Source organism: Methylocella sp. (genome assembly GCA_037200525.1).
Taxonomy (GTDB): domain Bacteria; phylum Pseudomonadota; class Alphaproteobacteria; order Rhizobiales; family Beijerinckiaceae; genus Methylocapsa.
This window is the reverse complement of sequence record JBBCGG010000001.1, coordinates 5,152,294-5,208,073: the sequence shown is the minus strand read 5'-3', so window position 1 is coordinate 5,208,073 and position 55,780 is coordinate 5,152,294. Positions and strand designations below refer to the sequence as shown.

The 55,780-nt window shown below is 61.1% G+C and carries 53 protein-coding genes, 1 tRNA gene and 6 pseudogenes; 34 read left to right on the top strand and 26 right to left on the bottom strand.

Annotated features, from left to right (window positions below; all coding sequences use genetic code 11):
• Positions 1-323: 323 nt before the first annotated feature.
• Positions 324-1,090 (bottom strand): annotated as a pseudogene (locus WDN46_25570) (IS5 family transposase).
• A 189-nt stretch (positions 1,091-1,279) separates the two neighbouring features.
• Positions 1,280-2,037 (bottom strand): IS5 family transposase gene (locus WDN46_25565; GenBank protein ID MEJ0096649.1). Its coding sequence is split into 2 segments (ribosomal slippage): positions 1,280-1,698 and positions 1,698-2,037, totalling 759 coding nucleotides; the frame shifts between segments, so codons are not numbered across the junction.
• 56 nt (positions 2,038-2,093) lie between these two features.
• Between WDN46_25565 and WDN46_25560 the strand changes: the two genes are divergently transcribed.
• The 12 genes and pseudogenes from WDN46_25560 to WDN46_25505 all read left to right on the top strand — a co-directional run bounded on the left by WDN46_25560 (position 2,094) and on the right by WDN46_25505 (position 12,887).
• Entirely contained in the window at positions 2,094-3,947 is a 1,854-nt protein-coding gene (locus tag WDN46_25560; GenBank protein MEJ0096648.1) for a methyl-accepting chemotaxis protein, read from the top strand.
• Complete coding sequence (locus tag WDN46_25555) at positions 3,947-4,258, top strand: STAS domain-containing protein (protein ID MEJ0096647.1); 312 nt, start codon at positions 3,947-3,949, stop codon at positions 4,256-4,258. Before WDN46_25560 ends, WDN46_25555 begins: the two co-directional genes overlap by 1 nt.
• Entirely contained in the window at positions 4,255-4,620 is a 366-nt protein-coding gene (locus tag WDN46_25550) for a response regulator (GenBank protein ID MEJ0096646.1), read from the top strand. The genes WDN46_25555 and WDN46_25550 overlap by 4 nt, the downstream gene beginning before the upstream one ends.
• A gap of 39 nt (positions 4,621-4,659) precedes the next feature.
• Positions 4,660-6,838: pseudogene (locus tag WDN46_25545) on the top strand (chemotaxis protein CheA).
• A 4-nt stretch (positions 6,839-6,842) separates the two neighbouring features.
• A complete protein-coding gene (locus WDN46_25540; protein ID MEJ0096645.1) occupies positions 6,843-7,310 on the top strand; it encodes a chemotaxis protein CheW in 468 nt (155 codons plus the stop codon).
• Positions 7,276-8,202, top strand: a complete 927-nt coding sequence (locus WDN46_25535) for a protein-glutamate O-methyltransferase (protein ID MEJ0096644.1) — start codon at positions 7,276-7,278, stop codon at positions 8,200-8,202. The genes WDN46_25540 and WDN46_25535 overlap by 35 nt, the downstream gene beginning before the upstream one ends.
• Complete coding sequence (locus WDN46_25530) at positions 8,199-9,275, top strand: chemotaxis response regulator protein-glutamate methylesterase (protein MEJ0096643.1); 1,077 nt, start codon at positions 8,199-8,201, stop codon at positions 9,273-9,275. The genes WDN46_25535 and WDN46_25530 overlap by 4 nt, the downstream gene beginning before the upstream one ends.
• Before the next feature lie 14 nt (positions 9,276-9,289).
• Entirely contained in the window at positions 9,290-9,679 is a 390-nt protein-coding gene (locus WDN46_25525) for a response regulator (GenBank protein MEJ0096642.1), read from the top strand.
• Positions 9,676-10,224, top strand: a complete 549-nt coding sequence (locus WDN46_25520; GenBank protein ID MEJ0096641.1) for a chemotaxis protein CheD — start codon at positions 9,676-9,678, stop codon at positions 10,222-10,224. The genes WDN46_25525 and WDN46_25520 overlap by 4 nt, the downstream gene beginning before the upstream one ends.
• A 40-nt stretch (positions 10,225-10,264) precedes the next feature.
• A protein-coding gene (locus tag WDN46_25515; protein MEJ0096640.1) for an IS5 family transposase occupies positions 10,265-11,022 on the top strand; the annotation gives its coding sequence in 2 pieces (ribosomal slippage) (positions 10,265-10,604 and positions 10,604-11,022; 759 coding nt in all).
• Positions 11,023-11,139: 117 nt separating this feature from the next.
• A complete protein-coding gene (locus WDN46_25510; protein ID MEJ0096639.1) occupies positions 11,140-11,529 on the top strand; it encodes a hypothetical protein in 390 nt (129 codons plus the stop codon).
• A gap of 182 nt (positions 11,530-11,711) precedes the next feature.
• A complete protein-coding gene (locus WDN46_25505; protein ID MEJ0096638.1) occupies positions 11,712-12,887 on the top strand; it encodes an MFS transporter in 1,176 nt (391 codons plus the stop codon).
• Between the two features lie 8 nt (positions 12,888-12,895).
• On the opposite strand, the gene WDN46_25500 is transcribed toward WDN46_25505, so the two are convergent.
• From WDN46_25500 to WDN46_25470, 7 genes are all read right to left on the bottom strand, one after another.
• Positions 12,896-13,369 carry a molybdenum cofactor biosynthesis protein MoaE gene (locus WDN46_25500; protein MEJ0096637.1) on the bottom strand — a complete coding sequence of 158 codons (474 nt, stop codon included), beginning with the start codon at positions 13,367-13,369 and terminating at the stop codon, positions 12,896-12,898.
• Complete coding sequence (gene moaD / locus WDN46_25495) at positions 13,366-13,617, bottom strand: molybdopterin converting factor subunit 1 (protein MEJ0096636.1); 252 nt, start codon at positions 13,615-13,617, stop codon at positions 13,366-13,368. The genes WDN46_25500 and moaD overlap by 4 nt, the downstream gene beginning before the upstream one ends.
• Positions 13,618-13,650: 33 nt before the next feature.
• Positions 13,651-14,247: a CDP-diacylglycerol--glycerol-3-phosphate 3-phosphatidyltransferase gene (gene pgsA / locus WDN46_25490; protein MEJ0096635.1), complete on the bottom strand. Its 597-nt coding sequence runs from the start codon at positions 14,245-14,247 to the stop codon at positions 13,651-13,653.
• A 99-nt stretch (positions 14,248-14,346) separates the two neighbouring features.
• Positions 14,347-16,338 (bottom strand): excinuclease ABC subunit UvrC, encoded by a 1,992-nt coding sequence (uvrC, locus tag WDN46_25485; protein MEJ0096634.1) that lies wholly within the window; start codon positions 16,336-16,338, stop codon positions 14,347-14,349.
• 346 nt (positions 16,339-16,684) lie between these two features.
• Positions 16,685-17,881, bottom strand: a complete 1,197-nt coding sequence (locus WDN46_25480) for a PA0069 family radical SAM protein (GenBank protein ID MEJ0096633.1) — start codon at positions 17,879-17,881, stop codon at positions 16,685-16,687.
• Positions 17,882-18,185: 304 nt separating this feature from the next.
• Positions 18,186-19,307 carry a tlde1 domain-containing protein gene (locus WDN46_25475; protein ID MEJ0096632.1) on the bottom strand — a complete coding sequence of 374 codons (1,122 nt, stop codon included), beginning with the start codon at positions 19,305-19,307 and terminating at the stop codon, positions 18,186-18,188.
• A gap of 54 nt (positions 19,308-19,361) precedes the next feature.
• Positions 19,362-19,574: a hypothetical protein gene (locus WDN46_25470; protein ID MEJ0096631.1), complete on the bottom strand. Its 213-nt coding sequence runs from the start codon at positions 19,572-19,574 to the stop codon at positions 19,362-19,364.
• Positions 19,575-19,991: 417 nt separating this feature from the next.
• Between WDN46_25470 and WDN46_25465 the strand changes: the two genes are divergently transcribed.
• Positions 19,992-21,284 (top strand): MFS transporter, encoded by a 1,293-nt coding sequence (locus WDN46_25465; protein MEJ0096630.1) that lies wholly within the window; start codon positions 19,992-19,994, stop codon positions 21,282-21,284.
• A 183-nt stretch (positions 21,285-21,467) separates the two neighbouring features.
• On the opposite strand, the gene WDN46_25460 is transcribed toward WDN46_25465, so the two are convergent.
• Both WDN46_25460 and WDN46_25455 read right to left on the bottom strand, forming a co-directional pair.
• On the bottom strand, positions 21,468-22,409 hold the full coding sequence (locus WDN46_25460) for a catalase family peroxidase (GenBank protein ID MEJ0096629.1): 942 nt from the start codon (positions 22,407-22,409) through the stop codon (positions 21,468-21,470).
• 180 nt (positions 22,410-22,589) lie between these two features.
• Positions 22,590-22,901, bottom strand: coding sequence for a hypothetical protein (locus tag WDN46_25455; GenBank protein MEJ0096628.1), 312 nt, complete (start codon positions 22,899-22,901; stop codon positions 22,590-22,592).
• A 112-nt stretch (positions 22,902-23,013) separates the two neighbouring features.
• Here WDN46_25455 and WDN46_25450 point away from each other — a divergent pair, with 112 nt between their 5' ends.
• The gene (locus WDN46_25450) at positions 23,014-23,937 is read left to right on the top strand and encodes a 50S ribosomal protein L11 methyltransferase (protein MEJ0096627.1); all 924 of its coding nucleotides are present in this window, start codon (positions 23,014-23,016) and stop codon (positions 23,935-23,937) included.
• A gap of 100 nt (positions 23,938-24,037) precedes the next feature.
• Here the strand turns inward: WDN46_25450 and WDN46_25445 are convergent, their stop codons facing one another.
• Positions 24,038-25,474 carry a lipopolysaccharide biosynthesis protein gene (locus tag WDN46_25445; protein ID MEJ0096626.1) on the bottom strand — a complete coding sequence of 479 codons (1,437 nt, stop codon included), beginning with the start codon at positions 25,472-25,474 and terminating at the stop codon, positions 24,038-24,040.
• Between the two features lie 376 nt (positions 25,475-25,850).
• On the opposite strand from WDN46_25445, the gene WDN46_25440 reads away from it, so the two are divergent.
• On the top strand, positions 25,851-26,582 hold the full coding sequence (locus WDN46_25440) for a cytochrome c biogenesis protein CcdA (protein ID MEJ0096625.1): 732 nt from the start codon (positions 25,851-25,853) through the stop codon (positions 26,580-26,582).
• A 3-nt stretch (positions 26,583-26,585) separates the two neighbouring features.
• On the opposite strand, the gene WDN46_25435 is transcribed toward WDN46_25440, so the two are convergent.
• Genes WDN46_25435 through WDN46_25410 form a run of 6 tightly spaced genes read right to left on the bottom strand, consistent with a single transcriptional unit; the run spans position 26,586 to position 31,970 of the window.
• Complete coding sequence (locus WDN46_25435) at positions 26,586-27,698, bottom strand: branched-chain amino acid ABC transporter substrate-binding protein (protein ID MEJ0096624.1); 1,113 nt, start codon at positions 27,696-27,698, stop codon at positions 26,586-26,588.
• Between the two features lie 19 nt (positions 27,699-27,717).
• The gene (locus WDN46_25430; protein ID MEJ0096623.1) at positions 27,718-28,047 is read right to left on the bottom strand and encodes a DUF6867 family protein; all 330 of its coding nucleotides are present in this window, start codon (positions 28,045-28,047) and stop codon (positions 27,718-27,720) included.
• On the bottom strand, positions 28,047-28,781 hold the full coding sequence (locus tag WDN46_25425; GenBank protein MEJ0096622.1) for an ABC transporter ATP-binding protein: 735 nt from the start codon (positions 28,779-28,781) through the stop codon (positions 28,047-28,049). Before WDN46_25425 ends, WDN46_25430 begins: the two co-directional genes overlap by 1 nt.
• Positions 28,778-29,674 (bottom strand): ABC transporter ATP-binding protein, encoded by an 897-nt coding sequence (locus WDN46_25420; GenBank protein ID MEJ0096621.1) that lies wholly within the window; start codon positions 29,672-29,674, stop codon positions 28,778-28,780. Before WDN46_25420 ends, WDN46_25425 begins: the two co-directional genes overlap by 4 nt.
• On the bottom strand, positions 29,674-31,047 hold the full coding sequence (gene livM, locus WDN46_25415; protein ID MEJ0096620.1) for a high-affinity branched-chain amino acid ABC transporter permease LivM: 1,374 nt from the start codon (positions 31,045-31,047) through the stop codon (positions 29,674-29,676). The genes WDN46_25420 and livM overlap by 1 nt, the downstream gene beginning before the upstream one ends.
• Positions 31,048-31,052: 5 nt before the next feature.
• Positions 31,053-31,970 carry a branched-chain amino acid ABC transporter permease LivH gene (locus tag WDN46_25410; GenBank protein ID MEJ0096619.1) on the bottom strand — a complete coding sequence of 306 codons (918 nt, stop codon included), beginning with the start codon at positions 31,968-31,970 and terminating at the stop codon, positions 31,053-31,055.
• A 306-nt stretch (positions 31,971-32,276) separates the two neighbouring features.
• Here WDN46_25410 and WDN46_25405 point away from each other — a divergent pair.
• A pseudogene (locus tag WDN46_25405) lies at positions 32,277-32,423 on the top strand (flavin reductase).
• Positions 32,424-32,478: 55 nt separating this feature from the next.
• The gene (locus WDN46_25400; GenBank protein ID MEJ0096618.1) at positions 32,479-32,637 is read left to right on the top strand and encodes a hypothetical protein; all 159 of its coding nucleotides are present in this window, start codon (positions 32,479-32,481) and stop codon (positions 32,635-32,637) included.
• A gap of 59 nt (positions 32,638-32,696) precedes the next feature.
• On the opposite strand, the gene pcaD is transcribed toward WDN46_25400, so the two are convergent.
• Complete coding sequence (gene pcaD, locus WDN46_25395) at positions 32,697-33,980, bottom strand: 3-oxoadipate enol-lactonase (GenBank protein ID MEJ0096617.1); 1,284 nt, start codon at positions 33,978-33,980, stop codon at positions 32,697-32,699.
• A 299-nt stretch (positions 33,981-34,279) separates the two neighbouring features.
• Here pcaD and WDN46_25390 point away from each other — a divergent pair, with 299 nt between their 5' ends.
• Positions 34,280-34,576 (top strand): usg protein, encoded by a 297-nt coding sequence (locus WDN46_25390; protein MEJ0096616.1) that lies wholly within the window; start codon positions 34,280-34,282, stop codon positions 34,574-34,576.
• Positions 34,577-34,612: 36 nt separating this feature from the next.
• Here WDN46_25390 and radC read toward each other — a convergent pair.
• Both radC and map read right to left on the bottom strand, forming a co-directional pair.
• A pseudogene (gene radC / locus WDN46_25385) lies at positions 34,613-35,325 on the bottom strand (DNA repair protein RadC).
• Complete coding sequence (map, locus tag WDN46_25380) at positions 35,322-36,179, bottom strand: type I methionyl aminopeptidase (GenBank protein ID MEJ0096615.1); 858 nt, start codon at positions 36,177-36,179, stop codon at positions 35,322-35,324. Before map ends, radC begins: the two are co-directional and overlap by 4 nt.
• 379 nt (positions 36,180-36,558) lie before the next feature.
• On the opposite strand from map, the gene WDN46_25375 reads away from it, so the two are divergent.
• From WDN46_25375 to WDN46_25315, 13 genes are all read left to right on the top strand, one after another.
• The gene (locus tag WDN46_25375; GenBank protein MEJ0096614.1) at positions 36,559-37,866 is read left to right on the top strand and encodes a homoserine dehydrogenase; all 1,308 of its coding nucleotides are present in this window, start codon (positions 36,559-36,561) and stop codon (positions 37,864-37,866) included.
• A gap of 76 nt (positions 37,867-37,942) precedes the next feature.
• Positions 37,943-38,431 carry a hypothetical protein gene (locus WDN46_25370; GenBank protein MEJ0096613.1) on the top strand — a complete coding sequence of 163 codons (489 nt, stop codon included), beginning with the start codon at positions 37,943-37,945 and terminating at the stop codon, positions 38,429-38,431.
• Positions 38,432-38,535: 104 nt separating this feature from the next.
• Positions 38,536-38,610 (top strand) — tRNA-Gln (locus WDN46_25365).
• Positions 38,611-39,011: 401 nt separating this feature from the next.
• Positions 39,012-39,194, top strand: a complete 183-nt coding sequence (locus WDN46_25360) for a hypothetical protein (protein MEJ0096612.1) — start codon at positions 39,012-39,014, stop codon at positions 39,192-39,194.
• A 768-nt stretch (positions 39,195-39,962) separates the two neighbouring features.
• Positions 39,963-40,442 (top strand): molybdopterin-binding oxidoreductase, encoded by a 480-nt coding sequence (locus tag WDN46_25355; GenBank protein MEJ0096611.1) that lies wholly within the window; start codon positions 39,963-39,965, stop codon positions 40,440-40,442.
• 460 nt (positions 40,443-40,902) lie between these two features.
• On the top strand, positions 40,903-41,694 hold the full coding sequence (locus tag WDN46_25350; protein ID MEJ0096610.1) for an alpha/beta hydrolase: 792 nt from the start codon (positions 40,903-40,905) through the stop codon (positions 41,692-41,694).
• Positions 41,695-41,854: 160 nt separating this feature from the next.
• Complete coding sequence (locus WDN46_25345) at positions 41,855-41,995, top strand: hypothetical protein (protein MEJ0096609.1); 141 nt, start codon at positions 41,855-41,857, stop codon at positions 41,993-41,995.
• 425 nt (positions 41,996-42,420) lie between these two features.
• Positions 42,421-44,295: a CHASE3 domain-containing protein gene (locus WDN46_25340; protein ID MEJ0096608.1), complete on the top strand. Its 1,875-nt coding sequence runs from the start codon at positions 42,421-42,423 to the stop codon at positions 44,293-44,295.
• Between the two features lie 18 nt (positions 44,296-44,313).
• The gene (locus WDN46_25335; GenBank protein ID MEJ0096607.1) at positions 44,314-44,727 is read left to right on the top strand and encodes a response regulator; all 414 of its coding nucleotides are present in this window, start codon (positions 44,314-44,316) and stop codon (positions 44,725-44,727) included.
• Positions 44,724-45,911 (top strand): hybrid sensor histidine kinase/response regulator, encoded by a 1,188-nt coding sequence (locus WDN46_25330; GenBank protein MEJ0096606.1) that lies wholly within the window; start codon positions 44,724-44,726, stop codon positions 45,909-45,911. Before WDN46_25335 ends, WDN46_25330 begins: the two co-directional genes overlap by 4 nt.
• Before the next feature lie 228 nt (positions 45,912-46,139).
• A complete protein-coding gene (locus WDN46_25325; protein MEJ0096605.1) occupies positions 46,140-46,673 on the top strand; it encodes a methylated-DNA--[protein]-cysteine S-methyltransferase in 534 nt (177 codons plus the stop codon).
• 221 nt (positions 46,674-46,894) lie between these two features.
• Positions 46,895-48,073: a helix-turn-helix domain-containing protein gene (locus tag WDN46_25320; GenBank protein ID MEJ0096604.1), complete on the top strand. Its 1,179-nt coding sequence runs from the start codon at positions 46,895-46,897 to the stop codon at positions 48,071-48,073.
• 92 nt (positions 48,074-48,165) lie between these two features.
• On the top strand, positions 48,166-48,678 hold the full coding sequence (locus tag WDN46_25315) for an MOSC domain-containing protein (GenBank protein ID MEJ0096603.1): 513 nt from the start codon (positions 48,166-48,168) through the stop codon (positions 48,676-48,678).
• 440 nt (positions 48,679-49,118) lie between these two features.
• On the opposite strand, the pseudogene WDN46_25310 reads toward WDN46_25315, so the two are convergent.
• Positions 49,119-49,885: pseudogene (locus tag WDN46_25310) on the bottom strand (IS5 family transposase).
• A 114-nt stretch (positions 49,886-49,999) separates the two neighbouring features.
• On the opposite strand from WDN46_25310, the gene WDN46_25305 reads away from it, so the two are divergent.
• A complete protein-coding gene (locus WDN46_25305; protein MEJ0096602.1) occupies positions 50,000-50,800 on the top strand; it encodes a 2Fe-2S iron-sulfur cluster-binding protein in 801 nt (266 codons plus the stop codon).
• 92 nt (positions 50,801-50,892) lie between these two features.
• Here the strand turns inward: WDN46_25305 and WDN46_25300 are convergent, their stop codons facing one another.
• The gene (locus tag WDN46_25300; GenBank protein ID MEJ0096601.1) at positions 50,893-51,279 is read right to left on the bottom strand and encodes a Rid family hydrolase; all 387 of its coding nucleotides are present in this window, start codon (positions 51,277-51,279) and stop codon (positions 50,893-50,895) included.
• Positions 51,280-51,540: 261 nt separating this feature from the next.
• On the opposite strand from WDN46_25300, the gene WDN46_25295 reads away from it, so the two are divergent.
• Positions 51,541-52,434 (top strand): dihydrodipicolinate synthase family protein, encoded by an 894-nt coding sequence (locus WDN46_25295; GenBank protein MEJ0096600.1) that lies wholly within the window; start codon positions 51,541-51,543, stop codon positions 52,432-52,434.
• Positions 52,435-52,488: 54 nt separating this feature from the next.
• Here WDN46_25295 and galE read toward each other — a convergent pair whose 3' ends face one another.
• Complete coding sequence (gene galE / locus WDN46_25290) at positions 52,489-53,475, bottom strand: UDP-glucose 4-epimerase GalE (GenBank protein MEJ0096599.1); 987 nt, start codon at positions 53,473-53,475, stop codon at positions 52,489-52,491.
• A 42-nt stretch (positions 53,476-53,517) separates the two neighbouring features.
• On the opposite strand from galE, the gene WDN46_25285 reads away from it, so the two are divergent.
• Positions 53,518-53,736 (top strand): hypothetical protein, encoded by a 219-nt coding sequence (locus WDN46_25285; GenBank protein MEJ0096598.1) that lies wholly within the window; start codon positions 53,518-53,520, stop codon positions 53,734-53,736.
• Here the strand turns inward: WDN46_25285 and WDN46_25280 are convergent.
• Both WDN46_25280 and WDN46_25275 read right to left on the bottom strand, forming a co-directional pair.
• Positions 53,704-53,867: pseudogene (locus tag WDN46_25280) on the bottom strand (EAL domain-containing protein). The gene WDN46_25285 and the pseudogene WDN46_25280 overlap by 33 nt on opposite strands.
• 11 nt (positions 53,868-53,878) lie before the next feature.
• A complete protein-coding gene (locus WDN46_25275) occupies positions 53,879-55,681 on the bottom strand; it encodes a glucan ABC transporter ATP-binding protein/ permease (protein MEJ0096597.1) in 1,803 nt (600 codons plus the stop codon).
• Positions 55,682-55,780: the final 99 nt, after the last annotated feature.

Sequence of the window (55,780 nt, the reverse complement as noted above, 5' to 3'; positions counted from 1 at the left end):
CCAAGACCGACAAGCCTCACGGGTGCTGCCTGTAAGGCCAAGTCCTCAGAAGCGCGGAGTCCATTCACAGAAGCTGCCGCTGCGACGTAAACATCCGCCTCGCGGAGGCGTGCGAGTCCAAGAATCAGCCCAATCGATTGAGGTGCGCAAGCAGCATCTCGACTTTCTTCGCTCGGCGCGAGCGCTTCCTCAGTCTGCGGCCGCGTGCTAACTATAGGGAATCATCGACGGCGCCTCCAACGCACAGGGCTGACCACATTGCCGGGCTTACGTCGTCGTCTGAGAACCCCATCGGCTCATTGGACCTAGGCAGTAGTGACGAATTACCTGAGCATGATAGCAATAGCGGCGAGCAATACGAAGCCTCGGTAGTTTGCGAGGAGCTTGTCGTATCGGGTTGCGACGCGCCGGAACTGCTTCAGTTTATTGAAGAAACGCTCGACGAGATTGCGCTCCTTGTAGAGCGCCTTGTCGTAGGGGAGCGGCGCGCGGCGATTGGATTTTGATGGGATCACCGGCTCAGCCTCACGCATAAGAACAGCCTTGCGCAAGTGATTGGCGTCATAACCTTTATCGGCGATGATCGCATCGGCCGCAAAGCCTTCGATCAGGGCGTGCGCTTTTGTGATGTCGTTGCGCTGCCCAGGTCCGAGAAGGAGCCGAACGGGGTTGCCGAGCGCGTCTGTCGCGGCGTGGATTTTGGTGCTCAAACCACCGCGAGAGCGGCCCAGGCCTTGGGCATCCGCCCCCCTTTGGCGATCCTTGCGCCGGCCGCGTGCTGATGGGCGCGCACGATTGTTGAGTCGATCATCAGCCATTCGAGATCGGCCTCGGCGGTGAATGCCTCAAGAAATCCGTCCAAGGCGCCGCGCTCGATCCAGCGATAGTAGCGGCGTTTCACCGCCTGATGGTCGCCGAAGCGTTCGGGCAGATCGCGCCAGCGGCCGCCCGAGCGGGCCATCCATAACAGCGCGTCGACGAAGCGTCGATTGTCGCAGCGCGGCCCGCGCTGGCCGGCTCTTCCACCTGGCACAAGATCACAAAGCCGCTCCCATTGATCGTCTCGCAGCGCATCGACATCCCGAATCATCAAGGCTGATCTCCAAAAATCAGCCTTGAATCATGGAAAGATCCTCGCGAGAATCCCCCAAACGCCGAATTCGTCACCACGGCCTAGCGCTGTCGTTTCAGCGAAGTCCGTGTGGTGAGCTCGGATGGGAACACAATCGTCTCGGCGAAGTACGCCATGACGGTTCACGGCTCAGCTTAGGGTCCAGACTCACAACCAGTAGCTGACGGTAGCGGCGATGCAGACTGTCGCGAGGAAGTTTATGGCGTTTCGATCGTAGCGGGTAGCCACGCGCCTGAAGTCTTTCAGGCGGCAGAACATGCGTTCGATGGCGTTGCGGTTTCGATAGAGGAAGGGCGAGAAGCAGTTCTTCCACCTGCGATTGGCCTTGGGCGGGATATTCGGCATAGCTCCGCGCTCCTCGACCTGCCGACGGATCGCATTTGCGTCGTAGCCCTTGTCGCCATGGAGGATTTCGCAAGGAGGAAGTCGCGCGATAAGCTCCGCGCCCGCCGCGCGAACGGCGATTTGGCCGCCGGTGAGCATGAAAGACAGCGGGCGGCAGTCCGCATCGGTCAATGCGTGGATTTTGGTTGTGCGCCCGCCGCGCGAACGGCCGATGGCCTGATTCTTCTCCCCCCTTTGCCGCCACTGGCCGAGCGATGCGCCTTGACCGCCGAGGAGTCGATGAGGACCTGCGCCGGCGGCCCGCCTGCTTGCGCAAGCGCGTGGAACAGATCGATCCAAACGCCCTTAGCAGCCCAGCGAACGTAGCGATTGTAGAGAGTCTTCTTTGGCCCGTACTCCAGCGGCGCGTCAATCCAGCGTCCGCCAGATTTCAGCACATGAATGATCCCGCTGACCACCCGGCGATCATCGACGCCCGCCTTGCCGCGCGTGTCCGTGGGAAGATGCGGCGCGATCTTCGCGAACTGCGCGTCCGTCAGCCAGAATTGATCCCGATTCATAGTCGCTTCCTTTCGGAAGCTGTGAATCACAATCCGCCTGTCACGCCAACCATTTTATGGGTCTGGGCCCTAGGTCGCTTGACGCGGCGTCGGACATCAACGCGAAGTCCTATTTGGCGGTCGACGATCTCGATCTGATGATTGCCGCGGTTTACGAGGAATCGCGCGCCTCGCTCCGCTTCCTGATGACGAGAAGCGAGCATTTCACGCATCTTTATGACGATGCCACCCAATCTTTCTCCTCCTATTTGGCGGAGGCTCGGAAAGCCGCCGCGAGCCGTCCCGACCTGCTCGCCCTTCTCGACAAACTCGAAGTGGCCGGAAATTTCTATCGCCACGAGGTAAGCGATCAGGTGATGCGTCTCACGCGCGATAATCCAAATTCGGACCTTGCGGCGGAATTCGCGAGATCGGATCGGGCGGCCGACGTTTTGGACGCCTTCAAGGCTGTGGCGGCCGAGGCGCGCAAGAAAATCACCGGCTGGTCCGACGACGCGCAGGCGCAGTTCGACAGGCTCATGGCGGTCCTTAATGCGACTGTGTTGGGCGGCTGTCTGGCGACGCTCTTGCTGTCCTTGCTGATTGGATGGTGGATGGGCCGCATCATTGCCGGTCCTGTGACCTTGATGACGGAGGCCATGGACAAATTGGCCGGCGGCGACACGATGATAACCGTCCCGGCGCTTGGCCGGAAAGATGAACTTGGCTCCATGGCCGTCGCGGTCCAGGCGTTCAAGGATGCGGCGATCGCCAAGCTGAAAAGAGACGTCGCCGAGGCTGAATCGGTCAAGAACTCGCAAAAAGAGGAAGGGGATCGCGCCGCGAAGGCGGCCGAGGAGGCGCGCCAGGATCAGATCGCGATCAAGGGCCTCGCCGACGGGCTCAGCCGGCTCGCCGATGGCGATCTCGTCTATCGGATTGAGACGGCGTTCGCGCCGAAGGCGGCGCAGTTGCGCGATGATTTCAATAACGCCGTTGAGAAATTGCAGCAGACGATGCTGAGCATCCGCTCTAACACCAATGGCATCGCCTCGGGCAGCGGCGAAATTGCTTCGGCGGCGGACGATTTATCGCGCCGCACCGAGCAGCAGGCGGCGGGGCTCGAACAGACCGCGGCGACGCTCGACGAGATTACGGCGACCGTCAAAAATACGGCGGAGGGAGCCGTGCGCGCCCAGAAAGTCGTATTGGCCGCAAAATCTGACGCCGATCGCAGCGGCGAAGTGGTCCGCGAGGCGATCGCTGCGATGGGAGGCATTGAGAAATCCTCGCAGCAGATCGGGCAAATCATCGGAGTCATCGACGAGATTGCCTTCCAGACCAATCTTCTCGCCTTGAACGCCGGCGTCGAGGCGGCGCGGGCGGGAGACGCCGGCCGCGGCTTTGCGGTTGTCGCCTCCGAGGTGCGGGCTCTCGCGCAGCGTTCGGCGGAGGCGGCGAAAGAAATCAAGAGCCTGATTTCGGCCTCGACCGCGCAAGTCGCGCAAGGCGTCGATCTCGTCGCCGAGACCGGCAAAGCGCTGGGCCGCATCGTCACGCAAGTGGCCGAGATCAATACGGTCGTCGGCGCCATCGCGGCGAGCGCGCAGGAACAGGCGAGCGGACTGCATCAGGTCAACACGGCGGTGAACCAGATGGATCAAGTCACCCAGCAGAACGCCGCGATGGTCGAGCAAACCACCGCCGCGGCGCATTCGCTGGGTCAGGACAGCGCGGAATTGGCGCGCCTCGTCGGCGTCTTCCACGTCGGCGCCGCGGCCAACGTCGAGCCAATCCGGACCAAAGCGCCAAGGCGCGCCGGCGGCGCGCAGACGGCGCGCCCGGCTTTGAAGACGCTCGCGCAGAGTCGCGGCGGCGCGGTGCGCAAGCCCGAGCCGGCGAGCGTTGAAGATAGCTGGGAGGAATTTTGATGACGCGGGCGCAAGACGCCGATAGGCGCGGCTCCCACGTCGTCGAGCTTCCGGAGATTCTCGATCTGAAGGCGGCGGCGCCGCTGGCCGGCGAATTCCTCGCCCGTAGAGGCGGGGAGCTGCGGATCGACGCCTCTCGCGTGCAGCGGCTTGGCGGCCAATGCCTGCAGGTTCTGCTCTCCGCAGCCATGACCTGGAAAGTCGACGAAATCCCGTTCGCCTTCGTCGACCCGTCTCCCGATTTCATCGAGGGTCTGCAGCGCCTCGGGATCGCTCCGGCCGACTTCATCGATCAGGAACTGCCTCAATGAACAAGACGATACTGACTGTCGACGATTCGAGAACCATGCGCGACATGCTGATGCTGGCCTTGTCCGATGCCGGCTATCGCGTGGTGCAGGCCGAAGATGGCGCGCATGGCTTGGAGGTTCTGCTCGGGGAGACGCCGGACGTTATCGTCACCGACATCAACATGCCGCGCATGGACGGTTTCGGCTTCATTGAGGGCGTGCGCAGCGATCATCGCCATCGCGCGGTCCCGATCCTCGTGCTGACGACCGAGAGCGATGCCGAGAAAAAAGAGCGGGCGCGCCGCGCTGGGGCCACCGGCTGGATCATCAAGCCTTTCGATCCTGTGAAACTCGTCGCCGCGATCCGGCGCGTCGCGGCCTGACCCTCAAACTGGTCTCAACTCAAACAAAAATGCGGATCGATGGATGCGATGGCGGCGATCAAGCAGACGTTTTTCCAGGAATGCGAGGAGCAACTCGCCGAGCTGGAGACCGGACTTCTCGCCATTCAGGACGGCGATTCAGACCCCGAGACGATCAACGCCGTGTTCCGCGCGGTGCACTCGATCAAGGGCGGAGCCGGGGCCTTCAGTCTCGATGAGCTGGTGCATTTCGCCCATGTTTTCGAGACGGCTCTCGATCATCTGCGCGCCGGGCGTCTGACGCCGGCGCCGGAAGCCTTGAAAACCATGCTGCCCGCGGCGGACGCGCTCGCTGACATGGTGCGCGCGGCTCGCGACGAAAGCGCCGTCGATGCGGCGCGCTGCGCTGCGCTGGCTGAGGAGCTTCGCGCTTTGGATCCGCAGGCGCGCGATGATCGCGCGGGGGAGTCGAGCGAAGACGAAGAGATCAGCTTCCAGCCGGTGCTCATGGACGAATCGATGTTCGGCGAGTTGGAGAGCGACATTGCGCCTGAGCGCGAGTTTACCATCCGCTTCAAGCCGAAACCCTCGCTCTACGCCAAGGCCAACGAAACCGCGTTGCTCCTGCGCGAACTCGGCGCCCTTGGCGAGACAACCATCGCTTGCGATGCAAGCGATCTGCCTTTGCTGCCGGAGCTTGACTCGGAAGGCGCCTATCTGACCTGGACCATCGCGTTGAAAACGACGCAGGATGAAACCACCCTCCGCGACGTATTCGAGTTCGTTGAATGGGATTGCGATCTCGCGGTTGAGACCAACGCCCCCGACGCGCCAAGCGACATCGACATCGCCGCCTTCATCCAGAAGATGCAAATGACCGTCGAAACGGAGCTGGCGGCTTTGGCGTCGCCGACCGATCCGCAAGCCGATCCGGTCGCGCCGACGCAAGAAGCGATGACCGATCTTGCGAAGACGAATCAAACAAAGGCGCCATCGCCGGCCAATGATCATGCGACGGTAAGGCCGAACAGGGGGAGGGTCGATCCGCGTCGATCTTGATCGGGTTGATCGGCTCATCAATCTCGTTGGAGAGCTGGTCATCAATCAGGCGATGCCGTCGCAGCGGGTTTTGGAGGCGGGGCTGGCGCGAGCCTCAGGCGTCGCGACGGGCCTCGACGAGTTGGAGCAATTGACGCGCGAAATCCAGGACAGCGTCATGGCGATCCGCGCGCAGCCTGTGAAGTCGGTTTTCCAGCGCATGCCGCGCCTTGTCCGCGAGGTCGCGGCGATGACCGGAAAATCGGTGCGGCTCGTCACCGATGGCGAAAACACCGAAGTCGACAAGACCGTGATCGAGCGCATCGCCGATCCGCTCACTCATATGATTCGCAACGCCATCGATCATGGACTTGAGACCCCAGAGCGGCGGCTCGCTGCCGGCAAGCCGGAGGAAGGCATCGTCCGTCTTTCGGCGTTGCACCGCTCCGGCCGCGTCGTCATCGAGGTGTCCGACGACGGCGCCGGCATCAATCGCCCGCGGGTCAAGGCTGCGGCCGTCAGCAAAGGCCTCGTTCCCCCGGACGTTGCGCTGACCGACGATGAGATTGACAATCTGATCTTTTTGCCGGGCTTCTCGACGGCGGAGACAGTCTCCGACATCTCCGGGCGCGGGGTCGGCATGGATGTGGTCCGCCGCTCCATTCAGGCGCTTGGGGGACGGATTTCCATCGCCTCGCGGCCGGGGCGGGGATCGACTTTCACCCTGAGCCTGCCGCTTACCCTCGCCGTGCTCGACGGGATGGTGGTTACGGTGGACGGTCAGACCTTGGTCGTTCCGTTGACCGCCATTGTCGAGACATTGCAGCCGAAAAGCGCTGACGTGCATGGCTTTGGCGGAGGCGCGCGAGTCATCGCCATCCGCGACCATTTCATTCCGCTGATCGATGTCGGCTGCGAGCTCGGCTATAGGCCGGATCATGCCGATCCGCTGGCTTGCGTCGCGCTCCTCGTCGAATGCGAAGGCGGCGCGCGCAACGCGCTGCTGGTCGATGCGATCTTGGGTCAGCGCCAAGTCGTCATCAAGAGTCTTGAGGCTAATTACCGGCATGTTCCGGGCATCGCGGCGGCGACCATTTTGGGCGATGGCCGCGTCGCGCTGATCCTCGATGTCGACGCCGTTGTCGCCAGTTCGCGCGCGGATGCCGCCGCGCTTGATCTTCTTCTTGCAACAGCAGGGTAAACCCATGAACGAACCCATCAGGACCGACTTGGCGAGCGCCCGAGAACTGATCGCATTTCGCATCGGCGCGCAGGAGTTCTGCGTCGACATCATGTCCGTACGCGAGATCCGTGGTTGGACGCCTGCGACGGCTCTGCCGCAATCGCCGGGCTTTGTGCGCGGCGTCGTCAATTTGCGCGGCGCAGTATTGCCGATCATCGATCTTGCCGCCCGCCTCGGCTTTCCGCCGGCCGAGCCAACCGCACGGCATGTGATCATCGTCGCCCAGATCGGCAATCAGGTGATCGGGCTTCTGGTCGATGCCGTGTCCGACATTCTTTCAGCCACGGACGATCTAGTGCAGGCGACGCCCGATGTCGCTTCGGACATGGCGAAGACGTTCGTTCGCGGCGTCCTCGCCATCGATCAGCGCATGATCAGTCTGATCGCCCTCGATCATGTTCTGCCCGCGAGCGAACGGGAAGCGGCATGAGCCAGATGCAATTGTCCGCTCCAAAAAAAATAGAGAGGCTGGCCTCACGCCCGGCGAATTCCATCTGTCGCGCGGGGACTTTCGCCAGATCGCCGCGATGCTGCATGATGACGCCGGCATATATCTTTCGGAATCGAGGGCGGCGCTTGTCTATTCGCGGCTCGCCAAGCGATTGCGCGTTCTCGGGCTCTCCAGCTTCCGCGATTATTGCGCACTGATCGCGGGCAGCGAGGGGATCGACGAACGTCAGAAAATGGTCGCCGCGCTGACCACTAATGTGACGCGGTTCTTTCGCGAGCCGCATCATTTCCAGCATCTCGAAACGGCGGTCTTGCCGCCGCTGCTCGAGGCGGCGCGGGGCGGCGGGCGAGCGCGGCTCTGGTCGGCCGCCTGCTCCAACGGGCAGGAGCCTTATTCGATTGCGCTGACGATTCTGTCGTCGATGCCGGACGCGGCCCGGTTCGACGTCAAAGTGCTGGCCAGCGATATCGATCCCAACATGCTGGCCGAAGGACGCGAGGGGATCTACGCCGAGGATCTCCTGGAGCCCGTGCCGGCCAAATTGCGCACGCGCTGGTTCGTCCCCGTCGGAGACGGCTCGCGACGATTTTCCGTTGCCGCGGAGCTTCGCGAGCTCGTCGTCTTTCGCGAGCTCAATCTGTTTGGAGCGTGGCCGATGAAGGGCGCGTTTCAGGCGATCTTCTGCCGCAACGTCGCGATCTATTTCGAGGAGGAGATGCAGATGAAGCTGTGGAGCCGCTTTGCGCCCATGTTGTCTCCGGGAGGCCGGCTTTACATCGGCCATTCCGAACGGCTCGTCGGAACGGCGGCGACGGCGTTCGAATGCGAGGGCGTCACCGCTTACAGGCTGAGGAAAGGCCCGCGCGCATGACTCCAATCCGCGTTCTCATCGTCGACGATTCGGCGACCGTGCGAGGTCTTATCCGCTTGTTGCTTGGCCGTGACCCTAAAGTCGAGGTCGTCGGCGAGGCGGCGGATCCGCATGAAGCCCGGGCCGCGATCAAGGCGCTTAATCCGGACGTCATCACGCTCGACGTCGAAATGCCAAAAATGAACGGGCTCGAGTTTCTCGACAAGATCATGAGGCTGCGGCCAACGCCGGTGATCATGGTCTCGAGCCTGACCACCAGGGGAGCCGATGCGGCTATCGCGGCGCTTGAAATGGGGGCTTTCGATTGCGTCGCCAAACCTGGCTCAGGCGAGCAAGAGCTTTTCGGGGAAACATTGTTGGCCAAAGTGAAGGCCGCGGGCGGACAGCCCATGCGGGCGGCGGTCAATTGCGACCGAAGACTTTTGCGCGGAAATCCCCCTTGCGAAAGTCCATCGAACGCCAGCCGATCGCGCGAGGCGGCGTTGGCGGCCTATCGTCCAGACGGGCGCGTGGTGGCGATTGGCGCATCGACGGGGGGCGTTGAAGCGCTCATCGCCGTCCTGTCGCGCTTCCCGCAAAATTGTCCGCCGACGGTCATCACGCAACATATGCCGGCGACATTCACCAAGACTTTCGCCGAACGCCTCGACCGTCTTTGCAAGCCCGCCATATGCGAGGCTTTCGACGGCGCGCCGATGCAGGCCGGGCATGTCTATCTCGCTCCGGGAGGGGGCGCTCACTTGCTCGTCGAAGCCGGCTCGCCGCCGCGATGTCGCCTGTCGAAGGGCGATCCGGTTAATGGTCACCGTCCCTCGGTTGATGTGCTGTTTCAATCGGTCGCGAAAACGTCCGGGGCCAAAGCGCTCGGCGCGATTCTGACCGGCATGGGCCGCGACGGGGCCGAAGGGCTGCTGGCGATGCGGCGCGCCGGCGCTCCAACTCTGGGCCAGACTGAATCATCCTGCCTCATCTATGGAATGCCAAAGGCGGCGTTTGAGATCGGCGCGACCCAGAAGCAAGTTCCCTTGAATATGATTGCTTCAGAAATCTTGCGCCTAAGTTGCGCAGAGTAACAAGGAATATGCCAATGCCATTCGCAGCCGCCTTGCGCGTTTTGATCGTCGACGATCAGCTGACTAGCCGGTTGCTGATCCGCGGCGGTTTGCAGGAACTCGGCGTTTCCGACATTGAAATGGCGGCGGACGGCGAGCAAGGATTGAAAACCATGATGGCCAAACCAGCCCATCTGGTGATTTCCGATTTCAATATGCCGAAGATGGATGGAATAGCTTTCCTGCGCGCCGTCCGAGCCTATGAGCCAACCCGCAAAGCCGCTTTCATCCTTCTGACCGGCCGCGGCGACAAGGCGCTGATGGACCGCGCCGCGCAATATGGCGTCAATAATGTCATCGCAAAGCCTTTCACCATTCCGGTGCTGAAAGCGCAGATAGAAGCCGTCGTCGGGCGTTTGAAATGAGGGCACGCCAAGCCGAGGCGCCGAGCGGACGATATCTTGTCGGCGGCGAACAGCGCATTCACATCATTCAGGGCGAATACAACGTCAGCGATGATTCGAACGTGATGTTGACCACGTTGCTTGGCTCTTGCGTCGCCGCCTGTCTGCGCGATCCTGTCGCTGGAGTCGGCGGCATGAATCATTTTCTTTTGCCGGGGCAAGAGGCGATGGGACAAGAGGCGACGGGGCAGGGATCGCAGGGCAGTGAGGCCGAACGCTATGGCGTTCATCTCATGGAGCTTCTCGTCAATGGCCTGCTGCGGCGCGGCGCGCGACGGGAGCGGTTGGAGGGCAAACTCTTCGGCGGCGCGCGGACCAGGGATGGCCTTGCGGACATCGGCGCGATGAACGCCGGTTTCGCCGAGCGTTTCCTGGAACATGAAGGCATTCGTCTCATCGGCGGCAGTTTGCGCGGCGACCATGGGCGCCGCATCCAATTCTGGCCGGTGTCGGGACGCGCGCGACAAGTCTTGCTAGGGCCCAGACCCATAAAATGGTTGGCGTGACAGGCGGATTGTGATTCACAGCTTCCGAAAGGAAGCGACTATGAATCGGGATCAATTCTGGCTGACGGACGCGCAGTTCGCGAAGATCGCGCCGCATCTTCCCACGGACACGCGCGGCAAGGCGCGCGTCGATGATCGCCGGGTGATCAGCGGGATCATTCATGTGCTGAAATCTGGCGGACGCTGGATTGACGCGCCGCTGGAGTACGGGCCAAAGAAGACTCTCTACAATCGCTACGTTCGCTGGGCTGCTAAGGGCGTTTGGATCGATCTGTTCCACGCGCTTGCGCAAGCAGGCGGGCCGCCGGCGCAGGTCCTCATCGACTCCTCGGCGGTCAAGGCGCATCGCTCGGCCAGTGGCGGCAAAGGGGGGAGAAGAATCAGGCCATCGGCCGTTCGCGCGGCGGGCGCACAACCAAAATCCACGCATTGACCGATGCGGACTGCCGCCCGCTGTCTTTCATGCTCACCGGCGGCCAAATCGCCGATTGCTCGGCGGGCGCGGAGCTTATCGCGCGACTTCCTCCTTGCGAAATCCTCCATGGCGACAAGGGCTACGACGCAAATGCGATCCGTCGGCAGGTCGAGGAGCGCGGAGCTATGCCGAATATCCCGCCCAAGGCCAATCGCAGGTGGAAGAACTGCTTCTCGCCCTTCCTCTATCGAAACCGCAACGCCATCGAACGCATGTTCTGCCGCCTGAAAGACTTCAGGCGCGTGGCTACCCGCTACGACCGAAACGCCATAAACTTCCTCGCGACAGTCTGCATCGCCGCTACCGTCAGCTACTGGTTGTGAGTCTGGACCCTAATGGCCAGCCACATTCCGCCGCCTCAAATCATTCTTGCGCCAAAAGTTTCGAGCGAAGGCGCAGTCGAGTTCTTTTAGCCCCTCCCGCGCGATGGGTCTTTGAACATGAAAGCAGAAATTGATAGCGGCGAGCCAAAGGCCGCCTTGGACGTGCCGATCGCCGATGTGCTCGGCCGCGTCGGTCATGAATTGGCTCATCTCGCCCGGCTGCTGGAGCATTTCGAAAGCATCGCCGCGCCGCTCGCTCTGGAGGCGGCGCGCCGCGACGTCGATCTCATGCGTGAAATGCAGGGATTAGATCATATCGGCCAAAAACTATCGGCTCTCGCCGATTTCCTGGCCGCGCTGGCTCCCGCCGCGTCGAAGCGTTGGATGGTCCATCCAAGCGCGGCGGCGCGGGTCGTAAGGCTCGCCGATCTCGCCGCGCGGCTCGGGTTTTCTGACGGAAACGAAGCTTCATGCGCCGCCGCTTGGGGCGACGTCGAACTTCTCTGACCGTTTGCCCGGCGGACGGCGCACATGACACGCGCGACTATGTGACGCGCGGTCTTGCGTTTCCGATGCGAAGCTGCGATTTCGGCTGCGGTGCAGCTTAGCCCGGAGCGAGCTGGCGCCGCCATCCCTTGTTCCCCTGAGGGCCCGCTAAACTGCGAGCTAGCGAAGCAAAGAAGGCCACAATGTCCGCGCGCCTCACCTTCCTTCTGGCGGCGGCATGTGGGCTGGTCGTCGCCAATATTTATTACTCGCAGCCAATAGCGGGCGTGATTGGCGCAGAACTGGGGATGGATCCGTCTCAAGTCGGGCTTCTCGTCACCTTTACGCAAATCGGCTATAGTCTTGGCTTGGTGCTTGTGGCGCCGCTCGGCGATATTCTGGAAAACCGCCGCCTCATCGCCGCATCCTTGGCTTTTACGATCCTAGCTTTGCTGGCGATGGTTTTTGCTCCATCAGCAAATGCTGTTCTTGCGGCTTCGTTGCTGCTTGGCCTCACCGGCGTCGCCGCCCAAATTATTATACCTTACGCGGCTCATCTTACCACGGACGCCGCCCGCGGTCGCGTCGTCGGCGATATCATGAGCGGATTGTTGCTCGGCATCATGCTCTCCCGGCCGGCCTCGAGCTTCCTGACGCATTGGTTCGGATGGCGCGCCGTCTTCATCACGTCGGCCGTTATAATGGGCGCGCTTTCGCTGACTCTGTTGCGCGCTCTGCCTCAATGGCGGTCGAAGTCCCGTCTGAACTACCTCGGCATCCTCGGCTCGCTGTTTTCGCTGGTGCGCAACACGCCGGTTTTACGCCGCCGCACGGCCTATCACGCACCTTTGTTCGCCGCGTTCAGCCTGTTCTGGACCGCTGCTCCATTGCTTCTGGCTGGCCCGAAATTCGGCATCAGCCAGCAGGGCATAGCGCTTTTTGCCCTCGTTGGAGCCGGCGGCGCGATTGCCGCGCCTCTTGCGGGACGCGCTGCAGACCGGGGCGCGACCAGAATCATGACGGGCGCCGCTATTGCCGCCGTGGTTTTGGGCATGGGCATCGCCTGGGTCGGCGGCGCGACTGGGTCAGTCGCGCTTCTTGTCATCGCCGCGATTGTTTTGGACATGGGCGCTTCGGCCAATCTTGTGCTGAGCCAGCGCGCTATTTTCGCGTTGGGGAACGAAGCCAGAAGCCGTCTCAACGGGATTTTCATGGCGACGTTCTTCATAGGCGGCGCAATCGGCTCGGCGCTCTCCACCCTGGCCTTGGCCAAAGGCGGTTGGCCGTTGGCCAGCGCGACCGGGATGGGCTTCGCGCTCCTCGCCTTCCTGTACTATCTAACGGAGCTACCCGCCTTTGGCGGTCCCAGAGAAAGTTGAGACGTAGCCTACGCCCGCCATTTCTCGGCCGCGGCGCTATCCTCCGCCTTGGCCGCGATCCAACCTGCATCATTCGTCTGATCGGCTAGATGCTGTTTCTTCCAGAACGGGGCTCGCGTCTTCAAAAAATCCATCAGAAAAGAGGCCGCCGCAAAGGCCTCGCTGCGGTGCAGGCTGGCAGCGGCGACGAGCACAATGGGCTCGCCCGGCTTGATGCGGCCGTAACGATGGATAACGAGCGCCCCTTCCAGCGGCCAGCGCGTGAGGGCTTCCGAGACGACGCGATTGATCTCGTCCTCCGCCATGCCGGGATAATGCTCAATCTCCAGCGATCTCAAGACGCCGCCTTCGTCACGGCAAAGGCCGGTAAACGTCGCCACGGCGCCAATATCCGTGCGCCCTTCCGTCAATGCGGCCGTCTCGCGCGCGACGTCGAAACAGGTCTCCGCAACCCGCACAATCACCTTCGCGGCCAAGCTCATCCCCCTGTCATCGGCGGGAAGAAGGCGATTTCCCGCGCATCGCCGATCGCTGTGTCGTGACGGACATGCGTGCGGTCGAGCGCGGCTCTTATGGTTTTCGTATTTTCGAAGGCGACCTCATAGCCCTCTCCTTTGTCACGCAGCCAAACCATGAGGTCGCCCACCGTTGCGACGCCGTCGGGCGGAGAAATTTCTTCTTCGGCTATTCCGACGCGTTCGCGCACCCAGGCGAAATAAAGAGCTTTCATCAATTGCCTCCTTCGAATGCGGAGCGCGATTTTTCAGATTTCCGTGACGTGCTTGACCCCTGCCTTGAGATAGTCCCAGCCGGTGTAGAGCGTGAGCAGGGCCGACAACCAGAATAGAACAAGGCCGATTTTTATGGAGCCAGGCAAAATCTTTTCTCCGGCGGGTCCGGCGATCAGAAAACCCAAGGCGATGAGTTGTAGCGTTGTCTTCCATTTGGCGATCCGGCTGACCGGAATCGAGACCTTGAGGTCGGCCAGAAACTCACGCAATCCGGAAACGAGGATTTCCCTGGATAAAATCACCACCGCAGCTGCGAGCGAATAGCTCACGATTGTATGATCGGCGACAAGCATCATCAGGACGGCGGAGACGAGAAGCTTGTCTGCGATCGGGTCAAGCATTTGACCTAGCGCGGATTGCTGCGACAGAACGCGGGCGAGATAGCCGTCAAGAAAATCGGTAATGGCGGCCACGATGTAAACGCCAAGAGCGACCCAGCGCACCCAGTCGATCTCGGACCAGAACAGCAAGCCGACCACGATCGGGACCGCCGCGACCCGTCCATAGGTCAGGAGATTCGGCAAGCTCCAGGTCCGGCTCGGCCCGCTCGAAATCGTCGTTATCGCCATGGTCGAGGGAACTTCCTCTCAAGATCGCGCCGGCATTCTGGCTTGTCGGCTCGCCCCCGGCAAGCCGACGTCGGAGTTTAGCGCGCTTTTGGCCCTTTTCTACCCCTCGCCTTCGTGGAAAAAATTGTAAACCAGCCGCGCGGTGGCGGCGTTGATCCCTGGAACCTTCTCGAAATCGGACAGCGCCGCCTTTGAAATCGCCTTCGCCGTGCCAAATGCGTGCAATAGAGCGCGCTTGCGCGCTGGCCCAATTCCGGCGATTTCGTCGAGCGGGCTTTTGGTGAACTCCTTTTTGCGCCGCGCGCGATGCGTCCCAATCGCAAAGCGATGCGCTTCGTCGCGAAGGCGTTGCACAAAATAAAGCGTCGGATCGCGCGGGGCCAATTTGAAAGGCGGTCTCCCGACGACGAAAAATGTCTCGCGTCCGGCGTTGCGATCGGGTCCTTTGGCGATTGAGGCAATGGCGACGCCTTCGACGCCGAGGTCGGCCAGAACGCTCCGCGCGGCGTCAAACTGTCCCTGGCCGCCGTCGATCAGGATAAGGTCAGGCTTCTGCGGAAAAACATCCTGGTCCTCGCGATCGTCGTCGGGCGCGGCGAAGGCGACGTCATCGCGCAAGGCGCCGCTCAGGGCCGCTTCCGAGTTTGGGGCGAAAGCGGCGGCATCTTCTTTCATCAGCCTCGTGAAACGGCGCCGCAGCACTTCGCGCATCATGCCATAATCATCGCCGGGCGTCAGATCGTCGCCCTTGATGTTGAAGGTGCGATAATGCGTCTTCATGAAGCCATTGGCCCCGGCCACGATCATCGCGCCAACTGCATTCGTCCCCATGATGTGAGAGTTGTCGTAAACTTCGACGCGGCGCGGCTTTGCGTTGAGGCCAAAGGTTTCGCCGAGGGCGGCGAGAAGCTTTTCCTGCGAGGTGGTTTCGGACAATTTGCGGCTGAGCGCCTCGCGCGCGTTTTGCTCCGCGTGATCGACGAGCTCTTTTTTCTCGCCTCTTTGCGGCGCGGCGATCTCGATTTTGCGCCCCGCTCGCACGCAAAGGGCTTCCGCGAGCACGGCGCAATTCTCGATCTCGTGCGAAATGAGAATCAGCCGCGGCGGCGGCTTGTCGGCGTAGAACTGGGCCAAGAAAGCATCGAGCACCTCGCCGGGAGCGAGGCTCTTGTCGGCGCGGGGAAAATAGGCGCGATTGCCCCAGTTCTGAAACGTCCGGAAAAAGAAGACCTCGATGCAGAACTGGCCCGCTTGCTCGACGATGGCGAAAACATCCGCCTCCTCGACGTTCTTCGGGTTGACGCCCTGGGCGCCTTGGATGGCCGAGAGCGCGGCAATGCGATCGCGCAACCGCGCGGCGGCCTCAAAATCCAGTCTTTCGGCGGCGCTCGCCATTTCCTCGGCGAGCATGTCGCGCACCGCGCGGCTCTTGCCGGAAAGAAAATCCCGCGCTTCTTGAACGAGGTCGGCATAGTCGGCATGGCCAATTTCGCCAGTGCAAGGGGCCGAACAGCGCTTGATCTGATAAAGCAGGCACGGCCGCGTGCGGTTTTCGTAATAGCTGTCGCTGCAGGAGCGCAACAGAAAGGCGCGTTGCAGCGCGTTCATGGTGCGGTTGACCGCCCATACGCTCGCAAAAGGACCGAAATAATCGCCCTTTTGATTGCGCGCTCCGCGGTGCTTAGCAATCTGCGGCGCTTCATGATCGCCGGTGAGCAGAATATAGGGGAACGACTTGTCGTCGCGCATCAATACGTTGAAGCGCGGCTTCATCTGCTTGATGTAATTGGTCTCGAGCAGCAGAGCTTCGGCCTCGGTTCCGGTCGAGATGAACACCATCGACGCGGTGAGGGCGATCATTCTGGCGATGCGATTGGTATGGCCGGAGGGCCGCATATAGCTCGCTATCCGCTTGCGGACGCTTTTCGCCTTGCCGACATAGAGAACTTCGGCGTCGGCGCCGATCATGCGGTAGACGCCGGGGCCGACGGGCGCATGCCGCCAAAAGCTGCGGATGACCGCAACGCCCTGGCGGAGCGAGGCGGGAGCCGCTTCGTCCGCCCCAAGATCAAGATCGGCGAAAGGCGACATCTCATCATCATCGGCGTCGCGATGATCGGCTTCAACTATGTAGTTATCGTCCTCCGCCGGCGGGGAGGCGGCGGGATCGCTCTTTTGAACGGAGGTCATGCCGCCAGATTTAAGCGATCCGAGCCGGCGTGAAAAGGCTTTGGGCCAAAACCCGCGCCCGCAAAGGCTCGTTTTGCTCGGCTGCTCCACGGCGCCGATCAAGCTCTGAGATGCGGACTTTGACTGATATGACCCATGAAAGCGCGCGCGCCGATCGGGTCTGTATTAGCGCGAAATTCCGCTCGCCGTCTCGCCGATGTGGTTCGCCCCTTCGCTCTTGGCATTTCCGCGGCTGATCGATCACCTGCTAAAGCAGTTGCAATTGCTCTCCTTGCCGCGCAGGGGGCGAGAACAAATCGCACCGCAGCGGCACGCGGCTTCTGGCGAGGCCGAGCTTCTTGGCGGCGGCCTCGAAGCGCCGCCCGATCATCCAGGCATAGGGTCCAGATCCGGTCATTCGCTTGCCGAAAGTCGAATCATACATCTTGCCGCCGCGTACCGAGCGAATCAAAGACAAGACATGCCGGAGCTTGCCGGGATAATGGGTCATCAGCCATTCGGCGAACAGGTCGCGCACCTCGAGCGGCAGGCGCAGCATGACATAGCCTGCTTCTCTCGCCCCTGCCGCTTGGGCTCTTGCGAGTATGGCTTCGATTTCCGCGTCGTTGATGGCGGGAATGATCGGCGCCACCATGACCACCGTCGGAATGCCGGCCTGCGCGAGGCGCCGCACTGTCTCAAGCCGCCGCTCAGGCGAACTGGCTCTCGGCTCCATTTTTCGCGCGAGAACCGGATCAAGCGTCGTCACCGATAGAGCGACTTTGACGAGACCCTTCTCCGCCATCGGGGCGAGCAGATCGAGATCGCGCAGAACCAGGGTCGATTTGGTTACGATGCCAACCGGATGATTGGCTCGCGAGAGAACGCCAAGCACCTGGCGCATGACTTGTTCTTTGCGCTCGATCGGCTGATAGGGATCAGTGTTGGAGCCGATCGCTATCGTTTTGGCCTGGTAGCCCGGCGCCGCCAGTTCGCGCTCCAGCACGCTGGCCGCATTGGTTTTTGAAAAAAGCCGCGTTTCGAAATCAAGGCCCGCTGAAAGTCCAAGATAGGCGTGCGTCGGCCGCGCGAAACAATATACGCAGCCATGTTCGCATCCGCGATAAGGATTGATCGAGCGGTCAAAAGAAATATCGGGCGAATCATTGCGCGAGATAATTGTCCTGGCGCGTTCTTGCATCACTTCCGTGCGAAGCGGCGGCAAATCCTCCGGCAGATCCCAACCATCGTCGTCGTGAACGCGGATCTCTGGTTCGAAGCGTCCCGCGGCGTTGGTCAGCGCGCCGCGACCGCGCCGCGGCTCCAACTTCGGCTGCGATGCGGGCGCGGGGGCAAGGGCATCTTCGACGTCAGGACGCCGTGAGGTTCGGCCTTCCGGCTGAACTAAAGCGCTGCCGCCGCGAACCCGCTTTGCACCCTTTATGCTCTCTGCAACAATCGCCATGCCGCCATTTGCCTGTCGAACGTTCGGGGTGTATAAGCAGAACAAATAAAGAACAAATGGGAGAGGGTCAAGTGTTCTTGTGGATAACTCCGGGAAAATAACAAAAAGCGCCCTCAGGCTCGATCTGGGCGTCTTCTCGCCGCGAGCGAAATCAAAAAAAGGCGACGCGTGCTGAGCGGGACGATCCAAAGCCGTCGCCGCGTGGAGCTATCGATAATTTGGGCAGCGATAAAATGAGGGGCTGTGCGCCTGATATGCCCGACATGACCGGAAAAATGTGCTAGGCCCACCCTATGCGTTCCGGTCAGCTATTATTGGCGTATCTGAGGCCGCGTTTGCGAGGGACGGAAGCGACGCTAGAAGACGTGGCCCCGAGACGCGTCACGACGACAAGGCGCGTAACTTCGCCATTCCTAAAGGCTTGCAGGAACCGTGGATAATCCCTGAAGGACACACATCCGTTGGAGTCGCCGCGCGGGCCAAGCATGTATCTATGCGCGAGAAGACCTGTGCGGCCAAACACGCTGCCGCCATCGACGGGATTGAGGCGCAAAGCCGCAACGCCATGGAAAAGCTGTTCCCGCAAAACAAGGTCATAAGCGTGAGGCGGCGTTGCTCCGCGATCCTTTTCGTTGACATAACGGGGATCGTCCATCCTGTCGCCCAGCCCCGAATGCGCCTCCAATCTTTCCCCGTTGGGCATATAAACGGTATGCGCTTCAATATCATAAAGCGCGACGCGGTTGCCGGGGCGCGGCAAAGAAGCCGAGTTATTGGAAAGCGCAGCGCCCATGGCGCCGTCTTCCGGCCGCGCATCTCCTGTCATGGAGCGGGACGGTTGGCTCAATGCGTCAAAGAATTTTTGAAACAGGTTGCGGTCGCCCTGCTCGGGAGGGTTGGCCGCTGAATATGGCGCGGAGGCGACCCGCTGCCCATTCTCCTTCGGAGACGAACGCGCGATTTCGCGTTTTGGCGGAAGCGGCGAAGAGACAAGAGGATCGGCTGGCGGCGTTGGCGCGTTATCCGCTACCCCATCGGCGCGCTTCGGCGGGAAGGCTGCGGCGAAGGGGTCGGGCTCCAGCGCCGCATCGACTGAGAAATCGGGAGTTTGCGCCGGATCGGTCAAAATTGGGGCCGGACTGGGAAAATCCGCCGCGCTGGCCAGCGCTCCATAGGGATTGGCGATTACAACCATCCTCGGTGCCATTGGCGGCGCAACCGGCTCTTCCGCGTGTATATTGGGATGGGCGGTGAGCGATGCGACCATCATGCATGCGGCGGCAACCGTGGCGATCACCCAGACGAGGGCGACAATGCCAAAGCCAATGACTATGGCTCCAGAAATAACCCGGCGAGGCTTGCCCCGAGGCAAAGCAATACCGTCCAAAAGATTGAAGCCGCTTAACGTCCCGGTCGTATAGGTCATATCCCTCGTTTCTCAGACAAATGCTTAAAACGGCATGTCCCAAAAGGGCGCCGATTAGGCCTGTAGCGTATCGATGAGACGCAATTTCGTCAGGAACATGGCCCGCCGCGGGCGGCGAAAAGGCTTTATACCCGATTGGTCCATCATCCCGCGCAGCGTTGAGCGCAATTCATCGATCGGCATGCGGTAAGGCAAAACCGATGCAGCGTTCTCGCAGGGCGGGCTGTCGGGAGCCTGACGAAGCTTGGTTACGATTTCCTTTACCACGCTTCATTTTGAGAGAAGCTCGCCCAACTGGCGCGCCTTCTATCTCTCATTCTCGCTTGGCGCATTGCGTTTTGCGCGGGTCTCATTGATTAGGGCAGCAGGCGGCGAGAGCGGCAATAGCGCCATTGCGGCGCGCGCTTTTCCTCAGTCCGGCGTTGCAGCCAGTAGAGGAGTTCGCCGCCGCCAATATCTGTCATAAGGCGACTACAATTGTCATGCTGCGCGACCAGCATTAGCGGCGTAACTTTGCGATTTTACTTGCGTGATCATTACCGGGCGACACGCGACATTTCGCCCTATCTGGAGTAGCCTGTCATTGTTTTCTGATGGCGATCGGGTTCAAACAAGCAATTGCGGAGACCGGCGCAGCTGCAATGGCGGCGGCCATCGACCCAATCGTTCCTGACAGGAGCCTCCATGGATTCGAAGCTTGCCCCGACGCGCCGCCCTTTAACCAGAAGCGAGGTGCGCACTCTCTCGCTTGCCTCTCTGGGCGGCGCGCTCGAGTTCTATGATTTCGTCATCTTCGTTTTTTTTACGGGCGTGATCGGCAAGCTTTTCTTTCCCGACGATCTCCCCAACTGGCTGCGTCAACTGCAGACGTTCGGCATCTTTGCGGTGGGCTATTTCGCCCGTCCGCTCGGAGGGATCGTCATGGCGCATTTCGGCGATCGTTATGGACGCAAGCGCGTGTTTACGCTGAGCGTTCTTCTGATGGCGATCCCGACTTTACTGATCGGAGTGCTGCCGACCTACCACTCGATCGGGGTTGCGGCGCCATTGCTGCTGATCGTGATGCGGGTGATGCAAGGCGCCGCAATTGGAGGCGAGGCGCCGGGGGGATGGGTATTCGTCGCCGAACATGCCCCGCCTGGGCGGACCGGCCTTGCGATCGGCCTCCTCACGGGCGGACTAACGGGCGGCCTCCTGCTCGGTTCATTGACGGCGACCAGCATCAACCTCCTGCTGACGCCCAGCCAGATCGCCGATGGCTTTTGGCGAGCGCCTTTCCTGCTCGGCGGCGTGTTCGGGTTTATCGCTATGCTGTTGCGGCAATGGCTCAGCGAGACGCCGGTTTTTGAGGAAATGCGCAAACGTGCGGCGATATCGCGGGAGTTGCCGCTGCGAGCGGTTCTGCGCGCATATCGCGCCGCTGTGGTGGCTTCGATGGCCAGCACCTGGATGCTTACGGCCGCAATCGTGGTGGTGATTCTGATGACGCCATCGCTGCTGCAACAATCATTTGGTCTAGCGCCGGGAGATACTCTCCTCGCCAACTTGGCGGGGACGGCGGCGCTGTGTCTTTCCACCGTAGTCGTCGGCATATTGACGGACCGATTTGGCGTCCGCCGCGTCCTCGCGCCAATGGCGGTTCTGCTGGTTGCCGGCGCCTACGCTCTTTACATCGGCGCGGCGCAGATGCCGCATGCCTTGCTGCCGCTTTATGTGCTGGCGGGCGCGGGAACCGGCATTGTGAGCCTGACGCCGCTTGTAATGGTCCGCGCGTTCCCCGCCGCAGTGCGTTTCAGCGGTCTCTCATTCTCCTATAACGTTGCCTATGCCATCTTTGGCGGAGTGACTCCGTTATTTATCTCGTGGCTTAGCCATCTCGACCGGTTTGCTCCGGCCCACTACATAGCCGGCGTGACGCTTGTCGGAGTCGCGGCCACCCTGCTGGCGCCGATCGCGCGCTCCCCGGAAGCAAGTTGACCCAAGCCGTCGGGCCAATTCGGCTATCCCGATTATGAGTCGATGGCCTTCAGTCTTTCGCCCGGATCGCTTCTGACTGAAAGTCGAAAACGATCCGGGGCTTGGCGCGAGAAATTGGCGCACGAAACAGGCTTTACCGATCAAACGCCGCCGCCAGCGCGGAGACGGCGAGAGGCTCGCCTCTTAAGGGTTGCGACGCGAGAAAGACACCGCATAGGCGCCGTCGCGCACGTCGACCAGCGGATCGTCGGACTGTTCGATTCCATCGGTGAGAGAACCAGGAAGGAACAGCAGCGCCTTTTGCGCCGTCAAGGTGTCGGGAACGGTCTTGTCGATGGTCAGCACGCCAAGATCGACGACTTTGCGGTCGTCCGGCCAGGGCAGCGTTGCGTCCTTCGTTTGATCTCCGGGCTGAGCCAACTGCGCTTTAATGTGGAAGGTCACGGGACCTTTCGCGATGCGGGTCGGCAACTCGTCGATCAGGAAATCGGGTGATTTCTTGGCCGCGTCGGCGGGGTTGAGATGCACGACTTTTTCGGGCGTGATCTGATAGCGCACCGCCTGCTTCGCGCCGGCTTTGTTGACGAAGATGAATGCATCGATGCCGAAATATTCCTCATCGGCGAAGCTCGCTGGCGTCGAGACCGTCGCCAGGGCGAGCGGCGTTCTTGGATGAGCGGCCAAAAACTGTTCGACTTTCGTCGGCTTCGGAGCGTCCTTCGGGCTCTGCGAGATGGCGGTCAGCAAGTCGCGGAAATCTTCGCCCGTTGCGACGGGGAAGAATTTGAGCGAGTTGGTCACCATGTCGGTGTCGCTGCCGTCCGGCAGATGATATTTGATCGATATTCCGTGCGGGTTGGCCTGAGGCGATCCGTCAGGGATCGTCGGAACGCCAGTCGCATCCGAAAACCGCACCGTCACGGGGATCTTGGAGCCATTGAACAGGATTGCCTTGCTCAGTTCGGCGGCTGCGGGCGCAGCCGTGAAGCTTCCCTCCACCACCAAGCCTTTGGCGTGATTAGCGCGAAATCCGGGGTGGACGCCGAACAATTTATTCATAACGTCGACAATTTGCGTCGCGACGTCTGCATCATCGGCACTTATGGGGACCGAACCTGCAAACATCGTCAATGTCGCCAGGAGGATTGGAAGCTTTGCTTTCGCCATTTGGTTTTTCCGCAATGTTGGCTCGCCGCGCAGGCGGCGACGCGCAAACGCGATTTAAGTATCAGCCGGTCAATCGCCGAGCAAGGCCGTTTGGGCGGCAGTCGCGCGGCGCAACTCGCGACAATACAATCGAGCGCGCTACTTATTTCGCGATGACGCGCAGTTTATTGTGCTTGCCTGACAGGCGATGCCTGGCGTTGAACAGGCGATGTCGGTCGCGTCATGGCCGGCCGCGTCCTTCTGGGGGGCGTCCAATCTGCGGCAGACCACGCAGGAGTCCGTCCATTCCAGGCAATCGGGATTGTGTGCGCCATAGGCTTGCATCGAAACCGGCGGCTCCGGCAAAGGGGATGGAGCCGCTTCGTCGGCCAAAGCCGGCGCGAGCGAATAGATCAGCGCCGCACTGGCGCAGGCCAAAGTATTTAAGGGGTTGCTTATGAGCCTGCGCATTGAAAAATCCGGCGATAGCGGGATCGGACCTCCATGTTAAAGCATTTTTGTCTGCGGTCGAGCCAAGGCGGCGGTGCGTTGCTGTTTCCGCCGCGCCATGCTACGCGCCGCCATGCTTGAAGGTCTGCCGCCAAATAACGCCGCCTATGTCATGCGTCTTTCCTGCGACGAGACGACAGCGCGCGCCATCGCCGACATCATAGTCGAGACGTTCGATCCGGCCGACACCGCCGCCGCGGCCTTCGAGGAGGCGCCGACCACAGACGATTGGAAGGGTGGCCCCTGGGTGGTCGAGGTCTATTTCGGAGCCCCCCCGGATGAGGCCAATGTGCGCGCCCTCATCGCCGCCGTTTCGGGCGAAGAAGTGGCGGCTCGCGCAAGCTTCGGACGCGTCCATGAACGCGATTGGGTCGCCTCGTCGCTCGAAGGGCTGCAACCGGTGCGGGCAGGCCGCTTCATCATACATGGATCGCATAGCCACGACGCTGTGCGGGAAAACGACATCGCCATTGAGATCGACGCCGCGATGGCTTTCGGCACGGGGCATCATGGATCTACGCAAGGCTGCCTGCTGATGCTGGATCGCATCGCGCGACGCCGGCGGCCGCGCTCCATCCTCGATATCGGCACGGGATCGGGCGTCCTCGCCATCGCCGCAGCCAAATTGTTCAAGCGCCCCGTTCACTCCGGCGATATTGATCCGGTTTCAGTGGCGGCGGCTTCCGGCAACGCCAAGCGCAATGGCGCAGGGGCTTATGTCGATACGGTGCAAGCGCGCGGCGCCGCGCATAATGCGCTGCGCAAAGGCGCGCCTTATGATCTTGTCTTCGCCAATATTTTGGCGCGGCCGCTGCGCGATTTGGCCCCCCATATCGCGCGGCTGACGGAGACGGGGGCCGATATTATTCTGTCCGGCCTCATCGCCCGCGATGTCCAGGGCGTCCTCGCCGCCTATCAGACGCAAGGCATCGCGCTTGTGCGGCGGATCGATATTGATGGCTGGGCGACTTTGCTCATGCAACGGCGCGGGGCTTAGAGCCTGATCCCGAAAAGTTGTAGACTTTTCGGATAAAAATCATGCGTCGAAGCAGAGCCTGATCCCGAAAAGGTGCAGACTTTTCGGATGAGATCACGCTCTACAGCGGCGTTGTCCGCGCTGCCGAGAGTCGCAGGCGCGACATGGTGATCGTGCGCAGTCCGGCGACATCGGCGCTCATCACGATCAAAGCGTATATGGCGACGCCGACGGCGATCTGGACGGCGAGCGTCGTAAGTCCCGGCTGTCCGTCGCGCATGGGCAGCAACGCCGCGGACATTGCGGCGTTGGCGAGGATGATCACGCCGACGTCCCGCGCACGGGGCCATTTCGGCCTCGCCGCGCTTGCAAAGCCAATTAGCGTCAGGAGCGCCGCCAGCAAAGCTCCAGCTTGGGCGATAGCAAGGCTTGAGGCGTCGGCGTCGCGCGGCAAAACGATGATGAGCAACGGATCAACGACGCAAGCGACCAGAGCCGCCGCGATTAGGGGCATCGTTTTCTTCTGAATCTGGAAAATTGGATTGATCGCATATTGGATGATGGCCATACAAAATAGGCCGGTCATCATCAACGGCAGGAGTTCGCCGAAGGGGCCGCGAAACTGCTCCGGCACAATTAATTGTTCGATCGAAGGCAGCACCAGCCAGATTCCGGTGCAGGCCGGCAGGACCATGGCGAAGACGATCGTCATGTTGCGGCCGATCTGGCGCCGCGCCTGCTTTGGCCCCTGCAATTCATGCGTCGCGACGGCGATCTGGAACAAAGCAATGTCCAAGGCCGAGCCGATCGCCTGAATTGCTTTGGTTCCGAAATCATAGGCCAGCGAAAACTGTCCGGTCTCGGAAAACCCGTAGAGCACGGCGACGATCGAGCGGTTAGCGAGAGGAATCGAGAGATAAAGCAGATTGGCGGCGACGATGGGCAGGCTGTAGCGCATCAACGCCTCGGCGACCGGAAGCCGGGCGAGACGGGCCTCTGAACTTGGATCGCGCAGCGCGGCGCGCGCTGTGATGACGGAGCCGCTGAGGCTCACTATGCCGCCGATCAGGGTCATCTTAGCCGAGCCGAACCAGAAGGCGCCGCCGCCCATGAGGCTGAAAGACAAAATATTCTTGACCAGCACCAGCCGCGCGAAGAGCCGATCGTGGAAGCGCGCGCGAACCAAGGCCGTGTAATAGTCGAACAGGCCGTTGGCGATGGCGACGCCGATGGCGAGGAGGATCAGGCCATTCGACAGAGTAAATGTGACGCCGGACAACAGCAGAAGCGAGGTGGCGACGGTCAGCCCGACCGCGATGATGGCGAAGCCGAAATCGAGCGTCGCGCGCAAGGCCGGTTCATCGCGCCTGATCCGCTCCGAATAGAACCGCGTCGCGCCGAGCCTGATCCAATCGAAAAAGGCGGTTTGCACCGCGATCGCAGTCGCATGCGCGAGAGCGAAACGGCCATATTCTTCAGGCCCCAAAAACTTGGCGACAAGCAGCCCGACCGCAAAATTGAACAAAATATTGCAGAAAAAGGCGAAGAAAACCGTCATCGCGTCATGCGTCCGGCTTTTGCGGGTTATTGCGCCGAGGCGAAGGTCTTGGGTTTGCTGGCATTGGGTCAGGCCTCAAAGACTGGGCGAAGGCGTCGAGACAAATGACGATGGCGGCGTCCTTTCGATTAAGTGCAAGCCGCGGGCCGACCTGTGACTTTACGGCAATCCCGGCGGGGGCCGTGATTAGACCGGTTCTAGTGGATTTTTAGCGCGCGTCGAATCGGCCGGCACATTTTCCCGAGACCTCCAGCTGGCGGCAGGCCCCATGACAACCGAGAATTTATCACGCGAAGTTTACGAAATTGGTCCGCGCCGGATGCATCGCGCGGCCCTTGACGCTTTCTCCTCGTCCTTGAACCAGTTAAAAGCGGCTATGACTCACGATGTCACGCTTCCAGCCGCCGCGCTCGCCGGGCTACTTTCATTCCTTAGTCCTTGCGTGCTGCCCTTGGTGCCGCCTTACCTAACCTTTATCGCCGGAACAACGATCGAGGAGGTTGCGACCCGAAAAGAGAGCCGGGCGCGGCGTGACATCCTCATCGCCGCTTTGCTGTTCATTTGCGGTTTTTCGACCGTTTTTGTCGGTCTTGGCGCCACGGCTTCGGTTTTCGGTCAGGTTCTGCGCGAACACCTCAAGCTGCTGTCCCTGCTCGCGGGGGGCGCCATCATCGTCATGGGGCTTCATTTCCTGGGCGTTTTCCGCTTCGCTCTGCTTTATCGCGAGGCGCGCGTCGAGGTGCAGAAGCCGGTTGGGAGCTGGGGCGCCTATGTCATGGGTCTGGCCTTTGCATTCGGCTGGACGCCCTGCATCGGACCTATTCTCGCCGCCATTCTCGCCGTCGCCGCGTCGCAGGAGACGGTCGGCAAGGGAGCGACCCTGCTCGCCGCCTATTCCCTCGGGCTCGGCCTGCCGTTTTTTCTGGCGGCCCTGGCGATTGAGCCGTTTATTCGCGGGATCAAGCGGTTCAAGCGCCATTTCGGCGCGCTGGAGCGGGTGGTCGGCGTTCTTCTCGTGCTGACCGGCGTCGCCTTCCTGACCGGGTCTATTCAGGATGTGTCGTTCTGGTTGCTGCAGACCTTTCCCGGCCTCGCCAATATCGGGTGAGGCTTACTTATCCATCTCATAGTAGCTGATGCGGCCGTCGGGGCCTTTCTTCCAGACGAAGACGACATAATCGGCGCGCGTCGCGTCGCCCTTTTTGTCGAAGCTGAGATCGCCGATCACGGTCTTGAAGACCATGCCCGAATGCATGACCTTCGCCATTTCCGTCGGGTCGGTCGATTTTGCCGCCTCGGCCGCCTGTTTCATGATCTGGACGGCGGCATAGGAATAGAGCGTATAGGTTTCGGGGTTGAAATTCTTCGCCTTGAATTCCTGCACGACTTTCGCCGCTTCCGGCCGGTTGCGGGGATCGGGCGGAAAGGTCATGAACGCGCCTTCGACGCCAGGGCCGCCGATGGCGGCGAATTCGTCCGAGGCTATGCCATCGCCGCCCATGAGCGCGGCTCCAATGCCCTGGTCGCGCATCTGACGCACCAGCAATCCGGCCTCGGTATGGATGCCGCCCCAATAGACGATGTCGGCGCCGGACGCCTTGATCTTCGAGACGATCGCCGAATAATCCTTCTCGCCCTTGTTGATGCCCTCGTAAAGAACCTCGGTTACCCCGAGCGCCGCGAGATTCTTGCGCGTCTCATCGGCAAGGCCTTTGCCATAGGTCGTCTTGTCGTGGATGATGGCGATCTTCTTGCCCGTTTGGCTGCTTAAAAATTTCGCGGCGACGGCGCCTTGCTGATCGTCGCGGCCGCAGGTCCGGAAAACCGTGTCCAGGCCGCGTTCCGTGATCTTTGGATTGGTCGAGCCCGGCGTGATGTCGAGAATATTGTTCTCGACGTAAATTTCGGAAGCCGGCATGGTGACGCCCGAATTGAAATGGCCGACGACCCAGTTCACCTGATCGCCAACGAACTTATTGGCGACGGAGACGCCCTGTTTGGGATCGGCGCCGTCATCGCCGGTGGAGAGGATCAGCTTCTGGCCTAAAACGCCGCCCGCCGCGTTGATGTCCTCCACGGCCTGCTCGACGCCCATCTTCAGCTGCGCGCCAAAAGATGCGTCGGAGCCGGTGATTGGGGCGCCGACGCCGATCTTGATCTGCGCATGCGCTACGCCGACGAAGCAGACCGCAGCGAAGGCGAGGGCTATAATGCGACGTACCATGGGCGATGTCCTCTTGCTTTCAATCTTGCCGCGAAACAATCCAACCATACTGCCGTTTCATTTGCCGCCGTCGCGTCAATTTGAATCCAACCAAGGCGAAACCCAAAGCTACCGCGAAATCCAGTCCGTAGCGCCAACAGGAGATAAGCGGCTCGGCGAACAACGCATAATGCAAGAAACGTATCGCTGCGGCGAGGAGCGCCGCGTAGATGGGGGCCTGCCACAGAGGACGCCAGCTTTTGGCGAGCGCCCGGCCGGCGCTGAACGAAGCCGCGCCGCAAAGAATGACGCTTAACCCAAGGAATATCAGCAGAGCCCGGCCGTCGCCGTCAAAGGAAATCCCCGCCATCAGTGGCCGCCTTCGAGATAGGCGGCGCGAATTTCCGGCCGCGCCAGCAGATCGCGGCCGGCCCCCGACAGCGTGATCTTGCCGTTGACCATCACATGGCCGCGGTCGGCGAGTTTTAGGGCGTGATAGGCGTTCTGCTCGACGAGAAAAACGGTGAGGCCTTCTTGTTTATTCAGATCGGCGATCACTTCGAAAATCTGCTTCACGATGAGCGGCGCGAGCCCGAGCGAGGGTTCATCCAATAGCAAAAGGCGCGGCCGGCTCATCAGGGCGCGGCCGATCGCCAGCATTTGCTGCTCGCCGCCGGAGAGAGTGCCGCCGCGTTGGTCGGCCCGTTCCTTCAGGCGCGGGAAGATGGCAAAGACGCGTTCGAGATCCTGCGCAAAATGCGCGTAGCGGTCGATTCCGGCGCCGATCTGCAGATTCTCATAGACGCTCATGCGCGGAAAGATCCGCCGTCCCTCCGGGGATTGGGCGAGCCCGAGCCGCGCGATATCATGGGTTTTCATTTGGGTGATGTCGCGCCCGTCAAAATGGATCGCTCCCTCCCGCGCGCGGGGATTGCCGAAGATCGTCATCATCAGCGTCGTCTTGCCGGCCCCATTGGCGCCGATCAAAGTCACGATTTCGCCTTCGCGAATATCGAGATCAACCCCTTTCAAGGCGATGATATTGCCGTAATAGGCCGTAACGCCGCGCATCGACAACAAAACCTTGGAGGCCGCTGCGTTCATGCTCCGAGCGCCGCAACTTCGGCTTCGTCGTCAACTCCGAGATAGGCTTTGATGACATTTGGATCTTCCCGAATTTCGCCCGGAGAGCCATCGGCGATTTTCACGCCGTAATCGAGAACGACAACGTGGTCCGAGATCCCCATGACGACCGACATGTCATGTTCGATGAGGAGAATGGACGTTGCGTGTTCATCGCGCAGACCCCGCAAAAGAGCGTTGAGCTCGGCGGATTCACGCGGGTTCAATCCGGCCGCAGGCTCATCGAGGCAGAGCAGCACGGGAGAAGCGCACATCGCGCGCGCGATCTCGAGCCGCCGCTGCGCGCCGTAGGGCAGTTCGCCGGCGGGATCGTCAGCGCGATCGATGAGGCCGATGCGATGGAGCCAATAGCGCGCGGTCTCGATCGCTCCTTTTTCGCGGGAGCGATAACCGCCTAAGCCAGCCACGCTGGCGAGGCCAAGGCATCTTCCAGCTAGCCCATTATGCTGCGCGACGATGAGATTTTCGATGAGGGTCATGCCCGCAAAGAGCCGGATATTCTGGAATGTGCGGGCGACGCCGGCGCGCTTGGCGACCTCAAAATCAGCCATGCGCTCCAACAGGAAAATCTCGCCTGAGGCCATTTTCGCGCTGCGCTTTCCCGTCTCCGTCAGGGCGCGCACATCGCTTGCGGCTGCGCAGCCGCTGCGAGCGAAGGCCATGCGCCCGGCGCTCGGCTTATAGAAGCCCGTGATGCAATTGAAGACGGTGGTCTTCCCCGCGCCATTTGGCCCGATCAGCGCCGTAATGTCGCCGCGTCCGACGGTGAAATCGAGCGCGTCGACGGCGGTGAGGCCGCCAAAACGCATCGTCAGATGTTCGACGGCGAGCAGAGGCGCCGCTGTCCTGCGCATCAGCCATGACCCTCTTGCGCCAGAGCGCCGACCACGGGCTTCGGTTTGACGAGAAAGATCGACGGTTTGCGAATGGCGATAAGGCCGCGCGGCTTCCAGTTCATCATCACGACCATGGCGAAGCCGACGATCAGCATTCGATATTGCGTCGGATCGAACGAGTCGCCGAACAGCAGCTTCAAACTGTCGAGTTCGCGCAACAGCTCGGAGCCGCCGACTATGCAGACGGCGGCGAGCGCGACGCCCAATTGCGAGCCTCTGCCGCCGAGAACGACAATGGCGAGGATGGTCGCGGATTCGAGGAAGGTGAAGCTTGTCGGCGACACGAAATTTTGCCGCGCGGCGAAGAGCGCCCCCGCGACGCCGGCGATCATCGCGCCAAGGGCGAAAGCGGTGAGCTTCGTCGCCACCGTGTCGATGCCGAGCGAGCGGCAGGCGATCTCGTCTTCCCGCAACGCCTCGAAAGCGCGTCCGATGGGCAGGCGGCGTAACCGCAAGCTCAGGAAATTGACGAAGAGCGCCACGGCGAGCACGAGATAGAACAGAAAAATCACGCGATGGATCGGCGCATATTTCAGGCCGAACAAAGCCGCAAAGCCATTCGGCCCCGCGACGAAGGGCCAGCCGAAGAAGCTTATGCGCGGAATGGAGCTTATGCCGGCGTCGCCATTGGTCAGCGCGGTCCAATTGGTGAGAACGATGCGAATGATCTCGCCAAAGGCCAAAGTGACGATGGCGAGATAATCGCCGCGCAGTCGCAAGACGGGAAAGCCGAGCGCGACGCCCCATAGCGCCGCGAGCAGGCCGGCAATCGGCAGGCAAAGCCAGAACGACCAGCCCCATGTGGTGGAAAGCAGGGCGTAGGAATAGGCGCCGACGGCGTAAAAAGCAACATAGCCGAGATCGAGTAGGCCGGCGAGGCCGACGACAATATTGAGGCCCCATCCCAGCAATACATAAAGCAGGATCTGAATGCCGAAATTGTCGATCCATTTAAGCGCGGCCGCCGGCCCGAGCATAGCCAGCATGACGAGGGGAAACGCGATCAGCGCGGCGATGCCGGCGCTTGAGGCAAAACGCGCGGCAAGGGTCATAGCTGCGATGAGGCGCGGCGGATAGGCGTTGCGCCGCCGAAAGGTTTTGGGCCGACGCGGCGCGATGAGAGCGATGAAGCGAACGACGAAAGCCGCCAGCACGGCGATAAACACCGCGAACCAGCGGCTCTGCAAGACGAGCTCATTGGAAAAATTCTGCTCGGCGCGAAAGGCGAGGATCGGCACGCTGAGGCCAAACATCAGGGCGGCGGCCTTCGCCGCGCCGATCAAGGCGGCTGGGAAGTCGACGTGCGCCGGCGCCTGTTCTGACCCTGACATCGCGCCTATACTTTCTCGACGTCGGGCCGGCCGAACAGGCCTGAGGGCATGAAAATCAAGGTGATCGCGAGGATCGAAAAGGCGGCGACATCCTTATAATCGCTCGAAAAATAGGCCGCCCAAAAAGTCTCGATGAGCCCGATCAGCAAGCCGCCGAGAACGGCGCCCGGCAATGAGCCGATGCCGCCGAGAACCGCGGCCGTAAAGGCCTTGACCCCTGGGATAAAGCCATCGCCGGAATTCACCACGCCATAATATATCATATACAGGACGCCAGCGACGGCCGCGAGCGCGGCGCCGATGACGAAAGTCAGGGAAATCGTCTGATCGACGTCAATGCCGAGAAGGGCCGCCATGCGGCTATCCTGTTCGCAGGCGCGCTGGGCGCGGCCGAGCGATGTCTTTTGCACCACATACCAGAAGGCGGCGAGCAGCAGGGCGGTGACGGCGACGATAAGGATTTGCTTCAGCGAGAGCGTCACGTCGTAGCCGCCCGACTGCGTGAGCTTGATGACGTCATTGAACAGCGGCGGCAGCGACTTGTTGCGCGGTCCTTGCAGAACATAGACGAGATTGGACAAAAACACCGACATGCCGATCGCTGAAATCAGCGGCGCCAGCCGGAACGAGCCGCGCAGGCGCCGATAGGCGAGGCGCTCGATCATGAAGCTCCAAAGGGAGGTCAGAGCCATTGCCGCGATGAGAACGAGGACGAAACTCAGCGCCATCGACGTTACGCCCAAAATCTGCGTCAGGGCGAGGAAAACGATGAGAGCGATGAAAGCCGACAGCATGAAAACGTCGCCATGGGCGAAGTTGACCATCCCGATGATCCCGAAAACCATCGTATAGCCGATCGCGATCAAGCCATAAATCGATCCCAGCGTGACGCCGTTGATCAATTGCTGCAGAAAGATTTCCATAGGCGTCCCTGAGGCTTCCTTCGCGATGGCCGCCGCGAAGCTAAACTATTTTGCGGGCGACGGAAATCGCTTCTGCAAGAGCGATGCCGCGAGCTTGCCCTCGCCCCGGCGCGCCTTTGCTTATTCTCCCGTCTTTGCTGTCAGAGAATACGGCCCTGTCTTGGCCAATGCGCCGACGGGACAAGAATTTGGGTCAGCTCGATGGCCGAATCCAGCAGTCAAGGCGCGGGGACCGCCGTTGCGCCCGGCTTTAGCCCCGATTCGGCAGCCCCGATTCGGCGCATTTTCGCGATGCGATGAGTCGCCATCGCTGCAACCGTTCACATTGTCGCCACGGACGGGCCGGCGCGTCTTAGCGGAATCACCGCGACCGCCGTAACTTCGATTGCGCTCGAGCCGGCCATGATGCTGGTCTGCGTCAACAAGAATTCGTCCTCGACCGCCCGGATCGTCGAGAACGCGGTTTTTTGCGTCAATACGCTGAGCCCCGCGCACGAGGGGCTCGCCGATGTTCGCCGGACGGACCGACCAGCATCTCGAAGACCGGTTCGCGAGCGGCCATTCGACCACGCTTTCAACGGGCTCGCCCATGCTGGTCGAAGCCGTCGCCTGTGGCCCGGAAGCCGAAACGCTGGCCTATGTACATCGAAAATATCGAGTGTTTTGATGCGCGGGGCCGCCCCCCGCGCATCCGGCCGCTTCTCGTTGATCGCCCGGATTCCCGGGTCAGGTTTTTTTCCGGGCGGGGGCCTTCTTGGCGGGAGCCTTCTTCGCCGCTCCCCTTTTGACCGAAATCGCCTTGGTCGTTGTTTTCGCGGCGGTTTTCTTCGGGACCGCTTTCTTCACCGCTGTCTTTTTCGTGGCAGCTTTGCTCGCCGTGGCTTTCTTTTGCACCGCCTTGAAAGCTGAAGTCTTTGCCGCCGCCTTTTTCACGACTTGTCTTGTGACGGTCTTTCTTGCAGCCGATTTCTTGACCGCGGATTTCTTCACGGCGGCTTTCTTGGATACGGCTGCTTTTTTCATCACAGCCTTTTTGGCCGGCGCCTTCTTAGCAGGCGTTTTCTTAACAGACGCTTTCTTGGCGGAGGCTTTCTTGACCGATACTTTCTTCACGGTCGCTTTCTTGGCTGGAGCCTTTGTCGCCGGAGCCGGTCGGGCGACAACCTGCCTTGCCGACGATCGTCTCGCCGGAGTTTTGCGACGCGGGGCCAGCGCGCGCGCCGGGATGTCGGCGGCGGTCAGGAAATCAACCACGGTTTCGGTGAAATTCTCCGCGTCCTCGATGTTCGAGATATGAGCGGCCTCGAGCGTCACAAGTTTGGCGCCGTCGATGGAGTGAGCGACAAGGGCGCCGAGCGCGGGGGGAACCGCCGGGTCATGGCGTCCGACGACGACGAGGACCTTGTTTTTGATTGACCTGATGGCTTCGCGCTGATCGGCGTCGCGGAGGGCTGCGCAGGCGGCCAAATAACCCTGCAAGGGCGTCGCGCGAGCGATCGACAACGTGGTCTCGACAGCTTCCGGCTCGGCTTCGCGAAAGGGTTGGGTGAACCAGCGCTCGGCGAGCGCGTCGGCCGTGTCCGCCATGCCAGCCGCCCGCACCGTCTGAATGCGGGCATTCCAAATATCCGGCGTGCCGATTTGCGCAGCCGTACTGGCGAGCACGGCGCGGCGAATTCTTTCCGGCGCTTGGATCATCGCCCCCTGACCGACTATCGCGCCCATCCCTATGCCGAGCCAATGCGCCTTCTCGACGCCAAGAGCATCCATGATGCCGAGCGCATCCTGAGTAAGGCGCGCGACCGAATAGGGACCCTCATCGGCGACGCTTGCTCCGTGGCCGCGCGAATCATATCGGACGATTCGAAAATGCTCGAGCAAAGCGGGAATTTGAGCGTCCCAAACGTGAAGGTCGCCCCCGAGTTGATGGGCCAGCACCAACACCTCTTTGCTCTCGTCCCCCTCAACGACAACGTTAAAAGTCTCACCCCCCACGGTAATGTCGGTCATTCCTAGCCCCCGGTATGCTTCTATTCGCGCGATGCTTCGCGAATCTGATTCAATAAAGCGCTACAGTAGCAAGCTCTTGCCGCGCGGCAAGAGAGGCTTTGTCTGCAAGACTCATTGCATCGCGCGGCGTGGCGCAAGCCTTGCTTTCTGATCATCGCTTGAGGAGGCGGTGTGCGCAACCTTACATTAATAATGCGGGCGCTGAATAGAGGATCTCAAAACGGGCGGGGCCGCCCAGACGGTTGAAACGATGCAACGCACTCTGCTTCCCGGCGTTGCTGGCTTGGAGGTTGACCGCAATGATCGAAGCCAAGACGATCGAGACGAAAGTTTCCAAGGACTTCATCAAGCAGCTGGCCGGCTATGGCCTTGCGACGGCGGAAATTCTGTACCGCTTGCCGGACCATCCCCGCTTCCTGCAGGCCTACATCTGGCAAGACTATGATATTGCGCCGGACTTTCCGACTTTGCTCAAGTTCTTGAATTTCTGGACGCAAAAGCTCGAGGGTCAGTTGCACAGCGTGCGCGTCGGCCATTCAAGGCTGATCAGGCCGGCGGAACTGAGGACCATCGATGGCGAGTTCAGGCTGAACTGAATCGTTCGGCCGCTGAAGCCGCTGGCCGAAGTCGCATCAGATCAAACGCATGCCCTTCAGGCTCGCGTGGCCGTGCTTGCCGATGATCAGGTGATCGTGGACGGCGACTTTCAGAGGCTTCCCGACCGCGATAATCTGATGCGTGACATAGATGTCGTCGGTCGAAGGCTCCGGGTCTCCCGAGGGATGATTATGCACGAGGATCAACGCCGACGCGCTAAGTTCAAGGGCGCGGCGCATGATCTCGCGCGGGTAGACCGGCGCGTGGTCGATTGTGCCGACGCCCTGCACTTCGTCGGCGATAAGGAAATTTTTTTTGTCCAGAAACAGAATGCGAAATTCCTCGCGATCGAGGAACGCCATCGCGGTGCGGCAATAGTCGATGACGGCGGGCAGGCTCGACATCGAAGGCCGTTTCTCGATCGACGATTTGGCGAGCCGCCGCGCCGCCGCCTCGACGATCTTGATTTCGGTGATCGCCGCCTCGCCGAGCCCGTCGATCTCGGCAAGACGCTCCGGCCGCGCCGACACCACTTCAGCAAGGAGCCAAAACGCGTTATCAGCGCTTTGGCGAGAGGCTTGACGTCGCGCCGGGGCATGGCGCGAAAAAGGATCAGTTCGAGCAGCTCATATTCGGCCAAAGCGTCCGCGCCGCTCTTCCGGAAACGATCGCGCAGCCTTTCGCGGTGGCCAAGATAATGCGGCGGAGCGTCGCCGCCTGGGAGCGGCCCGCCATCCGGCTTGATCATGCGCCGTCCGTCACGCCCGAATTCTGGGCGCCGAGATTGTAGGGCGGCTGATCCAACCCCTTGGGAGACAGCGTAAAAATCTCACAACCGGTTTCGGTGACGCCGATCGAATGCTCGAACTGCGCCGACAGGGAGCGATCCCGCGTGACCGCTGTCCAGCCATCCGAGAGGACTTTCACCTGCGGGCGGCCAAGATTAATCATTGGCTCGATGGTGAAAAACATGCCGGGCTTGAGCGCCACCCCTTCGCCGCGCCGGCCATAATGCAGGATATTAGGCTCGTCGTGAAACAGGCGCCCAAGCCCATGTCCGCAAAAGTCGCGCACGACGGAGCAGCGCTCCCCCTCCGCGAACTCCTGAATGGCGGCGCCGATATCGCCCGTGGTTGCGCCAGGGCGGACGACAGCGATGCCGCGCATCAGCGACTCATAGGTGACCTCGACCAGACGCTGGGCGCGGCGGGAGACCTCGCCAACGAGATACATGCGGCTCGAATCGCCGTGCCAGCCGTCGAGAATGACGGTAACGTCAATATTGACGATGTCGCCGTCTTTCAGCGGCTTGCGGTCGGGAATGCCGTGGCAGACGACGTGATTGATCGAGGTGCAGATCGATTTCCGATAGCCGCGGTAGTCGAGCGGCGCCGGATAGGCCCCGTGCGCGATCGAAAAGTCGAACACCAGCGCATCGAGAGCCTCAGTGGTCGCGCCCGGCTGAACATACTCGGTCAGGAGATCCAGCGCTTCAGCCGCAAGCCGGCCAGCCTTGCGCATCCCGGCGAATGCCTCCTCGCCGTGCAATTTGATATGGCCAGCTTTGCGGCTGGTAGCTTGGACAGCATCAATAAACGTCATCGATCTTTATTCCCGCCGCGGCGCGTCCTTCTGGCTGTCGGCTCCGCCTTGATTAAGTAATTGTCAATTTAAGCAATTGTCGCGACGAAGCAAGGTTGCCCATGGGCGGCTCGCGCGGCTGGCTGCAATCGTTCCGGGCAAAGACCCCGACTAAACGACGCATTGCCCGGCGCTGGCGCCGCCTTGATCGGCGCGGGAAAACAGGGCAAAGTCGAAGCATGCCGTAGACCGATTGGAATGCAAGACCGAATTGGTCTAGGTTTCACCCTTAATCTTCAACCGTTCAAGCGCCGCGCAGGCCTCTAAGGCTATTTCGATCGGAATCGAAAGGCCTTTGGCGGCCAACGCCCGGCTCTTTACAGTTTTCAGGCTTTTCTACATGCAGTCTCCCTTGCGCATCGGTGTTGCTGGTCTTGGCACTGTCGGCGCCGCCGTCGTCCGGCTTCTCCAAAGGCAAGCGGAGGCATTGACGAGCCGCACGGACCGCAAAATCATCGTCGCCGGCGTCTCCGGGCGGGATGCGGCAAAAGAGCGAGGAGTCGATCTTCGAGGCATCCCCTGGTTCGACGATCCGGTTGCGCTGGCGCGGGCAGACGGGATCGATCTTTTTGTAGAGCTGATCGGCGGGGCGGATGGCCCGGCGCTCGCTGCCGCCGAGGCCGCGCTCAACGCCGGCAAATCCTGCGTGACCGCGAATAAGGCGCTGCTCGCCAAACACGGGTTGCGGCTCGCCCGTCTGGCGGAGGAAAAAGGCGTTGCGCTCGCCTTCGAAGGCTCGGTCGCGGGCGGCATTCCCGTCATCAAGACGTTGCGCGAGAGCCTTGCCGGGAATTCGATCGAGCGGGTCTATGGCATCCTAAATGGAACGTGCAATTACATCCTGACCCGGATGGAGCAGGAACAGCTGTCCTTCGAGGAATGCCTCAGCGAAGCGCAAAAGCTCGGCTACGCCGAGGCGGACCCGACTTTCGATATTGGCGGCTTCGACACCGCGCATAAGCTCGCGATTTTGACCTCGCTCGCCTTCGGAACGGTCATCGACGCCGATGCGATCGCGATTGAAGGCATCGAATCAATCAGTTTGGCCGATCTCGAGGCGGCTGGGGAGCTGGGCTACCGCGTAAAGCTCCTCGGCGTCGCGCGGCGCACGCCGGATGGAATCGAGCAGCGCGTTCATCCAACCATGGTGCCAAAATCCTCCTCCATCGCGCAGGTTATGGGCGTAACCAACGCTGTGACGATCGACGCCGACGCTGTGCATGAACTGACTTTGGTCGGCCCCGGGGCGGGCGGCGACGCGACGGCCTCCGCGGTCGTCGCCGATATCGCCGACATCGCGCGCGGCGTGCGCTCGCCGGCCTTTGGTCTGCCGATCGCAGCGCTTGTGGATGCCCAGCATGCGCCGATGCAGCTTCACAAAGGCGGATACTACATTCGGCTATCGGTATTCGACCGCAAGGGCGCAGCGGCGGCGATCGCGGCGCGCATGGCGGAGCGCGATATTTCGCTCGAAAGCATAGTGCAACGCCGTCGTCCCGGCATCGACGAGCCGACGCCGGGGGCGGTTCCGGTTATCCTCATCACCCACGCCACCCATGAGATTGCTATCCGGCAAGCGCTGGAGGCCGTCGTCGCCGACGGGTTTTTGGCGGAAAAGCCGCAGTTCATCCGGATCGAGCGGGAGTGAACGGAAACGTTGTTCGGGCGATCAGGCCCAGGCGGGAGCCCGAAGCTGCGGAGCGAAAGGTTAAAGAAGGACGCGGATGAACGGGCTTCGCCGGGCGATCGTGGGGCTTTTTGGCTTAGTGATCGCGATCGCCACGGGGCTCATCGTTTTGCCGGTAGCCGCGCTGCTCGATCCGACGACGCGACAGATAGGCGCAGCCTTCGCTGAGGCCGCCGTCCACACGCTCGCATGGAGCGATTCGGCGCAGGCGACGGCGTCGACGCTGGCGCAATTCCTCTGGACCGCAATTATGGCGGTCTGCGTCGTTCCTGTGGTCATTGCTGTCCTGATCGGGGAAATCGCCCGCGTGCGGTCTTTCCTTTGGTATGCTGGCGCGACGGGCGCGCTGGCGGCGTCGGCGCCCTGGCTCGCCCGCGCCGTCTTCCACACGCAAAACGCAGTCAGCGCAAGTCCCGAGGAGCTGCGCTTTGCTTTTGTGTTTTTCGTGACGGGAGCGGCTTCCGGCTTCGTTTTTTGGCTAATAGCGGGCGGCGATCGAAAAGCGCTATCGACGCGGCCAAACTGAGCCTAAGCAATATTTGATTGGATCGTCACAATCTCCCGTGGGACCGGGTTGCAGCGCGCCCAGTCGCGCACTATGGTCCAGCCGCCGATAGTTAGAAGGAATGTTGGGGCGTCGCCAAGCGGTAAGGCAGCGGATTTTGATTCCGCCATACGGAGGTTCGAATCCTCCCGCCCCAGCCAATATTTTCAGAATTTGAGACCGCGCGCCGTCTCCGAAGATTGTGCCCTAATTTCCGCGGTTTGGTGGCCGGCGCGGCGTCTTGGAGACCGGCCGAGACGGGAATTGGCGGTTTAGGGTGCCTATTTCTGGCCCAAATCTCTGAGCGCCAATTTCCAATCTCCGGAATTTCGGGCGCTGCCGCCCCCAGACCGGTTCGAATCGCGACGAGACTGGTTCGACTTGTCATGCGCGCGCCTGCTTGGGACGCGATCCGGTCGGTGAGTTGGGGCGCCCCGCGTCGCGTCTCGGGACGACAGGTTCGGTCAGGCGATGATGCTTGGGGAGGCATTGGCGGAAGATCGAGAAGCGCCCGCGACTCAGTCGCCCTTGGCCAGCCCCAACATTCCTGGTCGATCCATTTATGTGGCAAAGAGCGGGCGAGGCCGGATACGGTCAGCCTACCCAAGGCCTCGCCATCGGCGATGGCGCTGACAATGCGCGGCGACAGGAATGCGAGAGGCATCAGGAATCGGACATGGCGCTCGGCGAGATTCTCGGCGGCGGCGATGTCGTCGAACGACGCCGTCTTGCCTGTGAGGATTGAATCCAGCCATCCGCGCGCCCGCTCTGAACTTTTCTTCCCACGCTAATTTCACCACGGCTTTCCGCCGCATCGTCGGCCAGACTCCCGCTCAGTTTCGTCGAAGCGGCCTCGCCTGATCGCTGCTGAGCGGACCAGCTTCGCGATCTCTTAATGTTGTCAGCAATCCTCGACGCAAACCTACCGTGTTGGACGCTCCATCAAGTGGCGTAGTTGGCCACTCTGCGCTAGATTAAGGTCTCGCCCAACTGCGTCAGGTCGATCGAAATCCTTTTAGCGAGCGGCCACGCTGCTTCGAGGCTGGCGCTGCGTCGCTAAGATCCTTCGCCGCCCTCTCCAAGCATTCGCGAAGATCGCTCAAATCGGCACCTTTCACAGCGGCGACAACCTGTCTAATCCGACGGCCGCGAAGGAAAATCCTTACGTTCCGACCAACAGCCAGCAATTGGTGACTTGTTCGACGCTTTCGACTCCACCGCCGCGCCGAACAACCAGCGCTATACCGACTAACGGCGCGCGATTTCAATCTGAGGCGATGGAACCCCTCAAACCGTTCGGCTTAACGGCGCCATTTTTTACGGAGCCTATTTTGTAGATCGCGGCCGGCCTTTACACGATATGAGGTCATCGTCGGCGCATGCCGGAGCTGTATCGCGTAATGCGCTTTTCCGGTAATGAAACGGTTTCGAAACTCCGGGTAGAGCCAATCTAATTTGGCTTAAAGGATATAAAATTATGCATGTTCAATGGCATAAAGCTACGAAAGTTCGCGTGAGCGTGATTAGCGCTTTTCTGCTTTTCTTCGCCGACGCTGCGATTGGTCAAGACGCCCCGCCAACCGTCGCTTTGACGGGTCTCGATGGCCAGCAAGCGAGCATCACCGTAGCCGAACTCGACGCGCTCCCTCGCGTGACGCTAACTGTCCAACAGCACCACGCCGCACATGTTTTTGAAGGGGCCCTTCTCGGCGATGTTCTCAAGAAAGTAGGGGCGCCGAGCGGCGCGGCGATCCAAGGGGCGGAGCTTGCCGACGTCGTGGTTGTGCAGGCGCGTGACGGCTACACAGTGGCTCTCGATCTCGCTGGGACTGACGCGGTTATGCGGCCTGAGCGCGTTATTCTCGCCGATCGTGAGGATGGCGCTGCGCTGCCCCCGGAAATTGGCCCCTTTGAACTCGTGGTGGAGGGTGATTTGCGCCCCCTCCGCGCCAACGAGATGGTCACGGCAATTGTCCTTAAACGTCTGCGCTAACGCTTCTCTCGGGGGCTCCGATTCTCGATGATGTGCTCGATGCCGGCTGTGTCTATCCAAATATTATTCCGAGCATTATATTATTCCGAGCATTCCCGGACGGACGCTCGCGCGACGCATACAGCAGCGGCACTGCTCCCGTCCATTTGATGGAAGAGGGTTGATGGGAGAAGTGTTGGTGGCGAGAGAGTTATAATGGCGCCGGCGGCAACAGCCCACGAGTCGCCCTTCGCTCGCCACTCCGGTCCTGGCGTTAAGTTCATTCCAGCTGATTGGACCCTGGTGTCCGGACCCATAAAGGTTTCGGTTGGCGCGATTTTGTGATTCACGGTTTCCGACAGGATGCCGTTGATGATTCGCGATTTCTTTTGGCTTACCGACGATCAATTTGCTCGGCGGAAGCCGCTTCTTCCGACCGACGCGCGAGGCAAGCAGCTCTGAAACTTGAGAGGATTTTTCCATGCCCGGAATAGCTCGCGTCGCGGTCGCTTGCGTTGCGCTAATCGTTCCCACGGCATCTGAGGCTAACGACAGGCTGGACGGCTCGCAACAAATCGTGCGCACCCTGTCCCTACCGAATGGAGAGCGTCAACGAGTGCTCTACATTACGCCTCCTCGCCCGCGCGCGGCGATTGTAATGCTGCCAGGCGGGACAGGCGATATCGGTCTTGCTTCGGATGGGACAATAGCGCATGGGGAGAACTTCGTTGTCCGAACCCGCCGTCTATGGCTCGACCGCGGCTTCGCGGTCCTCATCCCCGATGCCCTCGGCGCGAACATGCGGGGCGAGCGCAGTTCGCCGGACTACGCCGCGGTCGTCGGCCGCTTAGTAGCGTTCGCTCATACCGAAGCGAAAGTCCCGGTCTTCCTGCTCGGGACCAGCCAGGGATCGATCGCCGCGATGAACGCGGCATCCACTCTCGATCCTGGGCAGATCGCCGGCGTGGTGATGACCGAGTCCGTTTCACGCGAAGGCAAGAGTGGTGAAACCGTGTTCGACGCGCATCCCGAGCGCGTGCAGGCCCCAGCGCTCATCGTCGCCAACACGGATGACGCCTGCTGGGTCGCGCCGCCTCAGGACGCCCCACGCATCGCTGCGGCGATGACGCGTTCGCCGGATGTTAAAACGATACAGGTAGAAGGCGGATCGCTCGCCTCGAAGGTCTGCGGCTCACTCTCGCCGCACGGCTATTACGGTATCGAAGGCAAGGTCGTGGACATCGTGGCAGGCTGGATGGTCGACCACCTCTGAACCGATCTCGCCGAGCCGCCCTAGACCTCGATGCCGTGCCCTTGCGCAATAGCTCACAGCCCCACTTGAGGCGCGGAAAGCGGGAACACGGATTGGACGGCGGGGATAGAGGTTCGCAGGATCTCAGTCGAAATTTTCGCCAGGGCGGGACGATGGGCCCATGGGTGGATCGCAAAGATCGAATAGTCTCATCCGCACCGTCGCTCCCCTCGCAGAGCTTTCCGCTCGCACCTGCGTGCGTGAGCGCGACGCCGCGGTGCGCGAGGCGACCGAATTCTTCGAAGGCTCACGCCGCGGGTAGGCGACGAGACCCTAAAGAAATTCGGCGCTTATCTCGACCTATCGCTCTTGCGCCCTCGGCTTCCGGCCTATCTTGATGACCATCATGGCGGCGCTCCTGGGCGGGGCTCCCTTGATGCTTACAAAGGGCAACAGAGCGGAACTGCATCCAGAAGCTTGAATATACGATCGTCTGCGGTCTTATAGTGTCGCAGGTGCTGACGCCGTGCACAACGCCAGACGTCTATTTACATTTCGACTGGCTTGAAAAAATGGATGCGAGGCTTGACGCGCGGTCGGAAAAAAAGGCTGATGCAAATAAGGAGGGTGCAAAAGGCGGGATCCGTTCGATATGGTTGCTTACTTCACCCAGTATGCTTTTTACAATCTGCGCCATTGTTCATTCGCAGCATTCCTCTGATCGCTTATCGTAGGTTCTCCATCTGCATGCCGAACACCCACGGTCTCAATCGCTCGCTCGGGGCCGCCGTCGGCGCCATAGCGATCGTGTCTCTTTTGAGCGGCGGAGCGCTCTTTGTAGCGTTGAGTCAGCTTCAAACGGTAACTGACGCACGCGCGCGCTCAAATCAAATAATTCGTGGGCTTGACGATTTTCGCATCGCTATGCTGAACCAGGAAGCGGGCCTGCGAGGCTATTTGCTCACGGGCAAAGAGACCAGCCTCGAGCCCTATCGCGCGGGAAGAGCGGCCCTCGACGAAACTATCGCTGGGATCCGCCAGCTGCTCGGCGGCAATTCGACCCAATCCGCCCGGCTGGCGGATGCAGAGACGGTCGCCCGCGCCTGGCAGCAAAACGTCGGCGAGCCTGCGGTCCACGAGATGGCCGATCCGGCAACGCGCGCCGAGGGCATCCGAATCGAGAGCAGCGGCGAAGGGAAACGGCGCTTTGAGGAATTTCGCGCGAAGCTAAGGATGATTCAAGACGAGGAAGAGCGCGTCTTGGCTTTTCACAACGATATGCTTTCCCGCGCTCAGCGTAATGCGAGCATAGCGCTCTGGGTCAGCGCAATCGTTACCTTGCTAATTTGCGCCGCCATCGGCGTTGCAATAAACCGTTTCATAGCGCAGCCGCTTATACAATTAGCTGGCGTCATGCGCCGTCTGGCGCAGCGCGACCTTTCAGTCGAAGTGCCGAGCACCCGCCTACGCAGCGAAGTCGGCGAGATGGCGAGGGCCGTTGAGATCTTCAAGAACGGCCTGATCGAGCTTGATCGCACCTCGGTGCTGCGGGCGACCGCCGATACGCTTCCCGCAATGGTCGGGTACGTCGACGCGAACCGCAGAATCGGTTTCCTTAACGGCGAGTTCGGGCGTTGGTTCAACCTGCAGGCCGAGGACGTTTCGCAGCTCTATGGTCGCCCCCTTGCACAGGTGTTTGCGGCCGACGCGTTCCCCGGCGTCGCCGAGGAACTGGAGGCCGCCTTTTCCGGTGACGAAATGCATTTCGAGCATCAGCTCACGCGTCACGGCTCGCCACGCCGCGATGTCGAAGCGGTATACCGGCCGCATCGCGCGCCAGATGGCCGCATTCTTGGCGTCGTGACGCTGTTGACCGATATCACCGAGCGCAAACGAATGGAGCGCCGCCTTGAGCAGCAGGCGCGTGATCTCCTCCGCTCGAATGAAGAGTTAGAGCAGTTCGCTTATGTCGCCTCGCATGATCTCAAGGCGCCGTTACGCGGCATTGAAAACCTGACGAGTTGGATTGAAGAGGACCTCGAACAGTTTCTCGCCGGCGACACCCGCACAAATATGGATCTTTTGAAAGGCCGGGTGCGGCGCTTGGAGAGTTTGCTCGAGGACCCGCTGGCCTATTCCAGGTCCGGACGTGACGAGGCGACGGTCGATCTTGTAGATGCGAAGAAACTCGTCGAAGAGCTCGCCATTCTGGTTAGTTCGCCCCAAGGCTTCAGTGTTGTCGCCTCGCCGAGCTTGCCCACGGTGATGACGGCCCGGGCGCCGCTGACCCAGGCGCTGCAGAATTTGATAGGCAATGCAATCATGCATCACGATCATCCGGCGGACGGACACGTCTGGGTCGACGCGCAACCGCTGCCGGATGCCGTCGAGTTCACGGTGATGGATGACGGACCCGGCATTCCGGAGCGGTTTCGCGACCGCGTTTTTGGCATGTTTCAGACACTCAAGCCCCGCGACGAAGTCGAGGGTAGCGGCATGGGCCTCGCCATTGTAAAGAAACTTATAGACCGGCAAGGTGGACGGATCTGGCTGACCGATAGCCCTAAAGGCCGAGGTCTTGCAGTGCATTTTGTTTGGCCGACCGAGAAAAAGGGAACGTAGATGGCGCCTACCGTCAATTTGCTGCTGGTTGATGACGATGAGGTCGACGTCCAGGGGTTCAAACGCGCGTTCGCCAAAAGCCGCATCGGCAATCCTATCACCGTCGCCCGCGACGGAATCGAGGCGCTGGAGATTCTGCGCGGCGAAAACGGCCGGGCCAAGTTGGCTAAGCCTCACCTGATCCTGCTCGTTATCAACATGCCACGAATGAATGGTTTGGAGTTCCTTGAGGCGCTCCGCGCCGACGAGGCGCTGAAAATGGCGATCGTCTTCATCATCACGACTTCGAAGGCCGAGGAGGACAAGGCGCGGGCTTATGAACAATTCGTCGCCGGGTACATCGTCAAGCAGGATCCGGCCAACACTTTCCTACAAGCCGTCTCCTTGTTGGAGCACTACTGGAAGATCGTGGAGTTTCCGGAAACGTTATGACGAGGTTGACGCGCATACTTTTGATTGACGATGATGCGGTGGATCGCGGAAGCGTACGCCGCGCACTAAGGAAAGCGGACCTTTCGCACGAGCTCATCGAGGCGCCGGATGGCGCAACCGGATTGCGTCTCGCCACGGAGCGCGCGTTCGATTGTGTCCTGCTCGACTATCGTTTGCCCGACGTCGACACGTTTGAACTGCTCGCCGCATTGCTCTCGGCCGAATCCGGCAACCACGCCGTCATAATGTTGACTGGCGAAGATAATCAGGACATCGCCTTGCGCTTGATGCGGGCTGGCGCGCTCGATTATCTCGCTAAGAGCGAAGCCAATCCATCGAGCCTCGCGCGCGCCATTCGCTACGCCAAGGCGCGTCGCGCCTTCCTGATGGAGCTAGAAATAGCCCGGCGTAAGGCGGAGGAGAACTCGCTTGCTCTCGACGCCTTGAACCGGCAAAAGACGTTGCTATTCTCCATTATCGCCCATGACCTGCGCAATCCCTTTCAGGCGGTCCTCGGACTATCCGGGGTCCTTAGTCGAGCGGTGGCCTCGAGGGATCACGCCGCTATCGAGCGTCGCGCGCAGGGCGTTCAAGAGGCGGCGCGCCAGGCCTATGCGCTTATGGAAAGCCTCTTCGCCTGGGCAAGCCTGCAGATGGATACGGTTGCCGTCACCTTGGGTGACGTCGCCCTCGATGAGGTCGCGCGCGAAACGCTGAATGGCGCGGCCGAAGCGGCCGCCGATAAGGGTCTGTCCGTGCGCGCTGAGTGCGAGGGTTTTTGGGTCAAAGCGCATCGTGACATGCTCGCGGCGGTGCTGCGCAATCTCGTCAGCAATGCCGTCAAATTCACTCTGCCGGGTGGCGTGGTGACGCTATCAGCGCGCGGATGCGGCGAAGACATCGAAATCGCGGTCTCGGACACCGGCGTCGGGATGCCCCCAGGCAAAATTGCCGATCTGTTCAAACTCGACTGCCGCGCGACGACCCTCGGCACTGCGGGCGAGCGAGGTAGCGGACTCGGTCTCCTGTTGTGCCGCGATCTCGTGGAGCGGCTAGGAAGTGAGTTGACCGTGCGCAGCGCCATAGGTCACGGCTCTACCTTTCTCTTCAAGTTGGCGAGCGTAGCGCAGGCTACCGAGGCGGTCGTTGCGCCGCCAGCCAGCGCGATTGCGGCTCAGCGATGATGGTTTGACCGTGGTCGGCAAGGCTACGGTATTCCACTGACAAGCTCCCCGCGAACTATCGAGGCTTTTTTACTATCACCGCCGTCGCCATAATGCTCAGATGAATGGCCACTACGGCCTAGCTTCGGGCTCAGAAAGCGAACATAAATTCTTTACCTTCCTGACAAGGAGCAAACGCGTCTTCGCCCGACTGCCCATGCTAAAGTTTAGAGACGTGAGGAACCGGATATGAGCAATGTGCGGCAAGGCATGCAGAAGGACTACTTCTATAAGATGGTTAAGTCGCCGGTCGGCGAATTGAAGCTGGTCGCGTCTAATGACGGATTGGCGGCAATTCTTTGGGAGAACGATAATCCGCAGAGAGTTCGCCTAAACATCGTCGGAGAAGACCAAGAACATCCGATTCTGCTCGAAGCCGAGCGCCAGCTAGAGGAATATTTTGGCGGCCTGCGGCGGGCGTTTGACCTTAAGCTTGATTTTGCCGGGACAGAATTTCAAAAGAAGGTCTGGCGGGCGCTGCTCACAGTGCCGTTCGGCGAGACGCGATCGTACGTGCAAATCGCAAGGCAAATTGGTAATCCCAGCGCCGTTAGAGCAGTCGGAGCGGCGAATGGAAAGAACCCGATCTCCGTAATCGCCCCTTGCCATCGGGTGCTTGGATCGAGTGGCGAGCTCACCGGATTTGCCGGCGGTCTTGAGGCGAAAGCACATTTGCTCAGTCTCGAAGGAACAGAGACCAAGCCCATCAAGAAAACCGCGTAAAATTGTCTCAAACGCTCTCTTGGGATCGGAATGCAGCGCGCAATGGCGCGCTCGACGGCCAGTTCATCGTGGGACTGATGACGACTGGCATATATAGCCTGCCATCGTGCCCGACCCGTTTCGGCAAATCAGAAGAACTTCAACTGTTCGCGGCGAAGGCCGCAGGTCTCCGCGCGTGCAAAATTTGTCGCCCCGATCGGTTTTACCAAGGCGATGGGGATTTGGTCCTTTTCCAGCGGATGATGGATCGCGTTTCGAGCTCGCCTCGAGCGATTGAAAGCTCGTTCGCTCTGGCGAGAGAATTTGACGTTGCGCCGTCGAAACTGGACGATCTCTTTGGCGACCACGCTCACCTCACGCCTGGAGAATGGCTGCGGCGGATGCGCATACGCAGCTCCGCGCGCGACCTGCTTAATGCCGAGTTGGAAATTGCAGACGTCGGCGAGAGCTTGGGCTTCGCAGATAGCTCAGCTTTCCAACAGGAGTTTCTCGGGCGCATGCGAATGAGCCCTGGCGACTATCGCGCGCTGAATGCGTCGCGTGGATTCTCCTTGGTCCTTCCGGCGGGATACCGAGCGGATGAAATCCTCGCCTATCACGCCAGAGATCCGCAAAGTCAGAGCGAACGCAGCGAAGACAACCGCATCTGGAAGGCGCTCGCCACTCCTGACGGAGCAGCGATCCTGGAGCTGACGCTGGGCGACGGCCAAGCCGCGGTCCGCTTCCATTCGGATGCGAAGATTGGCCGCAAGAGCATGGCAGGCTTGCATGCAGCCGCTCTTCGCATCCTTGGGCTTGAGAACGATGTGAGTGAATTTGAACGCAGTCACGCCGCCTTCGCGCGGCCGAGACGGGGGCTGCGTGTTGCGCTTCTTCCGACCAGTTTCGACGCATTGTGTTGGGCGATTATTGGACAGCAAATAAATCTTCGATTTGCAAGCGCCTTGCGACGCGAAATGATCGCGCTCGCGGGCGAAAGGATCGCGCATATGCGCGCCCATCCGACGCCGGAGGCGGTGGCGAACCTCGACGCATCGGAGTTGCTCTCTCGTCGCTATTCCCGGTCAAAAGCGCGCTATCTTATCGACGCCGCGCGGGCAGCGGCGACCGGCGCTCTCGACATTGAAAATTTGACAAATACTTCCGCCATCGCCGCAGAGATGGCGCTTGTCGCCCAACGCGGCATTGGTCTCTGGACAGCTCGCTACGTCCTTATGCGCAGCGGTTTCGCAGATGCCGCGCCGGTTGGCGATAGCGGGCTCGCCGCCGCATTGCAGCGGTTGCATGACCTTCCCGAAAGACCGAACGCTGACCAAACCGCGCGTCTGATGAGCCGGTTCGCGCCACATCGAGGACTTGCGAGCGGCCATCTTTGGGCGAGCTTGAAAGATGCCGTATAAGGATCATGCGTAAGCCGCTGGGCGCGGCTCTCATCGGCGGAGCCTTAGCCGCCCCGCATTCAAGATAGACGTTTCATCAGGAGCGCCGCGACATGGGTATCGTCGTCTCTGTGAATGTTGGGTTGCCGCGTGAGGTGGAATGGCGCGGAAAAACCGTCCGCACAGCGGTCTGGAAGCAGCCGGTGCAGGGGCGTGTTTTCGCTGGGCGGCTCAATCTCGTTGGCGACGGCCAGGCCGATCTTGCCGGCCACGGCGGCGAGCAACGCGCGCTCATGGTCTATCAGCTCGAATCCTACCGCTACTGGGCGGCCTATCTCCGGCGAGAGGATTTTGTCTATGGGAACTTCGGAGAGAACCTCACAGTCGATGGCCTGGCCGACGCCGAGGTCTGTATTGGAGACCGGTTTCGCATTGGCGGCGGCGTCTTCGAGGTCAGCCAGCCGCGCGTCACCTGTTACAGGGTTGGCATCCGTCTCGACCATCCAGAAATGCCGACCCTCCTCGTATCCCACCGGCGGCCGGGCTTCTATTTTCGGGTGATCGAGGAGGGTGAAGTCGGGCCGGAGACCGGATCGAAAAGATCTCGGACGGCCCAGAGCGCATGACCGTCGCCGACATCGACGCGCTTCTCTACAGCGCTGAGCATCCGATCGAAGCGCTCCGCCGCGCGGCGCGGATTCCCGCCCTGAGCCCTGGCTGGCAAAGCTCGATGAAATCACTGCTTGTCGCGGCCGGGGAAGGCGGCCGCACGGGGAACGCCGGGCTGACGCAAGCGCCGCCGGCTCCGCTCTCGTGGAGCGGCTTTCGCTGCGTGAATGTGATCGCCTCGAGCCGGGAGAACGCCGACGTGCGGTCTTTCGAACTCGGCGCCAAGGATGGAACGCCGCTGCCGCCGTCGCTTCCTGGGCAACATATCGTCGTCAGGCTGCGTCCGAACCCGGACGCGCCGCCCGTCGCTCGGAACTATTCTCTCTGCGGCGCTCTCAATGGCGGGACATATCTAATCGCCGTCAAGAACGAAGGGGGGCTAGGCAGTAGTGACGAATTACCTGAGCATGATAGCAATAGCGGCGAGCAATACGAAGCCTCGGTAGTTTGCGAGGAGCTTGTCGTATCGGGTTGCGACGCGCCGGAACTGCTTCAGTTTATTGAAGAAACGCTCGACGAGATTGCGCTCCTTGTAGAGCGCCTTGTCGTAGGGGAGCGGCGCGCGGCGATTGGATTTTGATGGGATCACCGGCTCAGCCTCACGCATAAGAACAGCCTTGCGCAAGTGATTGGCGTCATAACCTTTATCGGCGATGATCGCATCGGCCGCAAAGCCTTCGATCAGGGCGTGCGCTTTTGTGATGTCGTTGCGCTGCCCAGGTCCGAGAAGGAGCCGAACGGGGTTGCCGAGTGCGTCTGTCGCGGCGTGGATTTTGGTGCTCAAACCACCGCGAGAGCGGCCCAGGCCTTGGGCATCCGCCCCCCTTTGGCGATCCTTGCGCCGGCCGCGTGCTGATGGGCGCGCACGATTGTTGAGTCGATCATCAGCCATTCGAGATCGGCCTCGGCGGTGAATGCCTCAAGAAATCCGTCCAAGGCGCCGCGCTCGATCCAGCGATAGTAGCGGCGTTTCACCGCCTGATGGTCGCCGAAGCGTTCGGGCAGATCGCGCCAGCGGCCGCCCGAGCGGGCCATCCATAACAGCGCGTCGACGAAGCGTCGATTGTCGCAGCGCGGCCCGCGCTGGCCGGCTCTTCCGCCTGGCACAAGATCACAAAGCCGCTCCCATTGATCGTCTCGCAGCGCATCGACATCCCGAATCATCAAGGCTGATCTCCAAAAATCAGCCTTGAATCATGGAAAGATCCTCGCGAGAATCCCTCAAACGCCGAATTCGTCACCACGGCCTAGCGAGCGAGCGGCTTTCTCCACGCGCACATTCGGGTCGGAGACAGCCTGGAGGTCAGCGCGCCGCGGGGCTCGCTCACGCTCGTTCCGGGGACGACGCCCCTCGTTCTGCTCAGCGCCGGCGTGGGGGTCACGCCAATGCTCGGCATGTTGTACGGAGCGGCGGCGGCAGACGACGCGGCGCCGCGCGAAGTCTGGTGGCTTCATTCCGCTCGCGACAGGGAGCACCACTCCTTTGCAGCCTTAGCCCGCACCATGGTCAGGGCGCTCAAGCGCGGCCATCTCTGCACCATCTATAGTCGCCCCGGCCCCGACGACCGGCTTGGCGACGACTACGACAGGGAGGGCCATCTGTCCCTGCCGATGTTGCAGGAGATCAGCGTTCCGCGGGACGCCGAGTTCTATCTCTGCGGGCCTGCCCGGCTTCTTGAAGATCTCCAAGCGGGTCTGAAGGCATGGGGCGTCGAAGCATCCCGCATTCATGTCGAGATCTTCGGGCCGGCCGCCTCGCTCACTCCAGGCGTCGTCGGCGCGAGCGATCTGGCTCCGCACTTGCCCGACGGCCCACAAGGCTCAGGTCCGGTGGTGACGTTTGCGAGAAGCGGCCTTGCCGTCAATTGGGACCCGCGCTTCAACAGTCTGCTGGAGCTGGCTGAGGCGTGCTCCGTTCCCGTCAGATGGTCTTGCCGCAGCGGGGTGTGCCACAACTGTGAAAGCGGGCTGATCGACGGTCAGCTGCGTTACGCGCCGTCGCCCCTCGATCCGCCCGCCGAGGGCAATGTCCTCATCTGTTGCGCAACCCCGACATCCGCGATCGAGCTTGATCTGTGAAATTGGCGCACGGTCCGGGGCTCGGGTCGCGTCCGCGCTAGCCTTCGGCATGCGTCTCATTTATTTCGGGGCCACGTGGTCCGACCGCCGCCTCATTTGGCGGCCGCTATGATTTCGATCTCTACGAGGATATCCGGTTTGACCATTTGGCTGACTACCTGAAGCATGAATGCGGGTCTTACGTCGCCCAGCATCTCGCCTCGGACTTTCGCGTAAGTAGGAATGTCCTGCGCGTTGGTCAACGAGGTGGTGACTTTCACTAAATCCGCCGTGGTCATCTGCGCTTTCTCAAGGGCTGCTAGGAGATATCCCCACGCCAAACGCGTTTGGGCCTCGATCCCCTTTGGAAACTTACCGTCTTCCGACACTCCCGGGGTCCCGGAGGTGTGAAGCCATCTCAATCCAGGCGCTGTTTCAATGGCGTCGCTGTATTGGCCGATGTGCTTCGCAGCGCCGACGTTATGAATTTTGTGGCTCATGTTAGGCTCTCCTCTATAGCGTTGGGCTATTTTGAGACCGAAAATCTGTGAGCGGCCTGATGTCGTTGTCGAGGATGGGAAAAACGTGGGAAATCGGTATACCCCCGTTCCCTCCCTCGCGCATAGCGACCGCGGCCCATCCACGATCCATGCCTATCCGCATCGGCGAGGAAGACGAGCAAAGCGTTGTGAATTTCGCATCTATATGCCGCGCCGCATTTGTTATATCGAGGTGACGTCTCGTAACAACGAAAGTTCGCGATGCCGTCATTTCAAGGTCTTTCCGCATTTCCGATCACTCCGGCCGACGCCCATGGCCGGGTCGATGCGGCTTCTTTGCGGGGGTTGCTCTCGCGGCTGACGGCTGCGGGCGTAGATTCGATCGGGTTGCTCGGCAGTACGGGGAGCTATCCCTATTTATCTCGGGCGGAACGCCGCCGCGCCATCGAAATTGCGCTCGACCAAATCGGCGACGCAACGCCTGTTCTGGCGGGGATCGGCGCATTACGTACGGACGACGCTGTGGAGTTGGCAAGGGATGCAAAGGCCGCTGGGGCCGCTGGCGGTCTTCTGGCCCCAGTTTCCTACACGCCGGTGAACGACGATGAAGTATTCGAGCATTTTGCTGCGGTAGCGGGCGCAACTGACTTGCCCCTTTGCATCTACAACAATCCCGGCACGACCCACTTCACGTTCAGCGCCGGACTGATCGGGCGACTGAGTAAACTGCCTCATCTGCGCGCCGTGAAGAACCCTGCGCCCGAGGCCGATGCGGTTGCAGCCCATTTGAATGGTCTGCGCGCAGTCACGCCGGACAATTTTTCGCTCGGCTACAGCATGGACTGGCGCGCGGCGGAGGCTTTGATCGCGGGCGGCGACGCTTGGTACAGTGTCCTGGCGGGCTTGTTTCCCGAGCCTTGCATGCGGATCGTGCGCGCCGCTCGGCGCGGCGATGCGGCGGAGGCGCGGCGGCTGAACGCCGAGTTGCAGCCGCTGTGGGACCTATTCGTGGAGCATAGCAGCCTGCGCGTCATTTATGCGGCCGCGCGGCTAAGCGGCCTCTGCCACACAGAACCACCGCGCCCCATCCTGCCGTTGCCTGACGCCGTTCAGCGCCGCATCGCCGACGCCCTGGATAGCCTCGGCCTGCGCTGACTACTTTCGGAGGCCGCTAGAGGGCGCGAAATCGCGCCGCGTGCGGCCCCCTTTTCACCCAAGCTTGCTCTGTAAATGGCGCTCCCAGTCGAGCGCTTGCTGGACGATCTCGGTGAGCTGGTCGTGGCGCGGCGTCCAACCAAGCTCGGTTTTGATGCGATCCGCGCCAGCGACGAGCGAAGCCGGATCGCCTGCGCGCCGCCCCTTGAGGCGGACGTCGAAATCGACCTTTGACACCTTCTTTACGACATCGATGACCTCGAGCACCGAGAGCCCGCGCCCGTAGCCGCAATTCAAGGTCAGGCTGTCGCCGCCGGCGCGCAGATGACGCAGCGCCAGAAGATGGGCGTCGACGAGATCGGTCACCTGAATGTAATCGCGGATGCAGGACCCGTCCGGGGTGGGATAATCCGTTCCAAACACGTCGAGGCCCGCGCGCTGGCCGAGCGCTGCCTGCACTGCGACCTTGATGAGATGGGTTGCGACCGGCGAGGATTGGCCTAGACGTCCCTTGGGATCAGCGCCGGCCACATTGAAATAACGCAGCGCGGCGAAGCGCAGTCCGTGCGCGGTGGCGACATCCTGGAGCATCCATTCGACCATCAGCTTGGAGCGCCCGTAGGGATTGATCGGCGTCAGCGGAGCCGTCTCGAGCACGGGGTTTACGGAGGGTTCGCCGTAAACTGCGGCCGTCGATGAGAAGATGAAATGCTGGACCTTGTTGCGCACGGCGCATTCGAGAAGGTTGCGAGCCTTGGCGGCGTTATTGAGATAATAGGCGAGAGGGTCCGTAACCGACTGAGGCACCACGATCTTTGCGGCGAAATGCGCAATGGCGTCGACGCCATATTCTTTGATCAGGGAATCGATGAGGGCGACGTCGCCAAGGTCTCCGACGATGAATTTCGCCGCCAATGGGACGGCCCAGGCGAACCCGGTCGAAAGATCATCAAGCACCACGACGCTTTCGCCGGCATCGAGCAGCGCAAGCGCCATATGCCCGCCGATATAACCGGCCCCGCCGGTAACCAGAACCGTCATGGCTTTAATCCCATTCGAGGCCACCCTCCATTCGGACGCCGCGTGATCGACCAAGCTATGCGCAGATCCTTAAGCGACCCGATCACGCCCAACAAACTTCTTCAAGTCTTTCGAGGCGTCTCGGCGCTGTTCCCCGAACGATTTTTACGAGGAGCGCACATTGCTTCGGCCGTTTACCAGAACTCAGGCGGTGATGGGCATATGAAGACCGTTGCCGAGCGCGATGATGGCGCGAACGATGGCGGCGGACTGTTGATGTGAATCGACGCCCTGACAAAGGGACGATCGATCTTGATTTTGTCGAATGGAAACGACTGTAGCGACAGCAGCGAAGAATAGCCTGTGCCGAAATCGTCCATTGCGATTTTCACGCCCAGCAATTTCAGCTTGCGTGGATCAAAACCTACACGAACCGGCTTTCGCTGGCGTCCGCCGTTTTGCGCGGCTTTGCTTCCTCGATCACCATGAACTGCGCCCGCGCCAGGGCGGCGAAGCGGCCATTCTTGGCGACCAGTTCGTCAAAGCTTCCCGACTCGACGATTTCGCCGTGATCAAACACGAAAATGCGGTCAGCGGCGCGAATGGTCGCCAGCCGATGCGCGATGACGAAGGTGGTGCGGCCTCCCATCGCTTTTTCGAGCGCCTTTTGCAGTTGGCGTTCGGTGGCCGCATCGAGAGCGGCGGTCGCTTCGTCAAAAATCATGATCGGCGGATCTTTGAGTAGCGCGCGGGCAATCGAAACGCGTTGGCGCTCGCCCCCCGACAGGGACCGGCCGCGCTCGCCGACAATGGTTGCGAGCCCCTCGCTCTGGCGCGCGACGAATTCATCGGCCTGCGCCAGTTCGAGCGCGGCGCCGATCTCGGCCTCTGTCGCATCGGAGCGTCCGACCCGCAGATTTTCCTCGATCGAGCGGGCGAACAGCATGGGCTCCTGGAAAACCACGCCGATATTGCGCCGTAGCGACGCCAGGGTCATGTCGCGGATATCGATGCCGTCGATGAGGATCTTGCCTTCGGTCGGATCAAAGACGCGATGCAACAGGCCGAGCGTCGTCGACTTGCCCGATCCCGTCGCGCCGACAAGCGCCACGGTCTGCCCCGGCTCGACCTCGAAAGCCACATCGGAGACGGCATTGCGCCTGCGGTCATAAGAGAAAGTCACGTGGTCGAATGCGACCTTGCCTTTTAGACGGCCGGGATCGACGGCGAATGGATTGTCGGCAACTTGCGGAACGGTGTCGAGGACATCAAAAAAGTCCTTCAATTTTGGCGCCTGCATGAAGAGGTTGTTCACGAAGCCGACGACCTGCTCGAGCCGAGCGATCAGCATCGCCGCGAAATTCATGAAGGTGACGATTTCGCCGACCGTCGCGAGGCCTTTCAGATTTAGCCACGCTCCGAGCAAAAAAATCGAAAGCAGCGTCAAGGTAGCCGAAGCTCGCGCGCCGACGGCGGCGATCGCCCACCATGTCAACACGGGCATCTGCGCGGCGAGGACCGCGTCGGTGATGCGGCGCAGCGTCTTGGCCTCGCTCTCGATGCGGGTGAAGCTCTGGATCACCGAGACATTTCCGAAAGCGTCGGAGACATGCTCGGCGAGCGCGCTATTATGGCGCTCGACCTTCTGCTGCAACGATTCAGTGCGGCGCAGGACAAAGGCGGTGAGGAAGCCGAACGCGAAAACGAGCACGATAAGCATGCTTGCGAGGCGCCAGTTCAGCACCAGCGATAAAGGCAAAAGAATCAACAGAGCCGCGAGAGAGGCGCAATTCTCGCGGAAAAACGATAGCCAGAGGGCGGCCATTCCGCCGGCGCCTTCTAGCATGACTTTCAGCAGCCGGCCGGAATGCGCGCTGCTATGAAAGCTCAGGGGAAGATGCAGGACATGCTCAAAGAAATTCGCCATCACCGCCAGTCGGCGCCGATGGGCGAGGCGATCGGCCTGCAAGGCGACGGCGACGGCGAGCGGTATGGAGGCGAGACCAAAACCTACCCAGGCGGCGAGCAGCGGCTGTAAGTCCGCAAAACTCAAAACTCCGCTGGCGGCCTTGGCGCCGGTCAATTTATCGATGACGCGTCCAAACAGGACAGGCTCGGCGAATTGCGCTATTGCGAGGGCGAGGTTTGCAAAGGCGAGGAAAATCGCAAGATGTTTTTCGCGGCCGAGGAGCCTCAAGACGCGCAGATAAACGGATACAATCGACATTGGGCGCTCGCGGCGTCCTCGTCCTTGATTGAGGAAGATGCGCTGACGCCAGTTCTCCTATAGAGGATTCGGGCGCATGTGGCGAGATCGCCGCCTCCA

What these genes read in the sequence shown, in the direction of transcription:
- WDN46_25560 (MEJ0096648.1), top strand. Translation starts at nt 2,094, where the DNA reads ATGGGTCTGGGCCCTAGGTCGCTTGACGCGGCGTCGGACATCAACGCG.
- WDN46_25555 (MEJ0096647.1), top strand. Translation starts at nt 3,947, where the DNA reads ATGACGCGGGCGCAAGACGCCGATAGGCGCGGCTCCCACGTCGTCGAG.
- WDN46_25550 (MEJ0096646.1), top strand. Translation starts at nt 4,255, where the DNA reads ATGAACAAGACGATACTGACTGTCGACGATTCGAGAACCATGCGCGAC.
- WDN46_25540 (MEJ0096645.1), top strand. Translation starts at nt 6,843, where the DNA reads ATGAACGAACCCATCAGGACCGACTTGGCGAGCGCCCGAGAACTGATC.
- WDN46_25535 (MEJ0096644.1), top strand. Translation starts at nt 7,276, where the DNA reads ATGTTCTGCCCGCGAGCGAACGGGAAGCGGCATGAGCCAGATGCAATT.
- WDN46_25530 (MEJ0096643.1), top strand. Translation starts at nt 8,199, where the DNA reads ATGACTCCAATCCGCGTTCTCATCGTCGACGATTCGGCGACCGTGCGA.
- WDN46_25525 (MEJ0096642.1), top strand. Translation starts at nt 9,290, where the DNA reads ATGCCATTCGCAGCCGCCTTGCGCGTTTTGATCGTCGACGATCAGCTG.
- WDN46_25520 (MEJ0096641.1), top strand. Translation starts at nt 9,676, where the DNA reads ATGAGGGCACGCCAAGCCGAGGCGCCGAGCGGACGATATCTTGTCGGC.
- WDN46_25510 (MEJ0096639.1), top strand. Translation starts at nt 11,140, where the DNA reads ATGAAAGCAGAAATTGATAGCGGCGAGCCAAAGGCCGCCTTGGACGTG.
- WDN46_25505 (MEJ0096638.1), top strand. Translation starts at nt 11,712, where the DNA reads ATGTCCGCGCGCCTCACCTTCCTTCTGGCGGCGGCATGTGGGCTGGTC.
- WDN46_25500 (MEJ0096637.1), bottom strand. Translation starts at nt 13,369, where the DNA reads ATGAGCTTGGCCGCGAAGGTGATTGTGCGGGTTGCGGAGACCTGTTTC.
- moaD (MEJ0096636.1), bottom strand. Translation starts at nt 13,617, where the DNA reads ATGAAAGCTCTTTATTTCGCCTGGGTGCGCGAACGCGTCGGAATAGCC.
- pgsA (MEJ0096635.1), bottom strand. Translation starts at nt 14,247, where the DNA reads ATGGCGATAACGACGATTTCGAGCGGGCCGAGCCGGACCTGGAGCTTG.
- uvrC (MEJ0096634.1), bottom strand. Translation starts at nt 16,338, where the DNA reads ATGTCGCCTTTCGCCGATCTTGATCTTGGGGCGGACGAAGCGGCTCCC.
- WDN46_25480 (MEJ0096633.1), bottom strand. Translation starts at nt 17,881, where the DNA reads ATGGCGATTGTTGCAGAGAGCATAAAGGGTGCAAAGCGGGTTCGCGGC.
- WDN46_25475 (MEJ0096632.1), bottom strand. Translation starts at nt 19,307, where the DNA reads ATGACCTATACGACCGGGACGTTAAGCGGCTTCAATCTTTTGGACGGT.
- WDN46_25465 (MEJ0096630.1), top strand. Translation starts at nt 19,992, where the DNA reads ATGGATTCGAAGCTTGCCCCGACGCGCCGCCCTTTAACCAGAAGCGAG.
- WDN46_25460 (MEJ0096629.1), bottom strand. Translation starts at nt 22,409, where the DNA reads ATGTTTGCAGGTTCGGTCCCCATAAGTGCCGATGATGCAGACGTCGCG.
- WDN46_25455 (MEJ0096628.1), bottom strand. Translation starts at nt 22,901, where the DNA reads ATGCGCAGGCTCATAAGCAACCCCTTAAATACTTTGGCCTGCGCCAGT.
- WDN46_25450 (MEJ0096627.1), top strand. Translation starts at nt 23,014, where the DNA reads ATGCTTGAAGGTCTGCCGCCAAATAACGCCGCCTATGTCATGCGTCTT.
- WDN46_25445 (MEJ0096626.1), bottom strand. Translation starts at nt 25,474, where the DNA reads ATGACGGTTTTCTTCGCCTTTTTCTGCAATATTTTGTTCAATTTTGCG.
- WDN46_25440 (MEJ0096625.1), top strand. Translation starts at nt 25,851, where the DNA reads ATGACTCACGATGTCACGCTTCCAGCCGCCGCGCTCGCCGGGCTACTT.
- WDN46_25435 (MEJ0096624.1), bottom strand. Translation starts at nt 27,698, where the DNA reads ATGGTACGTCGCATTATAGCCCTCGCCTTCGCTGCGGTCTGCTTCGTC.
- WDN46_25430 (MEJ0096623.1), bottom strand. Translation starts at nt 28,047, where the DNA reads ATGGCGGGGATTTCCTTTGACGGCGACGGCCGGGCTCTGCTGATATTC.
- WDN46_25425 (MEJ0096622.1), bottom strand. Translation starts at nt 28,781, where the DNA reads ATGAACGCAGCGGCCTCCAAGGTTTTGTTGTCGATGCGCGGCGTTACG.
- WDN46_25420 (MEJ0096621.1), bottom strand. Translation starts at nt 29,674, where the DNA reads ATGCGCAGGACAGCGGCGCCTCTGCTCGCCGTCGAACATCTGACGATG.
- livM (MEJ0096620.1), bottom strand. Translation starts at nt 31,047, where the DNA reads ATGTCAGGGTCAGAACAGGCGCCGGCGCACGTCGACTTCCCAGCCGCC.
- WDN46_25410 (MEJ0096619.1), bottom strand. Translation starts at nt 31,970, where the DNA reads ATGGAAATCTTTCTGCAGCAATTGATCAACGGCGTCACGCTGGGATCG.
- WDN46_25400 (MEJ0096618.1), top strand. Translation starts at nt 32,479, where the DNA reads ATGTTCGCCGGACGGACCGACCAGCATCTCGAAGACCGGTTCGCGAGC.
- pcaD (MEJ0096617.1), bottom strand. Translation starts at nt 33,980, where the DNA reads ATGACCGACATTACCGTGGGGGGTGAGACTTTTAACGTTGTCGTTGAG.
- WDN46_25390 (MEJ0096616.1), top strand. Translation starts at nt 34,280, where the DNA reads ATGATCGAAGCCAAGACGATCGAGACGAAAGTTTCCAAGGACTTCATC.
- map (MEJ0096615.1), bottom strand. Translation starts at nt 36,179, where the DNA reads ATGACGTTTATTGATGCTGTCCAAGCTACCAGCCGCAAAGCTGGCCAT.
- WDN46_25375 (MEJ0096614.1), top strand. Translation starts at nt 36,559, where the DNA reads ATGCAGTCTCCCTTGCGCATCGGTGTTGCTGGTCTTGGCACTGTCGGC.
- WDN46_25370 (MEJ0096613.1), top strand. Translation starts at nt 37,943, where the DNA reads ATGAACGGGCTTCGCCGGGCGATCGTGGGGCTTTTTGGCTTAGTGATC.
- WDN46_25360 (MEJ0096612.1), top strand. Translation starts at nt 39,012, where the DNA reads ATGTGGCAAAGAGCGGGCGAGGCCGGATACGGTCAGCCTACCCAAGGC.
- WDN46_25350 (MEJ0096610.1), top strand. Translation starts at nt 40,903, where the DNA reads ATGCCCGGAATAGCTCGCGTCGCGGTCGCTTGCGTTGCGCTAATCGTT.
- WDN46_25345 (MEJ0096609.1), top strand. Translation starts at nt 41,855, where the DNA reads ATGGGTGGATCGCAAAGATCGAATAGTCTCATCCGCACCGTCGCTCCC.
- WDN46_25340 (MEJ0096608.1), top strand. Translation starts at nt 42,421, where the DNA reads ATGCCGAACACCCACGGTCTCAATCGCTCGCTCGGGGCCGCCGTCGGC.
- WDN46_25330 (MEJ0096606.1), top strand. Translation starts at nt 44,724, where the DNA reads ATGACGAGGTTGACGCGCATACTTTTGATTGACGATGATGCGGTGGAT.
- WDN46_25325 (MEJ0096605.1), top strand. Translation starts at nt 46,140, where the DNA reads ATGAGCAATGTGCGGCAAGGCATGCAGAAGGACTACTTCTATAAGATG.
- WDN46_25315 (MEJ0096603.1), top strand. Translation starts at nt 48,166, where the DNA reads ATGGGTATCGTCGTCTCTGTGAATGTTGGGTTGCCGCGTGAGGTGGAA.
- WDN46_25300 (MEJ0096601.1), bottom strand. Translation starts at nt 51,279, where the DNA reads ATGAGCCACAAAATTCATAACGTCGGCGCTGCGAAGCACATCGGCCAA.
- WDN46_25295 (MEJ0096600.1), top strand. Translation starts at nt 51,541, where the DNA reads ATGCCGTCATTTCAAGGTCTTTCCGCATTTCCGATCACTCCGGCCGAC.
- galE (MEJ0096599.1), bottom strand. Translation starts at nt 53,475, where the DNA reads ATGACGGTTCTGGTTACCGGCGGGGCCGGTTATATCGGCGGGCATATG.
- WDN46_25275 (MEJ0096597.1), bottom strand. Translation starts at nt 55,681, where the DNA reads ATGTCGATTGTATCCGTTTATCTGCGCGTCTTGAGGCTCCTCGGCCGC.